Annotated in this window: 42 protein-coding genes, 1 tRNA gene, 1 pseudogene and 1 CRISPR repeat array (1 of these 45 only partly in view); of the genes and pseudogenes, 42 read left to right on the top strand and 2 right to left on the bottom strand. The window is 39.6% G+C overall.

Translation table 11 applies throughout. The features are described 5' to 3' along the window. The 38 genes from AC4HAO_RS05585 to AC4HAO_RS05770 form a co-directional block, all read left to right on the top strand. Positions 1–188, top strand: the 3' portion of a protein-coding gene (locus AC4HAO_RS05585) for a hypothetical protein (RefSeq protein WP_491134828.1). 55 nt of this gene lie to the left of the window's left edge; 188 of the gene's 243 nt are visible here — the last part of the coding sequence; its start codon lies beyond the left edge, outside the window; its stop codon occupies positions 186–188. 12 nt (positions 189–200) lie between these two features. Continuing rightward, the gene (locus tag AC4HAO_RS05590) at positions 201–374 is read left to right on the top strand and encodes a hypothetical protein (protein WP_491134829.1); all 174 of its coding nucleotides are present in this window, start codon (positions 201–203) and stop codon (positions 372–374) included. A gap of 10 nt (positions 375–384) precedes the next feature. Next, positions 385–858: a hypothetical protein gene (locus AC4HAO_RS05595; RefSeq protein ID WP_491134830.1), complete on the top strand. Its 474-nt coding sequence runs from the start codon at positions 385–387 to the stop codon at positions 856–858. Between the two features lie 14 nt (positions 859–872). Next, positions 873–1,823 (top strand): conjugal transfer protein, encoded by a 951-nt coding sequence (locus AC4HAO_RS05600; protein ID WP_491134831.1) that lies wholly within the window; start codon positions 873–875, stop codon positions 1,821–1,823. 13 nt (positions 1,824–1,836) lie between these two features. Then, complete coding sequence (locus tag AC4HAO_RS05605) at positions 1,837–2,073, top strand: TcpD family membrane protein (RefSeq protein ID WP_491134832.1); 237 nt, start codon at positions 1,837–1,839, stop codon at positions 2,071–2,073. Next, positions 2,073–2,474 carry a TcpE family conjugal transfer membrane protein gene (locus tag AC4HAO_RS05610; protein WP_491134833.1) on the top strand — a complete coding sequence of 134 codons (402 nt, stop codon included), beginning with the start codon at positions 2,073–2,075 and terminating at the stop codon, positions 2,472–2,474. The genes AC4HAO_RS05605 and AC4HAO_RS05610 overlap by 1 nt, the downstream gene beginning before the upstream one ends. A 6-nt stretch (positions 2,475–2,480) precedes the next feature. Then, positions 2,481–5,006, top strand: a complete 2,526-nt coding sequence (locus AC4HAO_RS05615; protein WP_491134834.1) for an ATP-binding protein — start codon at positions 2,481–2,483, stop codon at positions 5,004–5,006. Positions 5,007–5,021: 15 nt separating this feature from the next. Beyond that, positions 5,022–7,166, top strand: a complete 2,145-nt coding sequence (locus tag AC4HAO_RS05620) for a hypothetical protein (RefSeq protein ID WP_491134835.1) — start codon at positions 5,022–5,024, stop codon at positions 7,164–7,166. A 2-nt stretch (positions 7,167–7,168) separates the two neighbouring features. Further along, positions 7,169–8,269 (top strand): phage tail tip lysozyme, encoded by a 1,101-nt coding sequence (locus AC4HAO_RS05625; RefSeq protein ID WP_491134836.1) that lies wholly within the window; start codon positions 7,169–7,171, stop codon positions 8,267–8,269. Positions 8,270–8,340: 71 nt separating this feature from the next. Continuing rightward, positions 8,341–9,372: a hypothetical protein gene (locus tag AC4HAO_RS05630; protein ID WP_491134837.1), complete on the top strand. Its 1,032-nt coding sequence runs from the start codon at positions 8,341–8,343 to the stop codon at positions 9,370–9,372. Between the two features lie 59 nt (positions 9,373–9,431). Further along, positions 9,432–9,659, top strand: a complete 228-nt coding sequence (locus AC4HAO_RS05635; protein WP_491134838.1) for an excisionase — start codon at positions 9,432–9,434, stop codon at positions 9,657–9,659. An 87-nt stretch (positions 9,660–9,746) separates the two neighbouring features. Beyond that, on the top strand, positions 9,747–10,886 hold the full coding sequence (locus tag AC4HAO_RS05640; protein WP_491134839.1) for a tyrosine-type recombinase/integrase: 1,140 nt from the start codon (positions 9,747–9,749) through the stop codon (positions 10,884–10,886). A 136-nt stretch (positions 10,887–11,022) separates the two neighbouring features. Further along, positions 11,023–11,093: transfer RNA gene (locus AC4HAO_RS05645), tRNA-Thr, on the top strand. 301 nt (positions 11,094–11,394) lie between these two features. After that, positions 11,395–12,150, top strand: a complete 756-nt coding sequence (locus AC4HAO_RS05650) for an alpha/beta hydrolase family protein (protein ID WP_491134840.1) — start codon at positions 11,395–11,397, stop codon at positions 12,148–12,150. Positions 12,151–12,161: 11 nt separating this feature from the next. After that, positions 12,162–13,100, top strand: coding sequence for an AEC family transporter (locus AC4HAO_RS05655; protein WP_491092547.1), 939 nt, complete (start codon positions 12,162–12,164; stop codon positions 13,098–13,100). 46 nt (positions 13,101–13,146) lie between these two features. After that, complete coding sequence (locus AC4HAO_RS05660) at positions 13,147–13,401, top strand: DUF1912 family protein (RefSeq protein WP_491134841.1); 255 nt, start codon at positions 13,147–13,149, stop codon at positions 13,399–13,401. A 211-nt stretch (positions 13,402–13,612) separates the two neighbouring features. Next, on the top strand, positions 13,613–13,972 hold the full coding sequence (locus AC4HAO_RS05665) for a helix-hairpin-helix domain-containing protein (protein WP_491134842.1): 360 nt from the start codon (positions 13,613–13,615) through the stop codon (positions 13,970–13,972). A 259-nt stretch (positions 13,973–14,231) separates the two neighbouring features. Further along, on the top strand, positions 14,232–14,816 hold the full coding sequence (locus AC4HAO_RS05670; protein WP_491134843.1) for a GNAT family N-acetyltransferase: 585 nt from the start codon (positions 14,232–14,234) through the stop codon (positions 14,814–14,816). Continuing rightward, a complete protein-coding gene (locus tag AC4HAO_RS05675; protein ID WP_491134844.1) occupies positions 14,809–15,453 on the top strand; it encodes an HD domain-containing protein in 645 nt (214 codons plus the stop codon). The genes AC4HAO_RS05670 and AC4HAO_RS05675 overlap by 8 nt, the downstream gene beginning before the upstream one ends. A gap of 122 nt (positions 15,454–15,575) precedes the next feature. Beyond that, positions 15,576–16,772: a helix-hairpin-helix domain-containing protein gene (locus AC4HAO_RS05680; RefSeq protein ID WP_491134845.1), complete on the top strand. Its 1,197-nt coding sequence runs from the start codon at positions 15,576–15,578 to the stop codon at positions 16,770–16,772. Between the two features lie 63 nt (positions 16,773–16,835). After that, positions 16,836–17,810, top strand: a complete 975-nt coding sequence (locus AC4HAO_RS05685; RefSeq protein WP_491134846.1) for a type I restriction endonuclease subunit S — start codon at positions 16,836–16,838, stop codon at positions 17,808–17,810. Between the two features lie 33 nt (positions 17,811–17,843). After that, positions 17,844–20,183, top strand: a complete 2,340-nt coding sequence (locus AC4HAO_RS05690; protein ID WP_491134847.1) for an AAA domain-containing protein — start codon at positions 17,844–17,846, stop codon at positions 20,181–20,183. Between the two features lie 38 nt (positions 20,184–20,221). Further along, positions 20,222–20,947: a DEAD/DEAH box helicase gene (locus AC4HAO_RS05695; protein ID WP_491134848.1), complete on the top strand. Its 726-nt coding sequence runs from the start codon at positions 20,222–20,224 to the stop codon at positions 20,945–20,947. A gap of 3 nt (positions 20,948–20,950) precedes the next feature. Further along, positions 20,951–23,602 (top strand): valine--tRNA ligase, encoded by a 2,652-nt coding sequence (locus tag AC4HAO_RS05700; RefSeq protein ID WP_491134849.1) that lies wholly within the window; start codon positions 20,951–20,953, stop codon positions 23,600–23,602. Positions 23,603–23,865: 263 nt separating this feature from the next. After that, a complete protein-coding gene (locus AC4HAO_RS05705) occupies positions 23,866–24,918 on the top strand; it encodes a DUF8462 domain-containing protein (RefSeq protein WP_165209872.1) in 1,053 nt (350 codons plus the stop codon). Between the two features lie 77 nt (positions 24,919–24,995). Continuing rightward, on the top strand, positions 24,996–25,970 hold the full coding sequence (locus tag AC4HAO_RS05710) for a WYL domain-containing protein (RefSeq protein ID WP_491092538.1): 975 nt from the start codon (positions 24,996–24,998) through the stop codon (positions 25,968–25,970). A gap of 252 nt (positions 25,971–26,222) precedes the next feature. Beyond that, the gene (gene cas3 / locus AC4HAO_RS05715; RefSeq protein ID WP_491134850.1) at positions 26,223–28,649 is read left to right on the top strand and encodes a CRISPR-associated helicase Cas3'; all 2,427 of its coding nucleotides are present in this window, start codon (positions 26,223–26,225) and stop codon (positions 28,647–28,649) included. An 85-nt stretch (positions 28,650–28,734) separates the two neighbouring features. After that, positions 28,735–29,472: a type I-C CRISPR-associated protein Cas5c gene (gene cas5c / locus AC4HAO_RS05720; RefSeq protein ID WP_491092536.1), complete on the top strand. Its 738-nt coding sequence runs from the start codon at positions 28,735–28,737 to the stop codon at positions 29,470–29,472. After that, positions 29,472–31,406: a type I-C CRISPR-associated protein Cas8c/Csd1 gene (cas8c, locus tag AC4HAO_RS05725; protein WP_491092535.1), complete on the top strand. Its 1,935-nt coding sequence runs from the start codon at positions 29,472–29,474 to the stop codon at positions 31,404–31,406. The genes cas5c and cas8c overlap by 1 nt, the downstream gene beginning before the upstream one ends. Positions 31,407–31,409: 3 nt before the next feature. Further along, entirely contained in the window at positions 31,410–32,273 is an 864-nt protein-coding gene (gene cas7c / locus AC4HAO_RS05730) for a type I-C CRISPR-associated protein Cas7/Csd2 (RefSeq protein WP_491092534.1), read from the top strand. 1 nt (position 32,274) lies between these two features. Continuing rightward, positions 32,275–32,946 (top strand): CRISPR-associated protein Cas4, encoded by a 672-nt coding sequence (cas4, locus tag AC4HAO_RS05735; protein ID WP_491092533.1) that lies wholly within the window; start codon positions 32,275–32,277, stop codon positions 32,944–32,946. Beyond that, positions 32,943–33,968 (top strand): type I-C CRISPR-associated endonuclease Cas1c, encoded by a 1,026-nt coding sequence (gene cas1c, locus AC4HAO_RS05740; protein ID WP_491092532.1) that lies wholly within the window; start codon positions 32,943–32,945, stop codon positions 33,966–33,968. Before cas4 ends, cas1c begins: the two co-directional genes overlap by 4 nt. A 10-nt stretch (positions 33,969–33,978) precedes the next feature. Beyond that, a complete protein-coding gene (cas2, locus tag AC4HAO_RS05745; protein WP_165209893.1) occupies positions 33,979–34,272 on the top strand; it encodes a CRISPR-associated endonuclease Cas2 in 294 nt (97 codons plus the stop codon). A gap of 147 nt (positions 34,273–34,419) precedes the next feature. Next, a CRISPR array of direct repeats spans positions 34,420–35,119; the repeat unit is 32 nt; unit sequence GTCGCACCCCACACGGGTGCGTGGATTGAAAT. Positions 35,120–35,187: 68 nt separating this feature from the next. Continuing rightward, positions 35,188–36,293 (top strand): IS3 family transposase gene (locus tag AC4HAO_RS05750; protein ID WP_491134851.1). Its coding sequence is split into 2 segments (ribosomal slippage): positions 35,188–35,464 and positions 35,464–36,293, totalling 1,107 coding nucleotides; the frame shifts between segments, so codons are not numbered across the junction. Between the two features lie 333 nt (positions 36,294–36,626). Continuing rightward, positions 36,627–37,379: an ABC transporter ATP-binding protein gene (locus tag AC4HAO_RS05755; RefSeq protein ID WP_491093911.1), complete on the top strand. Its 753-nt coding sequence runs from the start codon at positions 36,627–36,629 to the stop codon at positions 37,377–37,379. A 1-nt stretch (position 37,380) separates the two neighbouring features. Beyond that, positions 37,381–39,333 carry an ABC transporter permease gene (locus AC4HAO_RS05760; protein ID WP_491134852.1) on the top strand — a complete coding sequence of 651 codons (1,953 nt, stop codon included), beginning with the start codon at positions 37,381–37,383 and terminating at the stop codon, positions 39,331–39,333. A gap of 247 nt (positions 39,334–39,580) precedes the next feature. Then, a complete protein-coding gene (locus AC4HAO_RS05765) occupies positions 39,581–40,249 on the top strand; it encodes a response regulator transcription factor (protein WP_491134853.1) in 669 nt (222 codons plus the stop codon). Then, complete coding sequence (locus tag AC4HAO_RS05770) at positions 40,246–41,196, top strand: sensor histidine kinase (protein ID WP_491134854.1); 951 nt, start codon at positions 40,246–40,248, stop codon at positions 41,194–41,196. The genes AC4HAO_RS05765 and AC4HAO_RS05770 overlap by 4 nt, the downstream gene beginning before the upstream one ends. A gap of 405 nt (positions 41,197–41,601) precedes the next feature. Here AC4HAO_RS05770 and lysS read toward each other — a convergent pair whose 3' ends face one another. Beyond that, positions 41,602–43,092: a lysine--tRNA ligase gene (lysS, locus tag AC4HAO_RS05775; protein WP_491093915.1), complete on the bottom strand. Its 1,491-nt coding sequence runs from the start codon at positions 43,090–43,092 to the stop codon at positions 41,602–41,604. A gap of 207 nt (positions 43,093–43,299) precedes the next feature. Here lysS and AC4HAO_RS05780 point away from each other — a divergent pair, with 207 nt between their 5' ends. Then, entirely contained in the window at positions 43,300–43,446 is a 147-nt protein-coding gene (locus AC4HAO_RS05780; RefSeq protein ID WP_491093916.1) for a hypothetical protein, read from the top strand. A gap of 182 nt (positions 43,447–43,628) precedes the next feature. Beyond that, complete coding sequence (locus tag AC4HAO_RS05785; protein WP_447451531.1) at positions 43,629–44,534, top strand: HAD family hydrolase; 906 nt, start codon at positions 43,629–43,631, stop codon at positions 44,532–44,534. Between the two features lie 204 nt (positions 44,535–44,738). Here the strand turns inward: AC4HAO_RS05785 and AC4HAO_RS05790 are convergent, their stop codons facing one another. Continuing rightward, on the bottom strand, positions 44,739–45,074 hold the full coding sequence (locus AC4HAO_RS05790; protein ID WP_491093917.1) for a helix-turn-helix domain-containing protein: 336 nt from the start codon (positions 45,072–45,074) through the stop codon (positions 44,739–44,741). A 193-nt stretch (positions 45,075–45,267) separates the two neighbouring features. On the opposite strand from AC4HAO_RS05790, the gene AC4HAO_RS05795 reads away from it, so the two are divergent. Both AC4HAO_RS05795 and AC4HAO_RS05800 read left to right on the top strand, forming a co-directional pair. Further along, complete coding sequence (locus tag AC4HAO_RS05795; RefSeq protein ID WP_491134855.1) at positions 45,268–45,543, top strand: TIGR04197 family type VII secretion effector; 276 nt, start codon at positions 45,268–45,270, stop codon at positions 45,541–45,543. 10 nt (positions 45,544–45,553) lie between these two features. Further along, positions 45,554–45,773: pseudogene (locus AC4HAO_RS05800) on the top strand (hypothetical protein); the annotation flags it as partial.

The raw sequence follows: 45,773 nt of genomic DNA on the forward strand, positions 1-45,773 counted from the left end.
AAGTGATGACGGCTTCATATGATGTTATTGAAAGGAATTTATCTTATCGTGAAATGTGCGGTTTGATGCAAAGGGAGTTAGAAAAGGCTGTTGATGAAGAACTTTTAGATAAGTCAGTAGCTTTTGATGTTATTGGTGATATTGCTGCTTATAATGAGCTGGTAGATGATATTGAGTATAGTTATTGATGAGGAAAATTTATGGAATATGAATGTATAGCTGTTTTGCGTGATGGAGATAGCTATGTCTATCTTAATTTTTATAGTGATTATCCACCAGGAAGCAAAGCTAATGCATTAGATTGTATTCGTGCTATGAGACGGCAAAAAGGCTATGCTTTTGCTACGAGGTATGAAATTGTCTATATTGAATAGGGGGTGAAATATGATAGCCAATATCAGAGTCAGAGATGGGACTCAGTCTAATTTTTTATGTGAGTTAGACTTGTCGAAATTTACAGAAAGTCAAGTGAGGCAGCGTATGGAAGAAAAAGGTATCAGAGATGATGCCTTTTTTGTTTGTGGGTTTACTGATTGGGCTGTTGACCGTGTGATGACTTTAAAGCAGGCTTATGTTTTGAAACAGTGCATTGAAGGCATTTACAATGGTGATGAAACTGTTGTTGTGGCTTTGCTGAAACGCCATGCAAAATTTGGAGATATTATCGGAAGTATCTATGAATTTTGTTCTAAAGATGAAGTTGAGGCAGTGAAAGTTCTGGTGAAAGGAGTTGAGTTGGAAGCACTTTTGCAGTACTTCTTTAGAGTTGGTAGCTGGCCCGCCTTGGTAGCTAATTATATCAATGCGGGTTATCTTCTTCATACGGCCAAAGGCTTTTATATTAATCGTTTGCGTTAGAAAGGAGTGAGGTTATGGCTTTTAATTTAAAGAAGCCAATTAAAAAAATTCTCAAGACTAAAAAAGCTAAGGAAAAGCACCAAATGAAGGTCGTTTCCCAGAGGCGGATGAATTTTATCTTCATCAGTCTTTTGGTGGGATTTTTTGGGTTGGCCACCTTAGCTATTGGTTTGAATATTTATGGTCAGATGCACCGGCGTCCAGTTGTTGCTAAGCAGGCAGCAAGAGCAGAGGTGGATTATCGCTTGCAGATTTTTTTAGATGGTTATGTTAGAGATTATTTCACTTTTCCTGCAGATTCAGAGGGTCAGCAGGAACAGCAGGAGAAATTGGAAGGTTATTACAATTTCGTTCCTAGAGAAAATTCTCAGGGCCAGCTTAAGACGGTTATGTCCCTTGAATCTGCTCGCTTACAGTCGGTGGTAGGAGATGTTGCAATTTATCGTGTAACTTATAAAGTTGGAGAAGGAGACAGTGCTAAGAGCGTAACTGTTAATTTTTCGATACCTTATGCTGGGGCAAATGGTAAGTATTATGTAACTGGCTTGCCTTGGTACGAGGCGGTTTCAAAGTTTAAGGATGGTAAAGCTCGTGAGAAATCTCAGGAGTTGAAACTGACAGCTAAGGATGAGCTGTCGACGTCCGAGCATGAAAGACTTGATGGTTTTATGAAACTGTTTTTTGATAACTATACGACTAGTCAGAAAAATCTGGATTTGATTTCAGATAATTTAAAGACCATTAATGGCGCTGTTTATAAGTCACTAGACTATAGTTATTATGTTAAGCACAAAGGCAGAAAAGTATCTGCTTATGTACAGGTTACCTTTGAAATTTCAGGGGTAACACATAGTGAGAATTTTTCGTTTGAGCTGTCGGAAAAAGGTGATTCTTATTATGTTAATAAGATGACGCATATTATCCCAGCAGATTATGCTAAGGATGGTAATGGAGAAAATAATTAAGGGGGATTAGAAAATGTCTGGTGCAAACTTATGGAATTTTCTTTTTAATAATTTTTTTGTGTATGTGATTGGTTGCTATGTTATTTTTAAAATGCTAAAGGGGATCGGAAGTGGATCTTTGGGTGATATGTTGATAGGAATTGTGATTGGCTCTGTTGCTTACTGGTTTGGTAAAGATCCAGGAGGTTCTCTTCAGACCTTAGCTACGATCTGGGATAAGATTAAGGATACAGGGGCTGGTGGTGCTTAATGGCTGATGAATTACCTGATAAGGAATTGTATTCCTATACAAAAGCTTTAGCCCAGCCCTTTTGGATACAGCGAATCAGTAATGATTTCGCTTTACCATCAGCGCTGAAGTTGTCTAAGATTGTGTATACAGTTGTGATTTATTTTGTGAGTTGGAAGGTGCTAAAAATAGTTGCTCATGGTTTGCCTGTTGGCTTGAGGATGACAATTTCAGGTTATGGGGCTTGGTCATTGGCTGGCCTGTTTTCCGAGCTGAGGGTTGATGGTAAGAGCTTGTTAATGTATTTAAAAGATTATTTGATCTTTTACTTTAGGTTTGGCGTTAAACAAAATGGTCTTTATATTAATAAGGGTCAAATTTATAGACGCCCTAAAGCCATTAGAATGATAAGAAAGGAGTGATAGTTTTTGGGAGTAAAACAGTTGTTAAACTTGGACGATGAAGTGATGTTGAATCAAATTTGGGATATTCAGAATAATCTGATCTTAAGAAAGGATGGTTCTGTTTCGGCTATTTATGAAATTCCGTCCAAAATTGTCAATTCGGTTGATAATGCTGGGAAAGAGAAGCTGAAAGAATTAAATTATGCAGCTTTATCAGAATTGCATACTTATCATGATTTTAGTATTCGGACGATTCCGATAGATCAAGATTTGTCTGAGCGTTTTGGCCGGTTAATGGCAGATGTGGATTGGGAATCAGACACAGCTGATTTGGCAGAGTGGATTTTGAGTCATATGGTTGAAGAACTTTATGGTTCAATTGGGGTTTTATACGATTATAAACATTACCTGATTGTGCCCCTGAAAAGCATACACATTTCTAAGGATTTGAAGGAAGTTGCGATGCAGTCTTATAAGACTGTTAGAAATAAAGTTCTGTCTTTTTTAGGAATGGCTGAGGGAGTCCCGATTGATTGGTATAAAAATTATAACAGTCAATTGACGGTTTTGGAAAATCAGCTCAGTATCCTTGACGCTCGTCCGTTGACCCGTGTTGAGAATCTGTTTGTTAACCGTTTGCAGTGGCTGCGTGGTATGACTTTTGATCGTGAATTTGAAATTAAAATGATTGAAAGCGATATTGAGAATTTAGATGAAGTAAATCTCGGATTTGAAAATATTAATATTATTAAATTAGATAATTTTGATGATTCATCTTATGTAGCTTTTTTACCTATTAGTGAAGTTCCAGAAAATATGTCGTATTTACACTTATCAGAGGAAATTCAAACTTTGAGTTTCCCTGTTGAGTCTATCTATAATGTCCAATTTTCAACGCCTAAGGGCGTTTTTTCTATTGGTGGGCAGGCAAGTAGGGCTCGTCGCCGTATGAGACATACCATGCAGGAAAAAGATGAATCGGGAGATGTACAGAATTCTGCGACAATTCGCAGTAATTTTTTGCTGGAAAACCTACAAACTAATATTGATGAAGGTAATTATTTAGTGCGTTATCTTCAAACGTTGGTGATTACAGCTCAGTCTGTTGAGGAGTTAAAATCCAAGTTCGAGGTGCTTTATACAGCATTGAATAAAATTGGGGTGTCACTTGTTAGAGCCAATGCAGATCAGCTGTATTTGATGTATAAAAATAGGATGACAGAAGTGTTGACTTTATATGATCAAGACTTTATACAAAAGATGTCTTTACAGGCTTTTTGTGAAAACCTATTTTTTACCAGCCGTAAAGTCGGAACGGATGTTGGTTTTCCGATTGGTCGGATAGATAATCGTGTTGATTCCTGGCATGGGGATTATGAGGCTGCTATCGCGGAGTCTTCTAATCCTGTATATGTTAATCTGTTTCAGGCTAATAAGGTTGGAGTGGAAGGCAAGGTGACATCTAATCCTCATACTGCTGTTATCGGCGAAACTGGCAGCGGTAAGTCGTTTTTGATCAAGCTGCTGTTTACGTATCACAGTCTGCTTAAAATGCAATGTCTGTATATTGATCCTAAAAAGGAAATGCGGCGCCAGTATATGAAGGTGCTTGCTGAGTTGGAAAAGAAAGATGAATTTCCGGCTTTACAAAAGTATATTCGTTCAATTAATTTCATCACTTTAGATGCTAAGGATAAGCGTAATTATGGAGTGTTGGATCCGATTGTCTTTCTGGACGGTCAAGAAGCTATTGATTTAGCAGATTCTATGATTGCTTCGGTGCTGATGAATAATTCGGATATTGTTGAAATGGGTTATCTAGAATCGATTGCACGGGTTCTTGAACGACGTGAGCAGGGTGAAAAAGTGGGGATGGTGCATGTCTTTAAGGACATGCAGAAGTCTGATATTAAGGAAGTCCGTGAAAAAGGGATTTCGTTGGAATCTAAATCCAAGAATTCAATTTTATCGCTCTGTTTCTCTGACGGCTCTAATCCGGCTATTGATATGAGCAGTAAAATTACTATTCTGGAAATTGAGGGACTGGATTTACCTAAAAAAGCTACGACAACGTTAACGCCGTCCCAAAAGAAAAGCCAAGTCGTCTTGTATGGCCTAGGCTATTTTTGTAAGCGATTTGGTCAGCGTGATGTCAATGTTGAAACCATGGTAACAGTGGATGAGGCATGGCAGTTTAATTCCACTGAGGTTGGTCGCGGTATCTTGATGGAAATGCGCCGAGTTGGCCGTGCTCAAAATAATTTTATGGTTTTTGGGACACAGTCCGTTCGGGATGTGGAGACAGAAGAAGATACAACTGGTTTTGGAACGGTTTTCGCCTTTCTAGAACCTAATGAGGTGGATGACGTTTTGGATTATATTCGTGTTCCTTTGACAGAGACCAATCAACAATGGATGAGTAATATGACCATGGCTCAATGTATCTATTTTGACACGTTTGGCCGCAGGGAGCGGATTACCGTTGATGGGATGTTCCGTGAGATTACGCAGTTGTTTGATACCGTTAACAGTAAAATGACAGCGGCCTAATAGAAAGGAGTGCTTATGAGATTAAAGAAGGCTTTGATTTTGGGTAGTTTAGTACTGCTGTTCATGGGGATTATAGGTACTGCTGCAGTTTTTGCGGATAGCAGTAAGACCCAGTCGTCAGGGTCTAAAACTGTTCAAACCTTTGGAAAGCAAAAGGACAAAGATAAAGATACTAAAAAAGAAAAATCAAAGTCTAATGATGAAAAATCCTCATCATCTGACAGCAGTCAGTCTTCGTCGTCTGGTTCTGATGGCCACCACTCACCTTTTAAAGATGATCCTGAGGGTATTGAAAAGGCCGGAGAGCGAGTGAAGGAAAAGCAAAAAGACGGTGAGAACGATTACGTTGTCAGTTATGAATACTATGGAAAAGATGACCGTTTAAATGGCTTTACTTCTAAGGTCTGGTTTGGAAATGATTGGTTAGGGATGAGTTCAGAAACTAATTATTTTATCAATTCTTTGGTCCAGGGAGTGTTCTGGGTGACTAAGATTATTTTTAAAGTCTGCGCGGCTATTTATGATTTTACGTCTAACGCAGGTAACAGCTCTATAGATGATTACATTAGTTCAATTATCAGTAACTCATCAGCTCTTTTCACTGCCTTATTAACGACGTTTTCGACTTTGATTGGTGGTTTGATGGTATCTTACGCCTATGCTCGCTATATGGCTGGTGGCAGTTTTTTTGGCAGCTTGTTAAAGTCGGTTACGGTTTATATTTTAGCTTTGACTTTCTTTATGCAAATCAATGGCCAGTATGTTGTGCAATCGGCTTATAACTCGGTGTCAGAAGTGGCCACTGAGGCGGCTGGCGGTTTGTCTCAAGCTGAAACCAGCTATGGTGATGCTAGTGGCTGGACAGTGCTGGATTCCTATTTTGTCCAAGCTATTTGGAAACCCTATGTTTATATGAATGCGGATGTTAAAAGCATTGATAATGGGGGTGCAGTGGACTCAGATCAGGTGACGACAGAACAGATGGAAAACCTGACTAACTACAAGGAAGGTGATGATAATTTTGTGCTTGATGATGGTACAAATATTAAGGATTTTGTTGGAGATGAAAAAAGTCCCAATATCCCGATGATGAAAGGGCTCTGGGGACAGAAATTCTCATTTGCGACAGGGTCTATTTTAGATGCTTTGATGATGGGTGCTGTTTTAGTTATCTTAGGGGTGATGTCACTTGTCCTTAAGCTTGTTTTTCTATTTTTGTTGATGTTTGCACCATTTGCACTGATTATAGCCTTGGTACCAACCTTTGAAAACGTTCTTTTCAATTTCTTGAAGAATCTTTTTGGCGCTATTGGCCTGTCGCTGTTTGTTTCCTTCTTTGCGACCTTGTTCCTTTACTTTTACAGTGTCTTAACGGCTATTGTAAGTGATATGTTTTCAGCCAATTATTTTGTGCAGACCTGTTTTAAAGCATTGGTACTTTGGGTGATGTGGCGTAAGCGTGATCGCTTGTTAGCTATGTTTACCAATAATCGTATCAGCGGCTTTATGATGGATCGAGTTGGCAGTCGCATTCGGGGCTTGCAGTATCGTAATCCGATCGGCCGATTAGGCTGGGCTGGAGTTGGAGCTGGTGCTGGTTATGTCGCTGGTAAAGCCTTAGAAAAGCTTAACAGCGGTCGAAAGATTATGACTGGTGCAGCTAAGCATACGGTTGGCGGTACTTTTAGAGATACAGCTCGCTATGCTCGTCAGCGTATGAGTGATTTGATGGCCCATTATTCTGGCAAACGTGCTGAAAAGCGCTCTAATGGTGATCCTGGCGCTTATGTCCAAGGTGTTGCGAGAAGCAGGGCTCGTCAGCGTCGGACACAGGAAGCTGTTGATCGTTTCCGATCTAACATGAGCAGTTTCCGTCACCGAGGCCAAGGTCTGGTCTTGAATTATGCCAGTCAAGGGATGTCTAATCGTGATGGCAGCCGTGATTACTATATGGGAAAGGCCAATGAGCATTTTCAGAAGGCTAAAGATCGTTATAAGGCCAAATCAGATTTTGCTGAAAAATATGACGCTCCTAAAAATAGTCGGATCTTTGAAACTAAGGCTATTAAAGATTTTGACAGGATAAGCGGCGTCCGTGATGAGGTTAAGCGGCATATTCAGGCACAAAAGAAGACTATTAAAGTAAAAGGCAGGCGGTAATTATGAGGAAAGTCATAAAACGTCTGCTTTTTCTTCCCGTTATTTTAGGGATGATTGCTTTACTGTCGGTTTTTGTGATTTTGTTCTCGAGTACTAATGACAGTTCATCTTCCTCGGATTCGGTTGGTACGAAAACGACTTTAACGGCAGAAGAAGTTGCGGCTAAAGGTGGTGTCTCAAAAGAACGTGCTGAAGATGTTATCGCTCTTTTCAATCACATGGTGAATGAAGAGGAGTCAACATTAGAAGGGGCTTCAGCCGTTTTGGCTATCGCTGAGAGGGAATCTAATTTTGATCCCAAGGCGGTAAATCCCAGTGGTGGCGTGGCTGGCTACTTACAATGGTCTGGCTGGTCAAGTACCGTTAATGGGGACAGATGGGCCAATGCGCCAAACAGAACGCTAGATTCTGAAACGGAATTGGCGTTATTACAAAAGGAGCTGAGTACTAGCTATACTCATGTCAGAGATTATTTAAAGACTGCTCATGATTCTGGTGAAGCAGCCTTATATTTTAGTGAAAAGTATGAGGGAGTGTCACTTTCAGATGGCCAAACTAAAGCTTCTCAGTTAAAAGAGGATGCGAAGAAATGGGAAGATGTCTTTAAAGGGACATTGGAGGAATCAGAAAATACTGGCAGTCCTGGTGGCTCTGGGACAATGGCTGAGTCTTTTGATTTTCCTTCTGAGTATAAGGGTAAACTAAAATATGGTGAGCCCTCAACTAATGTTCTGGGGACCATGGGAAATAACCGTTATCCGGTTGGTCAATGTACGTGGTATGTGGCCAATCGTCTTCAGGAGACAGGTATTTGTACAGATTCGGCCATTTATAATAATAATGGTAATGGCCAAGATTGGGTTAGCAGTTTGGTTGCCAAGGGTTGGAAAAGATCTGATAAGCCGGTAGAAGGAGCTGTGATGTCTACAGCTGGCGGTTCAGATTTTACCATGCCAGCCTACGGTCATGTCTCGTTTGTAGAGCATGTCAATTCTGATGGTAGCTTCTTGGTTTCAGAATGTAATTATGATAATGTGCAGAATAAAGTACATTATCGTGTTTGTAGCATGCAGAGCGGCTACAGTTTTGTGGTTGCAAAGTAATTCTCAGTTGTAAGTCGGTTAAAAGACTTATGACTATTGATTAAAATTTAAATATAAAAGGAGTTAATAATATGTTTATGAAGAAAGAATCGTTGGTATCACTTGTGACACTTTCAGCGTCTGTATTGATGGGAACTGGAACAGTTTTTGCGGATGATGGGGTTACTACTATTCCTGTTGCAGATTCTAATGTTATTGTGACGAAAACGGTAAGTGAAGCAACAGATACTAGTCAAGCGGAGGTTGCGGATGTGTCTGAAACAGATACACAATTAGGGACTTCTTCTGATGATACCTTAGCTAGTGAGAATTCAGTAGGGGAATCAGATGTTAATTTAGGTGATCAGTCAGATGGCCAAGATGTAACTGTTCCGGATAGTTCGGAATCCATTGATGACCAAACAGAGAGCAATTCTGATACTAATCTGGGTCAAAATCAGGAACCAGCAGGAGAAGTTTCGGATAGCGATTCTGGAGAGACTAGTTTAGGGGAATCGGAAACTAGTGAAACATCACAGCCAGGGGATGAGCAATCGCAAGTTGGTGAGGTGACAACTGACGATGGGTCAGATGACGTTAGTGTATCGTCAAGCGAGACTCCAACTTCAGAAGAGACTGAAGGAAGCAGTGACCAAGGAGCAGATACTAATTTAGGAGAATCTTCTGAGTCAGAAACAGTTCCTGATGAGTCGTCTGATACTACTCTTGGCGGTTCGTCTAGCACTGAGGAGCCTGCTGAAGGCAGTCAAGATAATTTTTCAGATGGAAATAGTTCTGTAACTGAGGGCTCTTCCGATACTAATCTGGGAGAATCATCAGATCGTCAAGAAGAGAATAAGTCCTCTCAGGCAGTAGAGCAAGGTCAGTCTTCTGCAGATCAGAAAGATCAATCGGAAGCAGCTCAAAGCGCTGATGATCAAGTATCATCACAATCAGAATCTGCTCAGGGAATGCAGACTTTGCCAGAAACTGGTGATAAAGTCAGTATTTGGAGCATTGTTGGTTGGGTTATTACCTTTATTGTAGCTGCGTATTTAGCCTTCCGTGAAAAAATTATGGCTTGGATCCGAGATTTATTTTCAGATGATGGTGAAGGTGAGTAAGGAATTTTGGGTCACGGTCTGAAATGGGCCGTGGCTTTTTTTGCGTTTAAGGAGAAAATATGATTAAAGTTAATAATTTCCCAGATAAATTGGTTAGTAAAACAGAATTAATTGAGGATTATTTTCCTTATTTTAAGGTTAAAACTTTGAATAAGTATTTACGAGAAATAGCAGATTCGACTGAATTTAGTCATGTTATTTTGCGACCTAGTGTCAGAATGACTCTGATTAATGTTAGAGGGTTTTATGAGTATTTGAGATGGAAAGAAGCTAATAAATTTAGATGATTAATATTATGATATTTGGATGTTATGGTTGTGGGCGTGATATAATAAGAGTTGCTGACATTATGCCCGTGTAGGAGGTATAAGTGTATGTATATAAAGAAGATAGGAGAGAAAAAATATAAGTATTATGAGAAATATTTTGATCCTCAGACGGAAAAGTGGAAGCAGGTAAGTGTTACTTTAAATTCCAGATCTAGACAAGCTGGTGCTGAAGCAAGACGGATATTGGATAGGCGTATTAATGATAAGTTAAATAAACAGTTTGATAATGATATCACGGTGGCAAAAGCTTATCAATCGTGGTTAGAGGTTCGGAAAGCGGAAGTTAAAGAGAGTACTTATATCACTCAAAAACAAACGATGGCTTTATTTATAAGAGAATTTGGAGATAAAAAATTAAAAGCTGTCTCAACAACTATGCTTCAGGATTTTCTAATGGGTCAGTCATGGTCTGTTCCTTATAAACGGATGAATAAGACTTTACTTAACTTATTTTTTGATTATTGTGTATCACTTAAAATTATCGAAGATAACCCTGTTTCTGGTACAGTACTCCCGAAATTTATTAGGTCTTTATCGGATGTGAATGTGAAGAAGGAAAAATTTTATTCTCAGGAGGAAATGAGAGAATTTTTAGATTATCTTCGTGATAAAGGTTATAGTGAACGCATGAATTTATTGACGGAATTTATGTATTTAACAGGAGTACGATTTGGAGAAGCATTAGCTACAACTATTGATTCTATTGATTTTAAAACACAGTATTTAGAGGTTGTTCATACGATAACGACTAGGACAGAGGATTATTCTCGTAAGTTGACTACTCCTAAAACTCTTAATGCTTATCGTAGGGTTTATCTTAATGATCGTACTATGGAAATTGTTTATCGTTTAATAGCTATGAATCGTCGATTTTTTAATCCAAAAGATTTTATTTTTCTAAATGAGAAAGGAAAATTAATTAGCTTAGTAACATTTAATACTTATTTAAAAAAGTTTAGTTGTAAAGCTGCTATAAAACCTGGTACGGTTTTAACCAGTCATGTTTTGAGGCATTCTCATATTTCTTTATTGGTTGAATTGGGAATTCCTGTTAAAGCGATTATGGAGCGTGTTGGTCATGGAGATGATCGGACGACCAATGAGATTTATACACATGTAACGGAACAAATGCATTATGATATATCAGAAAAACTTGATCATGTTATATTATCAAAGGGTGATTAGGCACCAAGTAAGCACCAAGGCTTGTCAAAATAGGTCGTATATGATAGTATATAATTACTTAATAATTTTTCGTAACAATAGCGATAAGAACAGTGATAGTGGTATTTTCCTGTTGTTATAAGTTTATTAGGTACTGGCCGCTGTAGTTAAATGGTATAATAGAGCAATGGTAATGCTCCGTTCCGAGTTCGATTCTCGGTGGTGGCAGATATACTTAAAAGAGGCTGGGCAAAACTTGTCCAGTCTTCCTGTTTTTGGATAAACTCTTGGCGCAATAGTGAGAAGCAAGACTAAGTTGGCATAGCCAACAAGTCTTACTCCCAACCACTGCGTCGATCTGGTAAATCTAGGAAACGGGTCTGGACTTTTGTCCTAGACTCCACTTTTTTAGGATTATAAGCGCTGCAAAATTATTGGCTATCGCAGTTTTATTTTTCAGCCTTAATGTTTCAAAATCCTCATTGGACCTTTTAAACCAGTTCACTATCTTATGTTAAAGGAGTCTATTATGGAAATTCAAGAACTATGGTTAAAAAGAGATGAACTCAGTATTTATGGAAAACTCTATCTGCCTGATAGCAGACAGGAAAAATTGCCTGTCATTATAATGTCGCATGGTTTTAGGGCTACTTATCTCAAGAATGTGGATTACGCTGAGATGGCTTGTAACGCTGGGTATGCTGCCTACATTTTTGACTTTTGCGGTGGCAGCAGTCAAAGCCAGAGTGACGGTCTCTTTACAGATATGTCTGTCTTAACCGAAGCTGATGATTTGCTGGCGGTTATTCGACACATGCAGCAGGATCCTCGTATTGATAAGCAGCGTATCTATCTGTTGGGAGAAAGCCAAGGCGGTTTTGTCTCGGCTTACCTTGCTGGACAGATTCCCGAGCAAGTGGCTGGTCTTATACTGTTTTATCCAGCTTTTGTTTTGCAGGATGATGCGGCTGAGCGTCAGGCCAAGTACGGTACAGACCCCCAATCCAGACAGATTATGGGCGTTAGTGTCGGATCTGTCTACAATAGGGATGCTTTGTCTTTTGATATTTATGGGGAAATAGCTGCCTACCAATGCCCTGTCCTTATTGTGCATGGTGATAGCGACTCTATCGTTCCTTTGGTTTACTCAGAGCGAGCACAAAAAGTCTATAAACAGGCCCGTTTAAAAGTTTTACCAGGAGCTGGTCATGGTTTTAAAGCTGACCATGCACTTGCAGCTGGACAGGCTATGCTGGATTACTTAGCAGATTTGGAGCAAGGCTAGAGGAGGAAAAAGTGTCTGTTTTTCTTGGGAGTATTTCAGGAATTATCACTATTTTAGTCATGGTTTTACTCGGCTACCTCCTAGCTGAACGAGGCTGGTTTGACGATAAATCCTCTGCTATCTTAGCTCGTTTGGTCACACAGATTGGTCTGCCCTGCTACATGATTGAAACGATTATAGGGAGATTTTCTGCCTCTGATTTAAAAGAGATGTTGCCTCAGCTTCGCTATCCCGCTTTATCGATGACCATTTTATTGGGAATCGCCCTAGCGATAGCACAAATCTTTCGGGTTGATAAATCCCATCGAGGTCTTTTTGCCTCCATGTTTTTCAACTCAAATACGGTTTTTGTTGGTCTCCCCATTAATCAAGCTCTCTTTGGCGATCGCAGTATCCCCTATGTTCTGGTTTACTATATGTGTAATACGACCTTCTTTTGGACGATTGGCCTCTATCTAATTCAGCGCGATGGGCAAAGCAAGCACTTGCTTAATTGGACAGATAGCTTAAAGAAAATCCTGTCACCTCCCCTGTTAGGATTTATACTGGGGGTTGTCTTGGTCTTATTCAATGTTAAACTGCCTCACTTCGTCATAGCAGACCTGACTTATTTGGGTAATATTACAATTCCCTTATCCATGATTTTTATTGGCTTATCCATTTCTAAAGTTGGCTTGAAGAACCTTGCTCTTGGTAAAGATAATCTCCTAATTCTCCTAGGGCGCTTTGTTATAGCACCGCTCTTGATGGCTATAATGGTTATGCCAACAAGACTGCCCCATCTCATGAAAGAGGTCTTTATTATCCAGTCAGCTATGCCTGTTATGACCAACGCTCCAGTTGTTTCCAGACTCTACGGGGCAGATGCAGATTATGCTGCTGCTATGGTTACTGAGACAACGGTGATAACCGTCATTGTCATTCCAATTTTGATGGTTTTACTCGGCTGACGAAGATGCTATAATAGGGTAATTAGAGATGAAGGAGCCTACAGTAATGACTTATGAACAGGAATTTTTAAAAGACCTTGAAGATTGGCTCAATAGCCAAATCATGGTCAATGAAACAGCGATTAAGGCTAGTCAGCAAGTCTGGGAAGAAGACGGCGATGAACGTGCTAAGGAAGCCCTTACTCGCTATGAAAGCCGTCTGGATGCCTACCAGTTTTTACAAGGAAAAATGGCTAATTATCACCAAGGCAAAAAGTTTCATGAACTGCCTGATGGTTTATTTGGTAAAAGGAAGTACTAGAGAACAAAAAGAGTAGATTCTTGGAATAAATCACATTTATTGCCTCTTTTGAGCTCTTAAACTGCTTCTGAGAGGCAAAAGGTTAATCGAATACGTCATTTAGTTTACAAAATGATGACGAATCGCCTAGAATTGCGATTTCTAGGCGATTTAGTATTTATTTTCTGGAAATAACCTGCTATAATAATAAAAAAAGTTTTTGGAGTTACACATGTCTAAAAAGAAAAATCGCAAAAAAGCATTAAAATTGCAAATGAAACGTCAAGGCTTATTAAAGTCTCAACCAGCCGTCCCAATGACAGCAGCGCCCGCTCAGAATTCAGCTTCTAAGCAGGGAGCAGCGCCTAAGTCGACCAGTTCAAAAGTGGTAACAACTTCTCTTGAAGATTTTGCAGCCTCAAAAGAAGTAGCTGATGTGCGTGCTAACTTGGTTGAAACACTTTATGAAGCTGGAATTCATTCAGCAGCTGATTTTGCGAACTGGACTGAAAAAGACTTGCTTGCTCTCAAAGGAATCGGGCCAGCAACTGTTAAGAAGTTGCAGGAAAATGGCGTTAGCTTCAAAGCCTAAAATTTAAAGGAAGCCCCATATCAGAGGAGTAAAAGCCTAAGATCTGTCACAGAGAGCGGTAGTGTTGAGAAGTCCGCACAGATAGCTTTTACGGGTTGCTGGTAGGTCACAATAGCATAATTGAGTTGCAGAAAAACAAGCTTTCTCGGCTTGTTTTCTGAATGTGGGTGGTACCGCGGATTTAGATATAAATTCGTCCCTGTCTTTAGACAGGGGCGTTTTTCATGTAATCTGCAAGTTTAGCTAGAAGGTGAAAATAATGATGAAGATGCTTGGAGCTATTGAAAATAATATCCTGCCTGATATCGAAACTGAGCGTCTGTTACTATGCCAGCGGACAGCTGCGGACGCTTCTGATGTCTTTGACTATGCCAGTTTGCCAGAAGTTACTTATCCTGCAGGTTTCCCGCCTGTCGAGACGGTTGCGGATGAAGCTTATTATTTGGAGCATGTCCTGCCTAAAACTCAGGCGGAGCAGCAACTGCCCTCTGGCTATGGCCTAAAGCTAAAAGGAGAGGATAAGGTCATTGGTTCTGTGGACTTTAACCACCGTCATGCAGATGATGTGTTGGAAATCGGCTATACCCTGCACCCGGATTATTGGGGACAGGGTATCGTGCCAGAGGCGGCAGCTGCCCTGATTGAGCTTGGTTTTACCCTCCTCAACCTTCATAAGATTGAATTGAACTGCTATGATACCAATCAGCAAAGTCAGCATGTGGCAGAGAAATTGGGCTTCACCTTAGAAGCACGGATTCGAGATCGTAAGGATGTCCAAGGAAATCGCTGTGATGACCTGAGGTACGGACTGCTTAAGAGTGAATGGGAGGCAGCTCATGGATAAGAAAAAGATTCTTACCAGCACGCGCCAGTTTGTGAAGGAAACTCTGGCTGGCGAAGCCAGCGGTCACGATTGGTGGCATATTGCGCGGGTCACTAAGACTGCTATAACTATTGCAGAGGCGGAAGGCGCTGACCTTTTTATCGTAGAGATGGGAGCTCTCCTGCACGATATGGCCGATAGCAAGCTCTTTGATGAAGGCAAGGCTCTGGCTGAGGTTAAGGATTTTCTAACTGAGCAAGGTTTATCACAAGCCCAAATCACTGAAATCACCAGTATCATGACAGGTATTTCCTATAAGGGCGGCCACAACGGCGCTGAACTCAGCTTAGAGGGCAAGGTTGTCCAAGATGCGGATCGTCTCGATGCCATCGGAGCTATCGGTATTGCTAGAGCTTTTGCCTACTCAGGCAATCATGGTCGACTCATCCATGAGCCAAGCAAAAAGCCGCGCGAAAACTTAACACTTGAGGACTACCGCAAGGGCAAGGACACTGCCATCATGCACTTCTACGAAAAGCTCCTCAAACTCAAAGACCTCATGAACACAACAGAAGGCAAACGCCTAGCCCAAGGCCGCCATGAGTTTATGGAAAGCTACCTCCAGCAGTTCTATGCCGAGTGGGAAGGGGAGAGGTGAATGGATCGCCTGCTCTCTTATGGAATTAGGTAAATGAAGCATGATTTTTAGTAAATGACCATTTCATTTCAGATTCCTTCGGAGAGTTTAACAGCCTAGTATCTTATAAAAAGGAGGCCCTTATGGCTAAAAAGAAAAATCGCAAAAAAGAGCTCAGACAGCAGCAGAGACAAGAAAACAACATTATTGATTTTTCTTCGTTTGCGGAAAAGGCTAACTATCCGCTATTTTCGCAAGAATCTGCTTTAGATGAAGTAGCGATCAATAGACTCTTCGAGGAATTTGAACGGACTAACAATCCTGAAATTCTCGAGCAGTTAGCTGATGTCCTAGATCTTGAAGATTTGGAAATGGATGAAGCAGACGAGCTCTTTTACCAAGCAATGGAAGAGGAAGATGAAGAGACGCAACTCCGTTTGATTAGCAAGCTGTTAGCAAGATATCCGAACCATTTTGAGGCAAAATTTCAATCCTTGCTGTTAAGAAGCACGGAATTTTCAGCTGACTATTTAAAAGAACTGCAGGATTTTTATCAAGTGGCTTTGGCAGAGTGGAAGAAAGCAGATTATGAATCTTGGTATAGTTTGGAAGCCCGCAGTCCCTTGACGGTCATCACATTTGTGACAGAGACTTATCTGCAAGAAGGACTGGTCGGTCTGGCCGGTCAAGTAGTGGATTTTGTACGCTCTAAAATTGCTGCTGACGACAGATTTCCGCCTGAATTTGTATACCTGATGCTGAGTGTTTATAACACCCTTTATAAAACAGAGGAAATTACTGATTTTTATGAAGAACAGCTTGGGCTAGAGTGGCAGGATGATGGCGTTATAGCGCATATGCTTATTGCCATGATACTGATAGGTGACATGGATGCGGCTAAAGAATTGTTTAAATATTTAGCCAGCGTCAATAAGGAAGCCGTACAAGTTTTTGACAACCCTTACTGGGTTCAGCTGCTTGATATGGCAAATGAAGTTTCTACCTACCGTCCTAACTCAGTGTTATCGCTTCAGATTGCTTTGCATCCCCTACAGTCCTTTTTGGTAACCAAACCCTTTGTTATCCATCAAATGATTGCTTTAGCAGAAGATTACCAGGACAGTCTGCCTGACTCCCCGCGCAAACGCTTAGAATTTTTCAATTCCCCCTGCATGAAAGGAATTCAGATAGATAAAGGCCGATATCTATGCGATGCCGGCATTATGAGCAAGGAAGATCTGGAAAAGCGTACCGAAAAAGAAATCCTAGCCATTTCAGGCATCGGTCCTGCTACGGTTAAAAAGTTAAAAGAAAACGGCGTGAGGTTTAAGGAGGAGTAAAAGATAGACTATTTGAAAAAAAACTGATAGGCACACAATTTCATAAGGCAGTGGAGGTGACTAGTGTTTTTTAATTCATTTTCTTTAATTGATATGGATTATTTTGAATTATTGAAACCTAATGAAGTTAGCCAAAGCATTAATCCATATTTCAAACCTAATTTTTATTTTATTCTAGGCATACCTAGATGGTTTTTTGATGGACCTCCCAAAATTTCTAAATTTAAAAAGGGAAAATTAACACTAAAACTTATTTCTGATGATGATGACAAAATTAAAATTCCAGTTACAATAACTAATCCAGAGAAAAAGTTAGTAGACATAAAAGAGGTGGCTCTCTCTAAGGATTCTCGTTTTTTAACTATAAATGATAAGTTGAAGTATTCATCAATTGATGTAATGTTGGTTTATCCTAAATTTTATCCTGGGTTTGAAATTCTTTATATTAGTCAAGCTCAAGGGAAAAAACAGAGTCGTACAGCCAATGATAGATTAGCAAACCATCAGACATTCCAAAAGATTATGTCAGATGTAAATCAGGGAATTTTAGATTATGAAATTAGGATACTAACTTTTAACGTTAAAGAGACGAAAATGTCCACAACCCTAGGTGATAATCTTTTTCAAGATAATTTTTCGTACGAAGAAATAGAAAAAATTATCAAAGATAGAAATCAACTAGGTAGTTATTCGAAAAAAATACAAGAAGAGATAGATCAATTTCCCTCGTTAGAATCACAAATAAATATTGTCGAAGCAAAATTAATAAATTATTTTAAACCTCGATACAATGTAATGTTTAAAAAGGATGATGTTCCTAATAAGAGCCATTCGTCTTATAGAGATTACTTTACACAACACTTCAATTCTATGATTATTAATTTATCACAATTTGTCATAGAATCATCTTTTGCAGATTGTACATTCTATACAGATAGTAGAAACTTTACTCCTAGATATGAGCTAATAGATTACCAAATTGATGGAAACAAAAATACGATTGATACAATTTTAAGTTACTTGAAAAACATTAAATAATTAGAATAAATAATATAACAGGTGGTGAGAAGAGTGGTTGTAAATAATAAAAAAAGTATTTTAGATGCTTGGATTATGGTAGAGCAATTGTCAGAGGGAGATATAAAGAAAACAGATGAGCAATATAGAAAGTTTGGAGAAACCGATGACTTTAGTCAGCAACTGTATGATTTTATGTCGTTACAAAAAGAAAGGGAGAAACTGACTGATAGGGATTTTGGAGCCTCTGGTGTAGCTATCTATTGTGGTATCTTCCCTTTTCAAGAGATTGTAGAGAAGTTAAGAGAGCAATATAGATTACAACCAACTGATGAAGAACTATCAACATCAGAAAAATTTACATTTGCTTTATATTTCAACAAAGATTTAATCTTTCAAGAAAGCAAATTTTTCTTTACAATGAGCGGCTATATTCGTTATAGGAATCACTTGCCCGATGATTTTTCAAAGATTGAAGATGATGTAAGAGATGATGTAAAAAAGAAATTTGAAGATGGCATGTTTAACGATGTTTTTAAACAATTATTATCTGATTATAGAATTACACCAGACAATTGTAGGTATACTTTTGTAAAAAAATTAGAAGATAGCGTCCATTTGCATTCTTTTTTTATAAAAGATTTAAATGCTGCCAAAGAAATTTCAACGGGTAATCTAAAGCGATACTTATCTGGCTTTATAGGGAAAAGGATAGATTTAGATTGTCACCCACTATCACCTAAAATCAACATTAGTACTTTTAAAGATATACTGGAGCCCCAAAATTATCCATTGGGCCGATTTCCTAGTGAAGTGGAGCACTCACTTTCTATGATGCAACAGGTTGCGGTAAATCTATCATTAAATGGTAAAAATAATATTCAAAGTGTTAACGGCCCGCCTGGAACAGGTAAGACAACACTGCTCAAAGATATTTTTGCACAATTGATTGTTGAGCAAGCAAAGATAATTTGTGAACTAAAAGAACCCGTGTTGAAGGCGGAATTAGTTTATGATTCAACTGATAAAATAGCCTCTGTGCCGTTTTCAATTGCTGATAAGGGGATTGTGGTAGCAAGTTCAAATAATGGTGCAGTACAAAATATTGTTAACGAATTACCTCAAAAAGAAAAGATTGAGGGAGATGTATTCTTAGAGGAGTTAGGCAAGGCAGATTACTTTACAGAGATTGCTAATCAACATTTTAATACAACTAATCCTCAAGAGAATATAGATGAAAACTGGGGACTTTTTTCAATAGAAGGAGGCAGTTCACATAATTTATACCAGTTACGTTTAACTCTTGAAGAAATTTTAGACGAATTAATGCGAACAGATTACAGTAGCAATCCTAATGTATATCATGAGTTTAAGCAACAATATAATGAATTATATGAAGAGCGTCAAAAAACTCAACTGTTAGCAGATAAAACAAAAGAATTATCAGATTTAAAAGCTAAGAAAGAACAATTTGAAAATCAGTTTAACAAAGATATTTTAGAAAAAACAACATCATTAAATAATCAATTGGATTACTTGAAGGAAGATATTAAGGCATTAATTGATAGACAACAACGAATCAAATTAGGATTAGATAACACTACAAACCATAAATTAGTGATAGAAAGGCAGCTAAAGTTAGCGCAACAAGAGTTTGAGGTTGTAAAGCTACAGGCGCCAAGATTTTTATGGCTTAAAAAGCTGTTTGCCCCCACTGAAGTATCAATTTTTCTGGATGAACTTAATCAAGCGCATTCTCTCTTAAAGAAGTTGACAAATGAGTTTGTTGATACTGAGCAGCAATGTCACAGTCAATACACCGAACTTAAAGATTATGAAAATCGTATAGGTAATCTAAATCAGGAACAGATAGATAAACAGGAAGAGTACAATACTTGGATCAAGGTCCAAAAGAAATATCTATCTGATTTTCAAGAGAAAATTAATCGCCTACAAGAAGAACTTGCCCAGAGCAAAATTAACCTTTTTGATTTTTCACAACCATATGATCAATTACAAATGTCTAACTTCTGGTTTAACGAAAGATATCGCCAGAAACAAAGTATTCTTTTTATTAAGGCTATGGCTGTTAAAAAGCAATTTTTATTTGATAATAGGAACCATTTTGAAGAAGCGCTTAGGATTTGGAATAATCAAAGAAAATATTTATCTAAAGACAACGGACGGGAGTTAATTCTGCAAGCGTGGAACTGGATAAATTTTGCCATTCCTGTTATTAGCACGACATTTGCAAGTTTTGGGCGGATGTTTGAAAATTTATCTATAAATAGTATCGGTCATTTATTTATAGATGAGGCAGGTCAAGCATTACCTCAGGCTAGTGTGGGAGCAATTTTTAGAAGTCGGCGTATTTTAGAAGTCGGCGTATTTTAGTAGTAGGAGATCCATCGCAGATTCAGCCAGTTTTAAGTTTGGATAAAAATATTTTGGGTCTTATTGCTCAGCACCATAATGTAACGGATAATTATCTTTCACCACAAGCTTCAACACAGTCTTTAGTTGATGCAGCATCACAGTTTGGATTTCAAAAGTTAGACGGTACTTGGATTGGTATTCCTCTTTGGGTACATCGCCGCTCGAGTGATCCTATGTTCAGTATTTCTAATAAAATCTCGTATAACAACTTGATGGTGCAGGGAAAGATAGAGAAGCAAGGCGGCGGAAAGTGGTTTGATATAGATGGACTAGCTAAAGATAAATTTGTAAGTAGGCAAGATGAATTTTTAAAACAAGAATTACAGAAGCGGAAAGACGAATTTGAGGATATTTATGTTATTACCCCTTTTAGAAATGTTGCTTATCAACTAGCTAAATTATTGAATAAGATACATTTTACTAAATATGAAAAACGTGGAAGTAGTAAAAAGGGAAAACCTATCAATGTTGGGACAGTCCATACTTTTCAGGGAAAAGAGGCGAAGATTGTTTATTTTGTTTTAGGAGCAGATAAACAAAGTAAAGGTGCAGCAGTTTGGGCTGTTTCAGATCCAAATATAATGAATGTTGCTGTGACACGAGCTAAGGAAGAATTTTATATTATTGGAGATAAGGAGCTATACCAATCTTTAAATAGCCCAGTGATCAATGAAACAATTACAATTTTGAACAACTATACTAAACAAAGAAAAGGAAATTAACTAATGTCAAAACAACTTTCACCAAAATACAATCCAGCCGAGGTTGAGGCTGGGCGTTATCAAACTTGGCTAGACCAAGATGTTTTCAAGCCGTCAGGCGACAAGAAGGCCAAGCCTTATTCCATCGTGATTCCACCGCCAAACGTAACTGGTAAGTTGCACCTTGGACATGCTTGGGACACGACCTTGCAGGATATTATTATCCGTCAAAAACGCATGCAGGGGTTTGATACCCTTTGGCTGCCTGGTATGGACCATGCGGGGATTGCGACGCAGGCCAAGGTTGAAGCCCGCTTGGCCGAAGACGGTATTTCCCGCTATGACCTGGGGCGTGAAAAATTCCTCGATAAAGTCTGGGAGTGGAAGGACGAATATGCAGCAACCATCAAGGAACAGTGGGGCAAGATGGGAATTTCCGTCGATTACTCACGTGAGCGCTTCACCCTTGATGAAGGCTTGTCCAAAGCGGTCCGCAAGGTTTTCGTGGAACTTTATAAAAAGGGCTGGATCTACCGCGGTGAATTCATCATCAACTGGGATCCCAAGGCTCGCACAGCTTTGTCCGATATCGAAGTCATCCACAAGGACGTGGAAGGTGCCTTCTATCACATGAATTATATGCTTGAAGATGGCTCCCGCGCTCTCGAAGTCGCAACCACCCGTCCAGAAACCATGTTTGGGGATACAGCTGTCGCAGTCAATCCAGAAGACCCACGCTACAAGGACTTAATTGGTAAAAATGTTATTCTGCCAATCGTTAACAAACCAATCCCAATCGTAGCCGACGAACACGCTGATCCAGAATTTGGAACAGGTGTTGTTAAAATCACACCTGCCCATGACCCTAACGACTTCTTGGTCGGTCAGCGCCATAACCTGCCGCAGGTCAATGTCATGAACGACGATGGAACCATGAATGAACTGGCTGGTGAATTTGCCGGCATGGATCGCTTCCAAGCCCGCAAGGCGACGATTGCCAAATTAGAGGAAATCGGCGCCCTTGTCAAGGTCGAAAAGATGACCCACTCAGTCGGTCACTCAGAGCGTACTGGTGTTATGGTTGAACCTCGCTTGTCTACTCAATGGTTTGTCAAAATGGATCAGCTGGCTAAAAACGCCATTGCCAACCAAGATACAGATGATCGTGTGAACTTCTATCCGCCACGTTTCAATGATACCTTCCTCCAATGGATGGAAAACGTCCACGACTGGGTTATCTCCCGCCAGCTCTGGTGGGGCCACCAAATCCCTGCTTGGTACAATGCCGATGGTGAGATGTATGTCGGAGAGGAAGCGCCTCAAGGTGACGGCTGGACACAAGATGAAGATGTCCTTGATACTTGGTTCAGCTCGGCTCTCTGGCCATTTTCAACCATGGGCTGGCCTGATACAGATGCCGAAGACTTCAAGCGTTACTTCCCAACCTCAACCCTTGTCACAGGTTATGATATCATCTTCTTCTGGGTGTCTCGTATGATTTTCCAATCCTTGGAGTTCACTGGTCGCCAGCCTTTCAAGAATGTCCTGATTCACGGTCTTATTCGTGATGAGCAGGGTCGCAAGATGTCCAAGTCTCTCGGTAACGGAATCGACCCTATGGATGTTGTCGATAAGTACGGTGCCGATGCCCTGCGCTGGTTCCTCTCAAACGGCTCTGCGCCAGGTCAGGATGTGCGTTTCTCTTACGAAAAGATGGATGCCGCTTGGAATTTCATCAACAAAATCTGGAACATTTCCCGCTACATCCTCATGAACAATGAAGGCTTGACTTTGGATCAAGCGACAGCCAATGTCGATAAGGTCGCTGCGGGAACGGCAGGCAACGTGACAGACCGCTGGATTCTCCACAACCTCAATGAAACCATCAGCAAGGTTACGGAAAACTTTGACAAGTTCGAGTTTGGTGTGGCCGGTCACATCCTCTATAACTTCATCTGGGATGAATTCGCCGACTGGTACGTGGAGTTGACCAAGGAAGTCCTCTACAGTGACAATGAAGACGAAAAAATCATCACTCGCTCAGTCCTCCTCTACACACTGGACAAGATTCTGCGTCTGCTGCATCCAATCATGCCGTTTGTAACAGAGGAAATCTTTGGACAATACGCTGAGGGCTCAATCGTCACAGCAACTTACCCAACTGTTAATCCTGCTTTTGAAAATGAAGCTGCGCACAAAGGCGTAGAAAGTCTCAAAGACTTGATTCGTAGTGTTCGAAATGCACGTGCAGAAGTCAACGTAGCCCCAAGCAAACCAATCACTATTCTTGTCAAAACAAACGACAGCGACTTGGAAAGCTTCTTCAATACTAATGTCAACTACATCAAACGTTTCACCAACCCTGAAAAGCTTGAAATCAGATCAACCCTTGAAACACCAGACCTTGCCATGTCAGCCGTTATCACAGGTGCAGAAATCTTCCTCCCATTAGCAGACCTGCTCAATGTCCAAGAAGAACTCGAACGTCTCAACAAAGAGTTAGCCAAGTGGCAGAAAGAGCTGGACATGGTCGGCAAAAAACTCAGCAACGAACGCTTCGTTCAAAACGCCAAACCCGAAATCGTCCAAAAAGAGCGCGACAAACAAACCGACTACCAAGCCAAATATGATGCGACAGTAGAGCGGATTAAAGAGATGGAGAAGCTTGAAAGATAAGATTTGCTTATCACCCATCAACCCCATGTTCAAAATGAGCATGGGGTTTTTGATCCATGAATAATCATTTTAATTTGGAAAAAGTTATATAAAGTTATATAATAAAGTGAAAGTTATATAAAGTTATATACGAAATAAAATGTTATATAATTAAATATCAGTAGCGAATTGTGCAAAAAGGGAAGATTTTTCTATTTCGCTTGATCCGTAGGCGTCCTAAATTTCTTTGGGTCGCTTAATATCTTAATATAAGGAGAATTTAGATGGCAGCTAATCCTTTTACATTGGGCTTTGGAAAACGCCCTCATACCTTCATTTCTCGAACATCTGAGATTCAATCGGTTATAAATGACTTTAATGAAGAGAATTCCGCCTCCCAATCCTATCTTATAACCGGTGTACGCGGATCGGGTAAGACAGTAACCATGACGGCTATTGCTAATAGTTTAAAGGAGTCCGGTGACTGGATTGTTATCAATCTTAATCCTAATCGCGACTTACTTAAAAGTTTAGTTGCCAAACTTTATGACATTCCCGAACTCCATCAGTTATTTATCAAAGCTAAGTTTAATCTTACTTTATTTGGTATTGGTGCTGCTATTGAGAATGTGCCTCCGATCAATGATATTGAAGTGGCGTTGGAGAAGATGCTGGCTCAAGTAAAACTATTAGATAAGAAAGTTCTTGTCACTATAGATGAAGTAACGAAGACTGAAAATATTAAAATTTTCACCAGTAGCTTTCAGCTCTTGATACGTGAGGATTATCCTATTTTTCTACTTATGACGGGGCTTTATGAGAATATCTATGAGTTGCAGAATGATGCCACACTTACCTTTCTTTACCGTTCGCCTAGACTGGATCTAGCTCCACTGGATAAGATTTCTATCAAGAAGCGTTATCGTAAAATCTTTAATCTTACCGACGAAAAAGCAATCAATATGGCCAATCTGACTGCTGGCTATTCCTTTGCTTTCCAAACTTTAGGTTATCTCTGCTGGAAAAATAGAAACTATTTAGATAATCGTAAAGCCTTGCTTGAAGCTTACGATGAAGCCTTACAGAGTTATGTTTATCAAAAGATCTGGTCAGAACTCTCAGGTCAAGATAAAAAAGTCTTGAAAGCCTTGTCTAGGCAGTCAAAGACTCGTGTTAAGGATCTCAGAGAAAGTCTCAATTTTACCCCAAGTCTTCTATCTGTATATCGTGAACGCCTCAAACGCAAAGGTCTAATTGATACGTCAGAATATGGCTATATTTCCCTGACGCTACCCCGCCTAAGCGACTTTATCCTAGAGTATGAAGGGTTGGAGTAGAGCAATAACACTATGATATGAATTAGGCCGTTGGTAATAGAATAATTTGTATAAAAGAAATAGCGAGGTTAAATGATATGGCTGAGTCAAAGACGAAACGATTACTTTATTTTATGTCTGAGTTAGAAAAGGGAAATCAGATCAATAAGGATGCGTATCTGTCTAAGTTCAAGATTAGTGATCGAACAATGAAGGAAGATATCAGTGAACTGAAAGCCAATTTAAAAGAATTGCGTCCTAACATGCATATCAAATTTTCACGAAAATATGCATGCTATTATGCAGACTATGAACAAGGGTATGGAAATTTAAAGTATAATCAAGCAGTCATTCTCTCAAAAATCTTATTGGAGAGCCGAGCCTTACGAAAAGATGAAGTCTCTGAAATCATTAATATTTTTGTGGAACGCGCAGTTGATGATAAAGAACGTACAAGAATTAAAAAATTAACTCAGTTTGAGCTCAATAGCTATCAGGAATTAAAGTTTTATCGAGAATCTAATAAGTCTATTTTGCCGATTATTTCCGCTATTTTTGATGCAATTGTCGATCAGCGTCCACTAGCTTTTAGCTATACAAAGCCCTCTAGCAAGATTGAAGAGTACATTGTTTTGCCCATTTCTGTTATTTTTGATAGTCATTATTTTTACTGCATTTCTTACAAATTAGATGAGAATTTTAAGAGTCAATATAAACTGCAGGAATTAAGGTATTTTCGGGTGGATAGATTTAAAACTATTCATAAGTCTACTGTAAATTCTGCTTTTTCACTAACTGAAGAAGAGCAAAAACGACTTATTAAGGATGAACAGGTTCGATACCAGACTTTCTCAATGCTTTCTGATCAGAAATGGGTGAAAATTCAGTTTAAGTATACGGGTAAATTTAGGGATGTATTAGAAGCGGATATTCCAAAATTGAAAATCATTAATGAGTTGGAAAATGGTATTGTCTATGAGATAGAAACCCTGAGTTTATTTGGCTTTCAGAAATATATTCAACGTTTTGATGGAGATTTTATATTTCTGGATATAAAAAGCATAAAAAAATAACTATGATTAATACAGAAAATATTTTTTGAGATTCAAGTAGAAGTACATATTTTATGTGCTTCTATTTGTATTTTTAAGGGAAAAGTTATATAGAATACGTAATTTAAACTAAGACGCCGAAAAACATGTTTATTTAATGTATTTTTCTGATATACTTTAGATGTTGAAAGGATATAGGCCTATACGAATCATTTCGATATTGTTTATTTAAAGTGTCGATTTGTTTATATAAGTAGTTTGTGAGGTGGATGAATGATTTTAGCACATTATGAACATGAAACAGATAAGAAACAGTCATTAGAGGAACATTCTTTTAATGTAGCTAACAAAGCAAGAGAAGATGCTGACTCTATTGGGCAGGGAGATTTGCTTTTTTTGCTAGGCCTTTATCATGATCTAGGAAAAGCCGATCAAAAATTCCAAGATAAATTAACCAAGAATCCCGCTATGCATGTTGACCATTCCTATGCTGGCGCTAAGTATTTGTTTCGTATGGTACAACAAGCGGTAAAGGCTTTAGAGGTAGATAGATGGTTAGTATCTACTTTTAATGATATAGTAGCCTATGTTATTTCTGCTCATCATGGTATGTATGATATTCCCATGTCCAATGATACTGAAAATAGTAGTTTATTTGATAATAATAAATTACACTATCGTATTAGAAGAAAGATGGAAGATTACCATTTTACAAGTGATGTTGTGGGATTTGCTCAGGTACTAGAAAAACAATTGCCAAAATATGGTTATCTGAATTTAAACGATTTAATAGATAAGGCTTTCGAAAATTTTCAGAAAGCTTGGAGCAGCCTCTCTGTACAAGACAACAGCGAGCGTGATTTTTATTGTTCTTGCTTTGTTAGATTGTATCTATCTTTTCTAAAAAATGCAGATATTCTAGATACTATCAATGCCTATGATTTATTATTAGAGCCTTTTAATCCTGAGGAATACAAGACTTTGCAAGAGTCTTATTACAAATCAGTTGAGGATTTATATGCTAGTTTTGGAAATCCTAAAACAGAATTAAACCGTGTCCGCACAGTGATTGGTGAACGTGTTAAGCGGCGTGGAATTGAAGACTCAAGTGGAATCTATCGGCTAAATCTACCAACAGGTGCTGGAAAGACTAATTTGAGTCTGCGTTATGCTGTCCATCAAATGCGACATCAGCATAAAAAACGTTTTTTCTATATGACGCCCTTTTTATCTGTTTTGGAACAAAATGCTTCAGCTATTAAGAAGATTATTGGCAAGGATGGCGTTCTTGAGCATCATTCAAATATAGTTCAGGAACAGGATGGGAGCTATGATGAATTTGGCGATGAAACATGTCAAAATTTGCAAGCGCAGTATCTAACGGATAGCTGGAATAGTCCAGTTGTGCTAACGACCATGGTTCAATTTTTTCAGACATTATTTAAAACAAAGTCTGCCAATATTAGGCGATTTTCAAATTTGACGAATAGTGTTTTGATTTTAGATGAAGTACAATCGTTACCCATAGAAGTTACCACACTTTTTAATTTGACGATGAATTTTCTTTGTCAAGTGATGAATGCAATGATTGTGCTTTGTACGGCAACCCAACCTATCTATGATTCTAGGAAGATTTCCCATCGATTAGTCTATGGCGGGGAAAATACAGAACTGCCTGATATTGTGATGCTTACGGAATCAGAGCAAAAAGTATTTACTCGTACAGAATTACGAAAGTTTGATGACAATGATAATAAAGTGACTCTAAATGAATTGGCAGCTGCCATTATAGAGAATAATCAGTCCACACTTATTATATTGAATACTAAGCCAGCTGTTGCAAAATTATATCAACTTTTGGAGGAACAAACTGACAGGCCACTCTATCAGCTTTCTACAAACATGTGTGCTCAACATCGCTTTGATATTATTGAAAAAATAAAGTCAGAATTAATTCAAAATATTCCTCTCATCTGTGTGAGTACACAATTGATTGAAGCAGGTGTGGATGTGGATTTTGAACGTGTGATTCGCTCTTTTGCTGGTATTGATTCTATTGTACAGGCGGCAGGTCGGTGCAATCGTGAGGGTAAACGGACTATGGGGCAAGTAACCTTGGTTAATCTATTTGATGAAGAAGAAAATCTAACTTATCTGAAAGAAATTCGTCAGAAAAAAGATTCAACAGAAGCCATTTTATTCCAGAAAACATCACCCATCAATGTCACTGATTTGAATGTTGACTTTTTTGAAAAATATTATGCTGACAATAAAATTCAGATGGATTATCCGATATCTGATAATGAGTCAATCTATGATTACCTTAGTCAGAACACCTATTCTACACAATTGACATCAGGTAAATTACGGCAGTCGTTCAAAAGAGCTGGACAAAAGATGGACTTAATCAAAGATGAGAGTATTGGTGTCTTAGTTTCTTATGGAGATGCCGCTGATCAACTAACTATTTTAGAAGAAAAATTATCAGAGAATCCCTATCCAGTTGGTCAGGAGTTGTTAGAAATTAAGCAGGAACTAAAACAATTGCAGCCTTATACTGTCAATCTTAGGGAACATGATGAGCTTCTAAAAGCGACGAGAGCATACTTAAATGGACAAATTTTTATATTGCAAGAAGAATATTATGATGATGTAGCTGGGATTAAAAAAGATACCAGTAATGTTAATTTGATTTTTTAGAAGATTGACTTTTATGCAAACCAGGACTAAAATAAAAGCGTTTTACTGGATGTTGTGAAAATAAGGAAGATTGGAGGAAAGAACATTGTACAGATCGAGAAATTTTTATCTGCGAGTCAAGGGGGACTTAGCTCTTTTTACAAATCCGGCTACTAAGGGAGGTGGAGAGAGGTCAAGCTACGCTATACCAACTCGTCAGGCCTTGCAAGGAATTGTTGATTCTGTTTACTATAAGCCGACTATACGAAATGTCGTAACTGAAGTTAAAGTAGTCAATCAAATTCAAACAGAGTTACATGGTGTTAGGGCATTACTTGCTAACTATGAGGCGGATTTAAGCTATGTTTCTTATCTCAGCGATGTGGAATATTTGGTTAAATTTTATTTTACCTGGAATGAAAATCGCCCTGATTTGATTAATGATCGTTTACCCAATAAGCATGAGGCTATTATGGCACGCTCAATTAAAAAGGGGGGTAGGCGTAATGTTTTTTTGGGTACGAGTGAGTGCTTAGGGTTAGTCGATGAAGTTAGCCAAGAAGAATACGAACATGCAGAAACATACTATGCTAATCAAACGATTGATTTTGGTATCATGTTCCACTCATTTGCTTATCCGACGGACAAAACGCAGCCATTACGTTCTTACTTTGCCAAGATAGTTATGGAAGACGGTATAATACGTTTCAAAGAACAAGAAGACTGCGAGATTGTGAACACACTGTCTAGTTACGCATTTAAGGCAGCAGGACAAGTCAAACCAGTTGATGAAGAATTCACTCTTTATCAAGCGGATAAAGCTAGGGAAGAAGGAGGGCGCTGATAAACTTTTTAACCTCACTGTGGCAGACCTATGAATCGGCAGAAACGGATGGGTGGGTTGATAATACTCAAAAGTCTAGAACAATTCTTTTACCGATTTATCACGATAGCAAGCGCTCAAATGGGAAAAATATTATTTCTGTTCAATTAAATAAAACAGGACAACTGATGAAGGCAACCATATTGGCTGATGGAGATGTGATTATCTTTCCGGTTACCTTTAAATCTGTAGCTAGATCTAGTAATACAGATCCACATCCATTAGTTGATGAAATGAAATATCTAACTCCCACTATAAATCAATTGTATAATGATAAGTATAATTCTCAACTAGCCAATTGGATTGAATTTACAGATAATCCGGAAATAAAACGATTTCTAAAAACTATTCAATCTTATTTGAGTAAAGAAAATTTCGAGGATGAGATTTTTAAGTCTATTTATGGAAAAAACTATGAACGAGAGGGTTTGAAGGTTAAAATTGGTAAGAAATCAATAGACTTCAAAAATTGTTATATTGAATTTCGAATAGCTGATTCTATTAGTTCAAAGACAGTTTCTGTAACGAATTATTTGGAATTGCATCAAGATTATATCCGATATGTCAATGCCTACCATGAGAAAAATATAATATGTAACATCAGTGGAGAGAAGAGCGCTCCTTTAAGCACTTCTGACCATCGTTATTTTATTAGTAATTTAAAGCTTATTTCAGGGAGTGATAGTACAGCGAAAGAGAACTATTTGGGACGTTTCACAAATCCAAATGATGTTATAAGAATAGGATATGATACTTCAGAGAAAATTCATCTTATGGCTAAATTCCTCTTGGAAAACGATGATACTCATACGAGTCTAGGAACAGGTCAGCATCTCATCAACTGGTTTAGCGATGATTTAACTAATCAAAGCCAGCTAAAACTGACCGAACCTCAGGAGGTGGCTGGTGTTTTTGATGAAGATTGGGATATTTCTTTTGATGAAGATAATCTAGAAAATCGTCTAAAGTTTATAGTCGGTCAAACAAACAGAAGTATTAACCAGTCATTTATTCATGGGCCAAAACAGTTTAGTGACGCGTCAACTTATTATGTTGCCATTATAAAACAAAAGTCAAAAGGGCGTGTTGCTCTTGAATACTTTCGTCATTTACAGGGTTCAGACCTTTTGAAAAATCTTGATAAATGGCAGAGCCAGTATTCTTGGGAAGTCAGAAAAAAAGATGGTATTGATTTCCAAAAAATACCAAGTTTTAATGAGGTTATTTTGGCCGCCTATGGTGTTGAGCGTGAAGAGCGCAAGGGCCAGAAACGTGAGATAGTCTTGAAATTAGATAATGATAGCTTCAAAAGTGATTTATACCAACAGTTGGTGACAGCATTGATTGATGGAAAACAAATCCCTAGTAGTATTGTCAAGAAGTTAGAAAACAACATCAAACAGCGTCGAAGGTATCCGAACCAATGGTATCAAGTACAAAACGTTAGCTTAGCGATTTTACATAAACAATATGGAAAGGAATTTACACCAATGTTAGACCATCAAGAAACAGATCGTTCTTATCTATTTGGACGTCTACTTGCCATTTATGAGTTGATTGAAGAACTATATAACAAATCTAAAGATCCCGATAAAGAGAATCGGAATCAGAGAATTACTAATGCTGAACGTTATTGGTCCGCATATACTACCCAACCTGCAACGCTAATGACAGTTTTAGATAGTAAAGTTCGCTATTGTATTAACTATTTACAGGTTAATGAAATAGGTTATTGGAGAAAATTGGAGAATGAACTAAAGGAAATTATTCAACTCTTATCGTCTATTATGGAGGATAAAAGTATCAATCAACCGTTGGATTATAAATTTATCTTTGGCTACTATGCTGAAAAACAATTTTATTACACTAAACAAACTAAAGAAAACGAGGAATAAGATATGCTAGAACACAAAATTGATTTTATGGTGACCGTTGAAGTGAGAGACGCCAATGTAAATGGAGATCCCTTGTCAGGGAATATGCCAAGAACAGATGCTAAAGGTCATGGCTTGATGAGTGATGTTTCAATTAAACGTAAAATCAGAAATCGTATGCAAGACATGGGACATGAAATCTTTGTCCAATCTAGGGATAGGGTTGATGATAACATGTATTCACTGAAAGCTCGCTTAGAAAATAAGGAATACTTTGAAAAAGTCAAGAAAGATATTTCAGTAGAAAATTTTTTAGACAAAATTAATAAAGAGTGGTTAGATGTGCGTAGCTTTGGTCAAGTATTTGCATTCAAAGGCTATTCTGCTGCAAATGTTCGAGGACCTGTATCTATTTCTTGGGCGAAAAGTTTAGAAACGGTTGTATCTCAAAGTGTGCAAATAACCAAGAGTACAAATAGTGAATTGGATAGCAAAACTGAGTTAGAATCTAGCACTATGGGAACGAAACATTTTGTGGATTATGGAGTCTATGTGATTAAAGGATCAATTAATGCTTATTTTGCTGAAAAAACCGGATTTTCTGATGAAGATGCTGAGGTGATTAAAGAAGCGCTCGTTAGTCTTTTTGAAAACGATGCATCATCGGCTCGTCCTGAAGGGTCAATGCGTGTGCGTGATGTTTTTTGGTTTACGCATAGCAGTAAGCTGGGGAATGTATCTAGTGCGCGTGTCTTTGACTTGTTAGAATTCGATAAAGAAAAACAGGACAAAGATAGTTATGAAGACTATGGTATCCATCTCAACCAAGAAAAACTGGCAGACTATGAAGCTAAAGGATTGAAAGTTGATATCTTAGAAGGACTTTAATATGGTCTATTCAGAAAATGATTATCTGATGTTATCGGGGATTCAGCACTTCCAATTTTGTAAAAGGCAATGGGGATTGATCCATATTGAGCAGCAATGGGCTGATAATGAAGCAACAGCCCATGGGCAGATTTTGCACCAAAAGGCAGATAATCCCTATATTAAGGAAAAACGAAATGATGTTATCACTTCACGAGCTATGCATGTCTCATCAAAAATGCTTGGTCTTTATGGCATTCTTGATGTTGTGGAATTTCATAAAAATGATGATGGTGTTGTTCTGAATGGTAAACGAGGAAAGTGGCTACCCTGTGTTGTTGAATATAAACGAGGGAAACCTAAAAGAGATACTCGCGATATTGTCCAGCTGGTAGCGCAGACTATTTGCCTTGAGGAAACTTTTGGGTGTCAGATTGAGACTGGCTGTCTTTATTACCATAGCGTGAATCAAAAGAAGATAATTGAAATCACTGAAGAATTGCGCCAAAAAGTTTTTGATTTAGCTGAACAAATGCATTATTATTATGATAATAAAATCATAGATAAGGCAGAGTATTTTAAAAATTGCCCTTTGTGTTCTTTAGTGGATATTTGTAAACCACGTCTAAGTAAGAAGTCTCGCAATGTGGATAATTACATTAAACAGTCTTTAGCAAGTGAGGATAGTTTATGAAAAAATTGCTAAATACTTTATATCTCACACAGGATAACTTTTATTTAACGCGTGAGCGGGATAATATTGTTGTCAAACAGGAGGGAAAGGTTGTTAGTCGTTTTCCTTATCGGATTATTGACGGTATTGTTTGTTTTTCATACCTAGGCGCCTCACCATCTTTGATTGAACTTTGTGCAAAAAATCAAATTAACCTTTCTTTTCATACTCCTCAAGGTCATTTTTGCGGTCGTTTTGTAGGTCCGACCAATGGCAATGTTTTGCTCAGGCGTGAGCATTATCGCTTAGCGGATCATGATCTTTCGACGGAATACGCTAAGCGCTTCATCTTGGCAAAGGTATCTAATTCCAGAAAATATTTACTTCGTTTTAAGCGTGATCATCGTGATAAGATTGACACTCAATTATTTGAAGATATCAATACAGAATTGACTTGGGCTTTGGAGCAAATTCAATCTGCACCCGACAAGGAAACTTTGTTGGGAATTGAAGGCCAGGCAGCCAATCAGTACTTCAGGGCATTCAATGAATTAATTCTAACGGATAAAGAAACTTTTAAATTTAACGGTCGGACACGAAGGCCACCACAGGATTGCGTCAATGCTCTGATGTCATTTGGATATAGTTTGCTGACTTACGAATGCCAATCGGCTTTAGAAGCGGTTGGATTGGATAGTTATGTTGGATTTTACCATACAGATAGGCCGGGTCGTGCCAGTCTAGCTCTGGACTTGGTGGAAGAATTTCGTTCTTATATTGTTGATAGATTTGTTTTTTCGCTGATAAACAAAGGGCAATTAAATAAAAAGCATTTGGACATCAAAGAAAATGGCAGTGTTATTCTAACAGAAAAAGGACGTGCTATTTTTATTGAAGCATGGCAGAAGCGTAAGCATACAGAAGTTGAACATCCTTTCACTAAGGAAAAAGTCAAGTTAATGCTCTTGCCTTATGTTCAAGCTCAGCTATTGACTAAAGCAATTCGTGGGGAATTGGAATCCTATCCGCCATTCTTAATTTAGGAGTCAGTTTATGATGGTTTTAGTGACTTATGATGTGAATACAGAGACTGCTGCAGGCAGGAAACGTCTCCGTCACGTTGCGAAGCTCTGTGTCGATTATGGTCAGCGCGTGCAGCATTCAGTCTTTGAATGTTCTGTGACACCGGCTGAATTTGTCGAAATAAAAAATAAACTGTTGACAATCATTGACCAAGAATCAGATAGTATACGATTTTATCTTCTTGGCAAAAATTGGCAAAATCGTGTAGAAACTCTTGGTAGAAACGACAGTTATGACCCTGATGCGGGGATATTACTTTTATAAAATCTTGAGTGCGAACCTAGGTTGCACATCAAAACCTAGGACACTCGCGCACAAAAATACAGAACTGAGTGGCAAAAAGTGTTTTTTACTGATAAAATACCATCAGTGACTAATAACATTTAGCCACAAACGGTGCAACTACGCGCCGTCGCACCCCACACGGGTGCGTGGATTGAAATCTTAATAACAAAAGTACTACTATCACGGTCAAGGTCAGTCGCACCCCACACGGGTGCGTGGATTGAAATTAAGCAGGTCGCAAGAAGTGCCGAGCATGTATTGGTCGCACCCCACACGGGTGCGTGGATTGAAATAGAATCATGATGGAGCAAGCCCCTGCAGGTATGGTCGCACCCCACACGGGTGCGTGGATTGAAATTATTACCTCTTTGTCGATTTCCTGTACAGTGCGACGTCGCACCCCACACGGGTGCGTGGATTGAAATTCTGTCTAGCTCTCTCGTTTCTTCGGCGTCGTCGACGGTCGCACCCCACACGGGTGCGTGGATTGAAATAACATCTTTGCCTCTAAATTTTCTCGCTGCCATGGTCGCACCCCACACGGGTGCGTGGATTGAAATACGTTAGCGCTGATAAGCACGGCGCCTGCAATAGGTCGCACCCCACACGGGTGCGTGGATTGAAATAGAAGGAGTTGGATCTCGTGAGACGGACGCATGATCGTCGCACCCCACACGGGTGCGTGGATTGAAATATGATCCAAAGGTGACAGTATATCCAAGTTTTTAGTCGCACCCCACACGGGTGCGTGGATTGAAATAGGAGAAGTTTAAAAAGATTGGCTCAGAGCTAGAGTCGCACCCCACACGGGTGCGTGGATTTGAATAGGTTACACTAAACTAGACAGAAATTATAAAGTGCTCTACACTAAAAGAAATCCTAAAGGAGACTATCATGTCTAGAAAAATTCGCCGTTACTTCACAGATGAGTTTAAACAACAAATCGTTGACCTTCACAATGCAGGTATGAAACGAAGCGAGATTATCAAAGAATATGAGTTGACCCCGTCTAGCTTTGACAAGTGGGTTAAACAAGCAAGAACAACTGGTTCCTTCAAAACTGTTGATAATCTGACAGATGAACAGCGTGAGTTGATGGAACTTAGAAAACGCAACAAAGAGCTTGAAATGCAGGTTGATATCCTAAAGCAAGCGGCGGTGATTATGGCACGAAAAGGGAAATAATCACCGCTAACAAGGACAAATACAGCATTTCCGATATGTGTCGTTGTTTGAACATTCCTCGCTCTAGCTATTATTACAAAGCTGTAGAGCCAGTATCTGAGGCACAACTTGAAGAAATGGTTAAGCGCATTTTTCTTGACAGTAAGTCCAGGTACGGCGCTAAGAAGATTAAGAAATGTCTGGAAGCACAAGGGATCAACTTGTCTCGCCGTCGGATTCGTCGCATCATGAAGAGACTGAATCTCGTTTCGGTTTACCAGAAGGCTGCCTTCAAGCCGTATTCTAAAGGGAAAAATGAGGCACTCATTCCAAATCATTTAGCCAGACAATTCAACCAAGAAAGACCACTGGAAACGCTTGTGACTGACTTGACTTATGTCCGCGTTGACAGTCGCTGGGCTTATGTTTGCCTCATTATTGACCTCTTCAATCGTGAAATTATTGGCCTGGCAGTTGGTTGGCACAAGACGGCAGAGCTCGTCAAAGAAGCCATTCAAAGCATTCCTTATGCGCTAAGCCAAGTCAAGCTGTTCCATTCTGATCGTGGCAAGGAGTTTGACAATGTTTTGATTGATGGGATGTTGGCGGCGTTTGACATCACTCGGTCTCTAAGTCAGGCTGGTTGTCCCTATGATAATGCCGTAGCTGAGAGCACTTATCGTTCCTTCAAACTGGAGTTTATCAACCAAGAGGCCTTCCATTCGCTAGAAGAATTAACCCTAAAAACGAAAGATTATGTCCACTGGTGGAATCATCACCGTATTCACGGTAGTCTCAACTACCAAACACCCATGACTAAAAGAGCAATCGTTTAACAAAAACACTTTATAAATTTTGTACAGAAAACTGTTGCCTTTTCGGAACTTTTTCATACTCAAAAAGTTCCATAATTCTTGCGGTGGGATTTACCCATTATAGAAATTATAGAGCCTTTATTACTTATTACTGGACTTGGTTTTATTATCCTCAAAACTCCAACAGTTAGTGTCTTTTCTTACAAAACTGTAAGAATGCAGAGCGAAATTGTAAGGTTCAGGGAGGAAATTTTCGGTAAACTAAAGATGGTTAAAGATAAGAAGTCCATTTGGCTCACTCCAACTGCATGCTGAGGGTCATTTTGGCTATCATAAATAGAAAAGAGGCTAGCAATGCTATTAGAAATTAATCATCTCAAGAAAATTTTCCGCACGCGCTTTTCCAAGGAAGAGACCCATGCGCTGCAGGATGTTGATTTTAAGATTGACAATGGCGAATTTATCGCCATTATGGGGGAGTCGGGCTCTGGCAAGACTACCCTGCTCAATATTCTGGCGACCTTAGAAAAGCCAACGGAAGGTTCAGTTATGCTCAATGGTCAGGATATTACCAAAATCAAGGAGAGCCAGCTGGCTAGTTTTCGTCTCAAGAATCTAGGATTCGTCTTTCAGGAGTTCAACCTGCTGGATACCTTGTCTGTAAGAGACAATATCTTTTTACCTCTGGTCTTGGATCGCAAGCCCTATCAGGAAATGAATCGCCGTTTAAATGAACTGGCTCCTTTACTCAGGATCCAAGACTTATTGGACAAGCGCCCTTTTGAGCTATCTGGTGGGCAAAAGCAAAGGGTAGCAGTGGCCAGAAGTCTGATGGCCAATCCGCAGGTTCTGCTGGCTGATGAACCGACCGCAGCTCTGGATTACCGCAACTCTGAAGACCTGCTCAACCTATTTGAAACCATTAATTTAGATGGTCAGACCTTACTTATGGTAACCCACTCAGCCAATGCCGCAGGTCACGCTAAACGTGTGCTCTTTATCAAAGACGGCCGAATTTTTCATCAGCTCTACCGTGGTGATAAGACCAACAAGGATTTCAGCAAGGAAATCTCGCTAACCATGTCAGCCCTGTTAGGAGGTGAGTAGGATGTTCTATCTTAAAATGGCTGTCCGTAATCTCAAAAACTCTATAAGCCAGTACGGTCCCTTCATGTTGGCCAGTCTTCTGCTCTTCTCCCTGCTTTGTTCATCATGGCTAATTTTACTCAGCCCTATGGGGAAAGGAATGAGCACTGGGGCTACCACCTTGGTCTTAGGCATTTTTGTCCTAACTATCTTTTCTCTTATCATGGAGCGCTACAGCTACAAGATCTTACTTAAGCAGCGCAGCCGTGAATTCGGACTCTACAATATATTGGGAATGAACAAGACCCAAGTCAGTTTTATAGCGACGCTGGAGCTTGGGATCATCTTCCTTGGATTAACCTTTATAGGTTCTGTTTTCAGTGCTGTCTTCTCAAAATTTCTCTATCTCATCTTTGTCAATATTATCAACTATGACAAGCTTAATTTAAAGCTGACTATCCTGCCCTTTATTCTGACGATTATTATTTTTGCAGGGATCTTTCTGGTCTTGGAGTTAACAGCCCTCTGGCATATCAGAAAGTCCTCTCCTTTAAACCTCTTCAGTAAGCAGGAGCAGGGAGAAAAAGAACCTCGAGGCAATATTATCTTGGCGGCAGCTGGGCTGCTGTCACTGGGTTGGGCTTATTATCTGGCTTTAACATCTACCAATTCTGCGGCTCTCACGGTACTGTATCGCTTCTTTATTGCCGTCTTATTGGTTATCGTTGGGACCTATCTTTTCTATATCAGCTTTATGACCTGGTATCTCAAGCACCGCCGTAAAGATAAGGACTATTATTACCAGCCCGAGCACTTTGTTACCACCTCGCAGATGATCTTTCGCATGAAGCAAAATGCGACAGGTCTAGCCAGTATTACCTTGTTGGCAGTCATGGCTCTGGTTACCATCGGCACGACAGTATCCCTCTACAGCAATACTCAAAATGTAGCCAGCGAGGTTTATCCAAAATCTGCCAAAATTACCTACTACACTAAGGATGGTGAAGGGCGGCAGCGTCTGCAGGCTGATGTCCTAGATAAGCTGGACAAATCGGATAAGGATCTTATTGACTACACCACGAGTACAATTTTTATGCCCCTAAGCACTCAAAAATCTATGCGGGTAACCGATAAGGATGTCCTAAAAGATGTTAGCCGACAGGGGTTTGTCTATATCATGACACAGGAGGATTTCCGAAAACTAGGCAATGACCTCCCCCACCTCAAAAAGAAGCAGGCAGCCTTCTTTATCCAAAAGGGTAACAGTCGGCTAAAAAACCTCGATTTATTAGGACGGCACTATGATATCGTCAAGAACTTTAAAGATGTCCAGATGCCAGACCTTGCTAATACCTATAATCCAGGCCTTCTGGTCGTCGCTGATCGCCAAGAGGCTAAAGCTATAGTAGCAGCTTACAAACCTTATTTATCTAAGATGACAATGCTCAGTGAAACGTATACGGCCTACTTGGATCTGTCTGATAAGGAAATAAAAAAAGTTGCACCAAATGGTATTGCTATCGGCCAGAGTAAAGATGCGGGCCGTCTGGACACACGCCAGACTTATCTGGAAGAAGGCTACCAAATTTTCGGCGGTTTGCTCTTCACAGGTGTCCTTTTAGGCAGCAGCTTTATTTTAGGATTGGCTCTGATTATCTATTACAAACAGTATTCTGAAGGGCATGAAGACAAGAAGTCCTATCGTATCTTGCAAGAAGTCGGTATGAGTGAAGGGCAGGTAAAAAAGACCATCAATTCACAAATTATCCTCGTCTTCTTTATGCCTTTAGCCTTTGCTGCCTTGCACTTTGTGATGGCTATTCCCATGCTCAAGCAGCTGCTTCTAGCTTTCGGTGTAACCAGCTCCAATCTGGTCTACCTTGTCAGCCTTATAACGGTTGCGCTTATCGCCTTGATTTACTTTATCATTTATCGCCTGACCAGCCGCACCTATTATCGTCTGATTGAACGCTGAAGAGCAAGAGGTTATTAAGATTAAAATTTCAAGAACCTAGATCGATCTTTTCGTCTCAGGTTCTTTTATGTTAAAATAAACTGAATGCACTTGTAATCCTGCGAAAAAAATCCGCCTTCCTATAAACTCAGCCCTTCTTCGTCGAACGTATTAGTTTTGGGAGGGCCAAAGAACTTTGTATTCCGTGAAAAAGCTAGTATGACAAATGTTATAGCCTTTACATACTCATCTTTCAGAAAGGAAATTTATGACTCAGCCGCAAGAGAAAATCTATCTGGTTGAAGATGATCAGACCATTGTCTCGCTGCTTAGCCAGCACCTGTCCGATCGCTATCAGGTAGCCAGTGTCCGCAATTTTCGTGATGTCCGCCGGGAAGCTGAAGATTTTAAACCGGATCTTATCTTAATGGATATTACATTGCCTTATTTCAATGGCTTTTATTGGACAACAGAGATTCGCAAGTCTATGACTGTTCCTATTATTTTTATATCATCCAGTGATGATGAGATGGACATGGTTATGGCGCTCAATATGGGCGGTGACGACTTTATTGCTAAACCTTTCTCACTGCCTCTTTTGGATGCCAAAATTTCCGCCTTCCTGCGCCGGGCTCAGCAATTTACAGCTGATGTTCTGCATATAGGCAATTTTAGCCTGACACGTGACGGTCTTTTGTCTAATGGTGACAGGCAGGTTACCTTATCACCGACAGAAAATAAGATCTTAGCAATTTTACTGTCTCACAAAGATCAGGTGGTCTCCAAGGAAGAACTGCTGGAAAAGCTCTGGGAAAACGAGAGCTTTATTGATCAGAATACCTTGAGTGTTAATATGACCCGCTTGCGCAAGAAGATAAGTCCTTTGGATTTTAATCATATCCATACGGTGAGAGGGGTAGGGTATTTACTCAAATGATTAGGAAGTTCATCAAAGAATACGGCCTCTGGTATCTGATTTATGGACTTACGGCTGGTTTGTTCTACCTGACCTTTTGGCTCTATCATTTGCCTTTGGAGTATTTTATCAATAGTCTAGCTTTAAATATCGTTATTTTGTTAGGGTTTAGCCTCTGGCTTTATGCCCGTTTTTATAGTAAGCTAAAACAACTAAATAATACTACAATTAATTTTGAGCCGGCGGATTTTAAAAGATGGCAGTCTCCTAGTGATCGAGCCTATCAGGCGATTATCGCTGATTTAAAGGCCAAAGAGGCTGAGCTCCTATTGGAGGCGGTGCAAGATCGCGACCGTTTGGAAGCTATGATAAAAATGTGGTCCCACCAGATGAAAGTTCCTATTTCTGCCTTATCACTCATGGCTCAAACCCAGCAGCTGGATAAAAATGAGGTCGAGCAGCAGCTTCAACGGCTGCAGAACTATCTCAATACCTTGCTGGCCTACCTTAAATTCAGCCAGCATAATGATGACTTTCGCTTTGAGCTTATCTCGGTGCGTGAGTTGGCTGTCGACCTTATCAAGACCTATCGCACTCTCTGCCTTGCTAAAAATCTATCGGTGTCTATTGATGGGGACTGGCGGGTTAAGACAGATAAAAAATGGCTGACCTTTGCTCTAGCCCAGATACTGGACAATGCTATTAAATACTCTCATGAAAATAGCCAAATCAGCCTTACAATGACCGACCAAGGCGTGACCGTCAGCGACCAAGGTATGGGCATTCTCCCAGAGGATCTGCCTAGACTTTTTGAAGAAGGCTTTACGGGTTACAATGGTCATGAGCACCAGAAGGCCACTGGATTTGGTCTTTACATGACCAAACAGATATTGGACAGCCTAGGACTGACTATTGCCATCAGCAGCCAAGTCGGCCAAGGCACCAGTGTCCGAATTACAAAAGCATAATCTTTATCACAAAAACCAAGGCCGCGCTTGCTCGTTATTCAATCGCGGTTTTTATATGACTTAGAGAATAAAGAGAGTGGGACAGGAACCAATAATTCGTGATAAAATCACGATTTTGATTTTCCTCGCTCTCTTATCTTAAGGCTTAGGCCTCTGCCACTTTCCTGTTTTTAGGTGGCAGTCTATCCCCAGACTGCCAAACTCCATCGGAGTATTTTGACACTTGCCTTGCAAGCTTTATTTCTTTTTAACCCACCTCCACATAGCTCCAAAGGTCCCCCGGACCTTTGGAGCTTGGAGATAAGATGAACTAGCGTTCATAGAATTGGATGTCAATCACTGCGCCTAGCAAATAAAATTGACCAAATAATAAGGTTGAGAACTTTTGTCTCAACCTCTTTGAATTTATTTCATCGTAGGGAACAACAATACGTCGCGGATGGTAGTTGTATCTGTTAAGAGCATAACTAAACGGTCAACACCGATGCCCAGTCCGCCTGTTGGCGGCATACCGTATTCAAGTGCTTCGATATAATCATAGTCGATGCCAGTAGCCTCATCATCACCAAGTTCTTTGGCAGCTGCCTGAGCCTTGAAACGTTCTAACTGATCAATTGGATCATTTAACTCGGTAAAGGCATTGCCGTATTCATTGGCCATGATAAAGAGTTCAAAACGATCAGTGAAGCGCGGATCATCTGCATTTTTCTTAGCCAGAGGAGAGACTTCAACTGGATGTCCGTAGACAAAGGTTGGCTGAATAAGTGTTTCTTCAACAAATTCTTCAAAAAAGGCATTGATAATATGTCCGACAGATGTAAAGTGTCTTTCTAGTGGAACATTTTTTTCTCGTGCCAAGTCTTGAACTTCTTCCAAAGTCATTTCCTGCCAGAAATCAACTCCTGTTACTTCCTTGATAGCGTCAATCATATGTACGCGTTTGAAGGGCTTGTTGATTTTGATTTCAGTACCTTGGTAGACAACAGAAGCGTCTCCCTTAACAGCTTTAGCAGCATGCTGGATAATCCCCTCAGTCAAGTCCATGATATCATTGAAATCTGCATAGGCCTGATAGACTTCAATGGAGGTAAATTCAGGATTATGGGTAGCATCCATTCCTTCGTTGCGGAAGATTCGGCCAATTTCATAAACACGCTCCATACCACCGACAATCAGGCGTTTGAGGTGGAGTTCGGTTGCAATCCGCAGTACCATGTCCATATCCTGAGCGTTGTGGTGGGTAATAAATGGCTTAGCCGCCGCCCCTCCAGCCTCGTTGTGAAGAACAGGTGTTTCAACTTCCAAGAAGTCAAGACTGTCCAGATAACGGCGAATTTCAGAAATGATTTGTGAGCGAGTGACAAAGCGTTCGAAGCTGTTACGATTGGTAATCAGATCCAAGTAGCGCTTGCGGTACTTGGTTTCCACATCTGTTAGACCGTGGAATTTTTCAGGCAGGGGACGCAGAGCCTTGGACAGATGCGTAATATGAGTTGCCTTGATAGAAAGTTCTCCCATATCGGTTCGCATGACTTCACCCTCAACGCCCAAGAAGTCGCCAATATCCGCCTTTTTGAAAATTTGGTAGTTTTCATCACCAACGGCATCCTTACGGACATAGATTTGAATTTGCCCTTCCCGATCTTGCAGGTGGGCGAAGCCGACTTTACCTTTACCACGTTTGGTCATGAGGCGGCCAGCAATAGTAGCGGTTTCGTTAAGCTCATGCAACTCTTCTTTAGATTTGCTATCATATTTTGTTTTTAGCTGGGCAGAGTTCGCCGTCCTATCGAAACGCCTTCCAAAAGGATCGACTCCCTGTTCGGCCAACGCCGCCATCTTTTCTCGGCGAACAAGCTCTTGGTCATTTAAATCTTCATGATGTTGCTGTGACATGTTTTTCCTCCAGAAGTTACTCCACAATATTTTATCATAATTTTTCGCTTAATAGTAGAGACTTGGTCATTTTTAAGCCTTGCGCACAGCAGGTGGCAATCAGTATTTGCCCTTATTTTTCTTTGGAGTGCTTAACGGCTTTGTATCTTGATAAAAAGAAGTTAGCTGATTTGTGATGGTTTAGGGTAAAAACATGAAGCAGCCTGATTGCTTGATTATGAACAGATTTCTGTCAGTTTTTTCGTCCACTGGCGGGATGGCAGTAGGATTAGCAGTGATGAGATGATTATGGGTGGTTATGAGTACTGGTATGGCAATAGAATTAGCGTTCATCGCTGCATTTTTTATGATTAATGCTTCCGATAATTCTGAAGTTCTCTGCTCCCAAGATACCAACAGGAACTGTTATGCTATTAAAGAGACTGAAAATCAAGACCTAAAGACTGATTTTAGTAATATTGTGACTGATAATTAGCGTTTGTCAATCTTTAAAAAAGGTAGTATAATTTTGAAGAATAAAATTCGAAAGGTCTGTCATGATTACTTCTATTGTTTTTGATGTTGATGATACTATTTATGACCAGCAAGCTCCCTATCGTTTAGCTATGGAGCAGTGCTTTCCAGACTTTGACATGAGCCAAATAAACCAAGCTTATATCAAGTTCCGTCATTATTCTGACATCGGTTTTCCTCGTGTCATGGCTGGCGAATGGACAACAGAGTATTTCCGTTTTTGGCGCTGCAAGGAAACCCTCTTAGAATTTGGCTACCGCGAGATAGATGAAACGGCAGGCAGCCGCTTCCAAGAAGTGTATGAGCACGAATTAGAAAATATTACCATGCTGGACGAAATGCGGATGACTCTCGATTTTCTAAAAGAAAAAGGGGTAACCATGGGAGTCATTACCAATGGGCCAACTGAGCATCAGCTAAAAAAAGTACGCAAGCTGGGACTCTACGACTATGTCGATCCCAAGAGGGTCTTGGTCAGTCAGGCGACAGGTTTCCAAAAGCCAGATAAAGAAATTTTTAATCTGGCGGCTGAACAGTTCGATATGACCCCAGCTACAACGCTTTATGTTGGAGACTCGTATGACAATGATGTTGTTGGTGCCAAAAAGAGCGGTTGGCAAGCTATGTGGTTCAATCACCGTGGCAGAAAGCTCAAGTCGGGGACCAAACCTGTTTATGATGTTGCCATTGATAATTTTGAGCAACTCTTTGGAGCAGTAAAAATCCTCTTTGATCTTCCCAACAGCAAGTTCTTCTTTGATGCCAATGATAAGGAAAATCCCGTCCTTAAAATGGGGATTGAAAACGGCCTGATGATGGCAGCCGAGCGCTTGTTAGAGAGTAATATGAGTGTGGATAAGGTTGTTATCCTCTTACGCCTAAGCAAACAGCAAGAGCGAGTCTTACGAATGAAGTATGCGACACGCTGATAAGGATACCTTTAAATAAATTTCTTATACTTAAACTTCCTCTGCTAAATCATGGAGTTCACTAAAAAGTTGATGATCTTAAAATATTCAATAATAATAATCTATAAATGATAAAAGTTATACAAAAAAACGAATAATATGCCCTTTTTGCTTTAAAAAGCGGTAAATTATTCGTTTTTTATATTTTAGACCTTATCTAATCCATTATTTATGATGAGCCCTTAAAATCTTTTGGAAGATGTCAAAATAGATTTTCTTTTGCTCATCGTTTAGCTTTTCAAATTCTAATTCAAGTTTTCTAGAAAAATGTGTTCGTGACCTTTCATCTTCAATTTCACTAAAAAATTCAGAAGGCAGGAGGTTAAGTCCCTTTAAAATTTTTTCTAAGGTATTGATTTTAATGTTAGAACGCTCACCACGTTCTATTTTGGCAAAAGAAGAAACGTCTAATTCGGAATATTCGGCTAGTTCCTCTTGAGTCATCCCCAAATCGTTTCGAATTTGAGAAATTTTCCTTGCAATCTTTTGATCTAAATCCATTTACTTATCTCCCAAAATACTATTAGTAGGATATAGATTAAAAAGCATATTTAACAGTCTATAAAAGGATAGATCGACTGGACAAAATATGAATAAGTGTTAAAATATTGACAATAGTTTATGAATAGAAGTATTTCTTATCACTTTTTAAATAAGCTATTTATAGAAAAAATTGTTAGAATAAGGTTAATTTATGGAAATTAAAAGTAGTTTATCTGCCGCTCAATTGCATGCCAGTCAGTTTTCATCCAAGGGAGGTGCGCTGGGTGGTTTGGGTGAAGTAGCCAAGGATGACGCCACGACTGTGGCCGGCAATACTAAGGCGCATGAAGCGCTGGAGACGGTTAAATCAGCCCGAGAAGCGATCTCTGAACTGCTGAGTCATGCTTCTTCAAATATTCACAGTGTTGCCAGTGAATTTGAGACTGTTGATGCCCATCAGGCTCAGGCTATTCGTTCAATTTTGTGAGGGATCAGCCATGTTTCAGTTCTTTAGACAATTATTCAGACGCTCAAGCACTGGTGCTAATGGACAGTATCAGCCATTTAAAGATTATCCGCTGCCCCAACACATACCTGACCAGTTTAGGGAGATGGCTTCTCAATCCCTGACAGGCTCTGCTCAGCCGTCCGTTCAATCGGTCAATCCTGCTAGTGTTCAGGTCCTACCAACTGCAACGTCGTCTCAGCCAGCAGCCC

The organism is Streptococcus sp. ELY_137 (assembly GCF_058314515.1).

Coding starts and splice junctions, on each gene's coding strand:
- AC4HAO_RS05590 (WP_491134829.1), top strand. CDS start 201: ATGGAATATGAATGTATAGCTGTTTTGCGTGATGGAGATAGCTATGTC.
- AC4HAO_RS05595 (WP_491134830.1), top strand. CDS start 385: ATGATAGCCAATATCAGAGTCAGAGATGGGACTCAGTCTAATTTTTTA.
- AC4HAO_RS05600 (WP_491134831.1), top strand. CDS start 873: ATGGCTTTTAATTTAAAGAAGCCAATTAAAAAAATTCTCAAGACTAAA.
- AC4HAO_RS05605 (WP_491134832.1), top strand. CDS start 1,837: ATGTCTGGTGCAAACTTATGGAATTTTCTTTTTAATAATTTTTTTGTG.
- AC4HAO_RS05610 (WP_491134833.1), top strand. CDS start 2,073: ATGGCTGATGAATTACCTGATAAGGAATTGTATTCCTATACAAAAGCT.
- AC4HAO_RS05620 (WP_491134835.1), top strand. CDS start 5,022: ATGAGATTAAAGAAGGCTTTGATTTTGGGTAGTTTAGTACTGCTGTTC.
- AC4HAO_RS05625 (WP_491134836.1), top strand. CDS start 7,169: ATGAGGAAAGTCATAAAACGTCTGCTTTTTCTTCCCGTTATTTTAGGG.
- AC4HAO_RS05630 (WP_491134837.1), top strand. CDS start 8,341: ATGTTTATGAAGAAAGAATCGTTGGTATCACTTGTGACACTTTCAGCG.
- AC4HAO_RS05635 (WP_491134838.1), top strand. CDS start 9,432: ATGATTAAAGTTAATAATTTCCCAGATAAATTGGTTAGTAAAACAGAA.
- AC4HAO_RS05640 (WP_491134839.1), top strand. CDS start 9,747: ATGTATATAAAGAAGATAGGAGAGAAAAAATATAAGTATTATGAGAAA.
- AC4HAO_RS05650 (WP_491134840.1), top strand. CDS start 11,395: ATGGAAATTCAAGAACTATGGTTAAAAAGAGATGAACTCAGTATTTAT.
- AC4HAO_RS05660 (WP_491134841.1), top strand. CDS start 13,147: ATGACTTATGAACAGGAATTTTTAAAAGACCTTGAAGATTGGCTCAAT.
- AC4HAO_RS05665 (WP_491134842.1), top strand. CDS start 13,613: ATGTCTAAAAAGAAAAATCGCAAAAAAGCATTAAAATTGCAAATGAAA.
- AC4HAO_RS05670 (WP_491134843.1), top strand. CDS start 14,232: ATGATGAAGATGCTTGGAGCTATTGAAAATAATATCCTGCCTGATATC.
- AC4HAO_RS05675 (WP_491134844.1), top strand. CDS start 14,809: ATGGATAAGAAAAAGATTCTTACCAGCACGCGCCAGTTTGTGAAGGAA.
- AC4HAO_RS05680 (WP_491134845.1), top strand. CDS start 15,576: ATGGCTAAAAAGAAAAATCGCAAAAAAGAGCTCAGACAGCAGCAGAGA.
- AC4HAO_RS05700 (WP_491134849.1), top strand. CDS start 20,951: ATGTCAAAACAACTTTCACCAAAATACAATCCAGCCGAGGTTGAGGCT.
- AC4HAO_RS05705 (WP_165209872.1), top strand. CDS start 23,866: ATGGCAGCTAATCCTTTTACATTGGGCTTTGGAAAACGCCCTCATACC.
- AC4HAO_RS05710 (WP_491092538.1), top strand. CDS start 24,996: ATGGCTGAGTCAAAGACGAAACGATTACTTTATTTTATGTCTGAGTTA.
- cas3 (WP_491134850.1), top strand. CDS start 26,223: ATGATTTTAGCACATTATGAACATGAAACAGATAAGAAACAGTCATTA.
- cas7c (WP_491092534.1), top strand. CDS start 31,410: ATGCTAGAACACAAAATTGATTTTATGGTGACCGTTGAAGTGAGAGAC.
- cas4 (WP_491092533.1), top strand. CDS start 32,275: ATGGTCTATTCAGAAAATGATTATCTGATGTTATCGGGGATTCAGCAC.
- cas1c (WP_491092532.1), top strand. CDS start 32,943: ATGAAAAAATTGCTAAATACTTTATATCTCACACAGGATAACTTTTAT.
- cas2 (WP_165209893.1), top strand. CDS start 33,979: ATGATGGTTTTAGTGACTTATGATGTGAATACAGAGACTGCTGCAGGC.
- AC4HAO_RS05755 (WP_491093911.1), top strand. CDS start 36,627: ATGCTATTAGAAATTAATCATCTCAAGAAAATTTTCCGCACGCGCTTT.
- AC4HAO_RS05760 (WP_491134852.1), top strand. CDS start 37,381: ATGTTCTATCTTAAAATGGCTGTCCGTAATCTCAAAAACTCTATAAGC.
- AC4HAO_RS05765 (WP_491134853.1), top strand. CDS start 39,581: ATGACTCAGCCGCAAGAGAAAATCTATCTGGTTGAAGATGATCAGACC.
- AC4HAO_RS05770 (WP_491134854.1), top strand. CDS start 40,246: ATGATTAGGAAGTTCATCAAAGAATACGGCCTCTGGTATCTGATTTAT.
- lysS (WP_491093915.1), bottom strand. CDS start 43,092: ATGTCACAGCAACATCATGAAGATTTAAATGACCAAGAGCTTGTTCGC.
- AC4HAO_RS05785 (WP_447451531.1), top strand. CDS start 43,629: ATGATTACTTCTATTGTTTTTGATGTTGATGATACTATTTATGACCAG.
- AC4HAO_RS05790 (WP_491093917.1), bottom strand. CDS start 45,074: ATGGATTTAGATCAAAAGATTGCAAGGAAAATTTCTCAAATTCGAAAC.
- AC4HAO_RS05795 (WP_491134855.1), top strand. CDS start 45,268: ATGGAAATTAAAAGTAGTTTATCTGCCGCTCAATTGCATGCCAGTCAG.